Source organism: Adhaeribacter arboris (assembly GCF_003023845.1).
GTDB classification, from domain to species: domain Bacteria; phylum Bacteroidota; class Bacteroidia; order Cytophagales; family Hymenobacteraceae; genus Adhaeribacter; species Adhaeribacter arboris.
Map to the genome: position 1 here is coordinate 4,431,401 of NZ_PYFT01000001.1, position 57,671 is coordinate 4,489,071.

Here is a 57,671-nt window from a genome sequence, read left to right on the forward strand (position 1 = left end):
GCAAGCTGCAAAAAGTACGGATTGATGTGGAAAAGCTTATTTCCAACTTTATCAACGTCCTTTTTACTTCTTTAATCGGGATTATTTTCGTGGTGGTGTATGCCATTAACGTGTACTGGGTGATTGCACCGGTTTATTTTTCGGCAGTGCCTATCCTGGGGATTTTAAGCTCGGTACTAAGCAAAAAAATTAAAGTAATTCAGAAAACCATTGTGGCCGAAACAACTGCATTGGCTGGGGCTACTACCGAATCATTACGCAATATTGAGCTGGTAAAAAGCTTGGGCTTAGCGCAGCAGGAAACGGTACGGTTAAACAACACTACCGACAAAATTTTAAAATTAGAACTAAAAAAAGTAAAGTACATCCGTAGTTTGAGCTTTGTGCAAGGTACCTGCGTGAACTTACTGCGCAACGTTATTCTGCTGTTGATGCTTTACCTGGTGTTTACCAACCGGATTACCGTAGGCGATTTTATTTCGATGTTTATTTACTCGTTCTTTATATTTGGGCCACTGCAGGAGTTGGGTAACATAATTAATATTTACCGCGAAACAGAAGTCTCGTTAGACAACTTCCAGAAAATATTAAACACTCCCAAAGAAGCTAAGCCTGCGCATCCGGTTCCGCTTGAAACTATTCAAACCCTGGCTTTCGAAAAGGTTAATTTTAAGCACCAAACGGCTACTAACCGGGCTTTAGATGGCATTTCTTTTAAAACCCGGTTAGGCGAAACCATTGCTTTTGTGGGTCCATCGGGTTCGGGTAAAACTACCCTGGTGAAATTGCTGGTGGGCTTGTACAAACCCGAGCAAGGCCGCATTTTGTACAATGGTACTCCGGGCAATGAACTGGATTTAGATAATTTGCGTGAACAGATTGGCTTTGTTACTCAGGATACCCAGTTATTTGCCGGTACTATTCGAGAAAATTTACTATTTGTGGCTCCTCAGGCTACCGACGCCGATTGCCTGGACGCGCTTCGGAAAGCCGCCTGCCATACTTTACTGGCCCGCGCCGATAAAGGCTTAGATACTGTAATCGGCGAAGGCGGAGTAAAAGTTTCGGGCGGGGAAAAGCAACGCCTAAGTATTGCCCGGGCTTTATTGCGGAACCCTACTTTGCTGGTTTTCGACGAAGCTACTTCGTCTCTGGATTCCTTAACCGAAGAAGAAATAAGTAAAACCGTGCGCGATGTTTCTTTAAGTGCCCACCACATGACTATTTTAATTGCGCACCGCCTTTCTACGGTACTGCACGCCGATTGCATTTACGTACTGGAACGTGGTAAAATTGCCGAATCGGGTAAACACCTGGAGTTACTCGAGCAAAAGGGTTTGTATTACGCCATGTGGCGTCAGCAAATTGGCGAACGCCATGTAGAAGAAAAACCTGCTTTAGTGTAGCTGTCGGAGCCTTGATTATGTCTGAATCGCAGATTTCCGCGGATTACACGGATGACGCAGATTATAAATTGTTATAATTCTCAGATAAAGCTTGAAGAGTATTGGTAAAAAACTCTCCTCCTAAGCTTAGGAGGGGCAGGGGTGATTGATTTCTTGGAAGTAGCATTTTATAAAAGCATGATAACTATTTCAAGTTCGTCTTAACACTTCTCAATCCTTTTCTTTATGATTCAAGCCTAATCCAGGTAATCCTTAAATCATGTAAATCGTGGTACAAATATTTTAATTCAGACAAAAAATAAATTCGGATGCCCCTATTTGGCTCAAAAGCAGGGCTATTATTTTGTAGCCTCAGCCTATTGGTGTTACTGATACAACCCAGCATTCTATCCGCGCAACAATCAGAAACCGGTCGCCTGGAAGTACAAGTAACCGATGCTGCTACAAATCAATTAACGCCAGTTCGGGTGCGATTGAGCCGACACGGCTGGGTTATAAAAAAATTACCAAAAGAAGCGGTGCCGGTTATGTATGGCGTATGGGACCATGCCGATGGCTATGAGTATCAACCCGATAGTTCTTTTTATGTAGCCGGTAAATTTAGCCTAAATTTGGCACTAGGCACGTATCACCTTTCGCTGGCTAAAGGGCCGGAATTCTTGGAACAACAATACGACTTACAAATTAAGGCGGGGCAGGTTAACCAGCAGAATTACCAATTAAAGCGCTGGATAAATATGCCTGAGAAAGGCTGGTATTCTGCGGATGACCATATCCATATCCGGCGCTCGCCGCGCGAAGATTCTTTGCTACTCACCTGGACCCAGGCCGAAGATGTGCACGTAGGCGTAATGCTGCGCATGGGCGATTTTTGGGAAACGTATTACCCGCAATATGCCTGGGGCGAAAAAGGAGTTTACCAGAAAAAAGATTATTTACTTACTTCCGGCCAGGAAGACCCGCGCACGCCTGAACTAGGCCATGCTTTAGGAATAGGTGCCTCCGATAAGGTACGGTATTCCAAAGAATATTATTACTACGATAAGGTTTTTGATAAGCTTCATGAATTAGGTGGAGTAAGCGGCTACGCGCACCAAGCTGAAACATTTCACGGGTACCGGGGCCTTACTTTAGATGGTTTACGCGGGAAAATAGACGTATTGGAATTGCTGCAATTCTGCGCCTCGGATAAACCTTTACTTACCGCACATTACTACCACTTGCTCGATTTAGGAATACCTATTACGGCAGTAGCTGGTTCCGATTTTCCGTGGTGCGGCAAAGACCACGACAAAGGACCACCGGAACGTTCGGCTCGCTTGGGTAATGTTCGTTTCTATACCTACGTAGACGAGCCATTTAATTATAATACCTGGAAAGCCAGTTTAGCAGCCGGACATACCTTTGTTTCCAGCGGCCCCATGCTCAATTTTGAAGTAAATGGACAACTACCCGGCAGCAAGCTAGAAGTAAGTAAAGGAACAACTTTGCATATTACAGCGCATGCATACGGCCATTCCAGTCAGGTACCTTTACAAGCCCTAGAGATTGTGGGACATGGCCAGGTTTTAGGCCGAATTACAATTAAAGAATCGGGGCAATCGGCAGAGCATCTTTCTTTAACTTTGGATGTTCCGGCGGAACAAGGTATTTGGTTAGCGGCCCGCGCTTACGGCAATTCCAGCCAAGCGGCTCATACTACGCCGGTATACGTGCAGGTTGACGGAAAAAACTTTTACAATCCTGCCACTGCTCCTCACTATTTAAAATTAAGCGAAAAATACCTGGGGGAACTCCGAAGAGAATTAAAAAAACGACGAGCTGACCCGCAATACCAAGCCTGGCACTACCGCGCGGGTCTGGAAAGGCGCATTGCCGAAACGCGCTCGCTGATAAAAGAGATGAAGAAAACGTTAAAGTAAAAATCCTTTTACCGCCCTACCAATTTTGCTCAAAGTCCACAATAGCAAACTACTCGGATTACAAGTTCTCCCTCTTTTTTGCGTTATCTGAAAAATCAACATTTTGCTAAAGCTTTCCCTGGCTATTTATAACGATATAAGGAAACTAAGCAAATTTTGACCATTTACGAATAATGCTTACATTCAGAAAATCCTGATTTACTTTTGTCATACTTCTTTTTTATGGACCTCACGGAAACCCAAATTGCCGAAGCCCCTCCTGCAACTACCCGTCACCCGAAGCAACTGTATTTATTATTTTTTACTGAAATGTGGGAGCGGTTTTCTTTCTATGGCATGAAAGCTTTGCTGCTGGCGTATATGGTTACCCAACTAAAATTTCCGGAGCCGAAAGGTTACGCCATTCTGGGTTCGTATGCCGCTCTGGTGTATACCATGCCGCTGTTTGGCGGCCTGATGGCCGACCGGTTTTTAGGTTACCGCAAAGCCATCTTGTTCGGAGGAGTTTTAATGTCCATCGGACATTTAGTAATGGCGGTACCGCAGGGTTGGAGTTTCTTTTACGGAATGGCTTTTATTATTTGCGGCAATGGCTTTTTTAAACCAAATATATCCAGCATAGTAGGCACTTTATACGCCGACAACGACCCTCGAAAAGATAGTGCTTTCTCGCTTTTTTACATGGGAATAAATATTGGGGCGGCACTAGGCGGTTTGTTGTGCGGCTACGTAGGGCAACGCATCAACTGGCACTATGGTTTCGGGTTGGCGGGTATCTTCATGATTTTAGGATTAGTCGTGTTTTACTTTGGGCAGAAATCCTTGCAGCACCGGGGTCTACCTCCCGATTCCGCCGAATTAAAAAGACCGGTATTTGCCGGTGTTTCCACCGAATTACTAATTTATATTGCTTCGCTCTTAGTTGTGCCTGCGGTTGTAGCGCTCTTTAATCGGTACGAACTAATGGATTACATTATGTTTGGGTTAGGAATTTTATCGCTGGTTTACATAGTATACACAGCCTTTCAGTTAGATGGAGCCGCCCGAAGTAAATTACTCGCCGCGCTGGTATTAATTGTATTTTCTAGCTTGTTTTGGGCTTTCTACGAGCAAAATTCGGGTTCGCTTAATTTATTTGCCATGCGCAACGTAGATATGCACGTGGCCGGTATAGAGTTACCTGCCTTATCGGTTAATAATTTTTTACCGCCCGCCTGGGTAATTATTCTCAGTTTCTTTTTTGCCTGGCTTTGGCCTGTGCTTAACCGGAAAAAGCTGGAGCCCTCCACGCCGGTAAAATTTGGGCTTTCGTTTATTTTTGTGGGTTCGGGGTTTTACGTATTTTATGTTGCCTGCCAGGTGGGAGCTGCTACGGGGTTAATTTCTTTACCCGCTTTTATTCTCGGATACTGCCTTATTATTTGCGGCGAGTTGTGTCTTTCCCCTATTGGCCTGAGCATGGTTACCAAACTGGCTCCTACGCGCATGGTAGCCTTAATGATGGGTATTTTCTTTTTTGCTTCTGCCATTGGGGAATTCCTGGCGGGTAAAATAGGGGCTTTAATGAGCGTGCCGGTAGATGTAGTGAATAACCCTATATTATCATTGCCCTATTATGCGGTTATTTTAAGTAAAATCGGCATGTGGTCGATTGGTACCGGAATAGTGTTAACCTGCTTAAGTCCCGTTATTCGAAAGTGGATGAAGGATGTACGGTAGTTGGTGGTAAAATGAAAGGGGAAAGCAATTACAATTCAGGTCTTACCAAAAGGATTATCTTGTATTTAGTTGGCTTAATCTTAACCAGTATAGGCCACTTATTTTCTAAAGGTAATTCGCACACCGCTCCTTTAAGTTTCCCTATTATCGTTTTATTTATTATACCGGGTACAATATGGTTAATAGCCGATTACTTACATTATAAACCCCAAAATCTAATTTCTATTCATGTAATTGGCCTGCTGACTAACTTCTTGATAATTATTTTAATTACTTGAAAACTACTCTAACTAAATGCAAACCGCTATAAGTTAGAGATTTTGAATTTATAAGTTTACTTAATATTTACATCTAACAACTAACAAATAGACCAAGTACTAAACACCTTATTATGCGAAAACTTACTACTCCTTTTAAAAGATTAAACGGCACTTATTTCTTCCTTTGTTTTTCGTTAATTTTTTCTGCTACCCTGTCCTTGCTGGCCCAAACTGTACCGGTAACCAACAAGCCGGTTATAATCGGGTACGTAGGTGGTTTCCGGGGACTGATTAATACCGAAACTATCAGCGCGAATAAGTTAACGCACATTAATTATGCCTTCGTAGATGTAAAAGGAAACCGGGCTTTTCTCACGAACCTGGCGACCGATTCTACCAACTTCCGGAAACTCAACCTGCTAAAAAAGCAAAATCCCGAGCTTAAAATATTAATTTCTCTGGGCGGCTGGTCCTGGAGCGAAAATTTCTCGGATGCGGTACTTTCCGATACGTCGCGGCAAGCATTTGCCGCCAGTGCGGCTCAAATAGTCCAGCAATACCAGTTAGATGGCGTCGACATAGATTGGGAATATCCAGCGATAAAAGGCGAAGAAGGCAATATTTTCCGGCCCGAAGACACGCAAAACTTCACGCTCATGTTTGCCGCACTTCGGCAGGAACTGGATAAACTACAAGCCCAAACCGGCAAAAAATATTTACTTACAACGGCCATTCCCACGTTCACGGATTTTATCAACCACACCGAAATGGGCAAGGCGCAGCAATACTTGGACTACGTAAACCTGATGACCTACGATTATTCCGGCGGACCGGTAGCCGGGCACCATAGTAATTTATACGCTTCTAAAAAATACGATACCAAAGACTACGCCGCCAAAGCTGTAAAAGACTATGCTGCTTTGGGAGTACCCACTTCTAAAATGATAATTGGGCTGGCTTTTTACGGCAAAGGTTTTAACCTGGCCGAAGCCAAGGGGAAAGGCATCGGTCAGAAAACGACGGGCACCACCCGGGGCGGAGGTTACTCTGACCTAAAAGACAATCAAATAAATAAAAACGGCAATAAAGCTTTCCGCGACCGAAAAGCAAAAGCGCCTTATTTATATAATGCCGCCGAAAAGAAGTTTATCACCTACGAAGACGAATGGTCCGTCCGGCATAAATGTAAATTCGTGCTCGCCAATAAGCTCGCCGGGGTAATGTTCTGGGAATACAACTCCGACCCAAAGGAATACTTACTCGATGAAGTTAACCGTCAACTGAAATAATTATTTCTTTAGGGTAAAATCCTTTATTTTAATTACTTATTTCTATTCCTTCTTTTTTATAACGGCTTTTTTAATATATTGTCCTATTAAATAGTAAACGCTTCAAATTTCTAACTGCTAAACGAAAAGAGACACTTATGAGCCACGTAAAAAATATTTTACTAAAGAAGGGGTATGCTACTATTACCATAGAATCTTACTCTACGGTTTACAATGCCTTAGAAATGATGATGAAGAAAAACGTAGGGGCTCTGCTGGTAATGGACGGAGAAAAATTTATCGGCATTTTCACCGAAAGGGATTACGCGCGCAAAGTTATTTTGGAAGGAAAAGCCTCGAAAAAAACGCTCATCAAAGAAATCATGAACGACCATCCGGTTACGGTAACTCCCACCACCACCATAAAAGAATGCATGAACCTGATGACCGATAAAGTAATCCGGTATTTACCCGTGTTGGAAGAAGATAAAGTAGTAGGAATTATTTCGATGAGCGATATTGTAAAACACCTGATGGAAGAGCAGAAATTTATTATTGATAGTCTCCAGAATTACATTTCTAATCAATAAAAATGACGCTTTTCACTCCCGAGCCGAATCAAACAGCGCGAGAAAGAGAATAAGTTTTTCTAAAATTTACTTTATTCTTTCATCCTGCGCCTAAAAGTAAATAGAAGGTTATGTTAACTGGATTCGTTAACAGCCTATATTTTACAAATGGTACAACTTGCTTATTCCCTTATCATTTTACCAGTAACTGTTTGCGTTCCGGCATTTAATCGGTACAGGTATACGCCTTTAGGTAAATTGGTCGCGTTAAGTGCAACCGTATACGTACCGGCTGCTTCAATTTTATTGACTATTGTTTTTACTTTTTGTCCTTGCAGGTTGTATACTACTAAGGTAACGGCCGCTTTTTCGGGTAAAGAGTAAACAATAGTAGTATTTTTTTCAAAAGGGTTAGGATATACCGTTGCGGATAATTTATTGCGGGCCGAAGCACTTTCAAGAGTAACCGGGGCATTTCTGGAATACCGGCCGGGAACAACTTCTGCGCGGGAGTGGGAGTCATAGCCTAAGCTGATATGATCTAAATTAGGTCCGCTCGTGCCTATAGCGGTTGCCCTAATTTTATGCGTACCTCTCGTTAAGTATACCTTTGTTCCGGAATACTGCGCCCAAGTACCCCAACTGCCTAGCGGGCTAAAAGAAACGGTATCCGCGCTCGTTCCATCCGCGGTAATAGCGAGCGAACGCTCCGTGGGGCCGCCGTTAGCAAATGTATAACTTACTAAATACGTGCCGGGCACCTGGGTTTGTATTGTCCATTCCACGTAATCATTTTTTTTATGAATAAAATCAACAAACCCGGTACCGCTGTAACCCGGGTGGTTGTGATCAATAGTGGCGTCTGCTACCTTTGCTTCCTCGGCTTCTAAAATTTGACCATTAGGCTTTTCTACGGCCATTACTAGATATTGGGCGCGCGCATTCGCCGCCGGGCTCGCTAGGTTTCCGCCTAATTGAAAAGGCCCGAAAAATCCTTGGTAAGGATTCGGTAATATACTGTAAACTTCCAGGTAATTTGTTCCGGGGTCGGTCGTACGAATAACCTCATTGGTTTTTTGCCAATCTTGCAGCCAGACCGGACGCTTGGAGGCCCGCGGATCGTAAGCTACGTAAATAATGGCGTATTTATTAAAAAACAAGTTCAGGTAAGATTCTCCTACATTGTACTTGTCCGCCATATTTGTGCGGACAAAAGAGGCATCCTGCAAATAGGTAGGAACAGTTGTAATGGTATAATCCCGATCGGTGTAGGCTCGAACCCCTTTCTTTAGCTTGGTAATTTCGTAAGATTTTCCGCTATTATTCACCGCCAGAGCAATCAGATTATCGTTGGCGGGTTTTTCCCGGATGGCTGGTTTCTCCGTGAGAGGCGTCCGGACCTCTATCCAATCCAAAGAAAATCCTTCGGGAGCAGTTTCCGTGGTTATTGTCCAACCTAAATGTCCTAATGGGGGATAAGTCGTATCAATAGTTTCCAGGATGGGTACGGAGCCGTAGCCGGGTCCTTTATCCAGAAATACCTGAATCAGCCCACTTTTATATTTGGCAATTTTAAATTTGTACCATCTGGAAGTAGCTAAGGGCGGGTAGAGGATAGCGCCATCCAGTAAAGTATCCGGGTAATAAATATTATCCGTCGCGCGCGATAACGACAGATAATCTCCGCCAAAAGGAGAGTACTTTAAAACATACGTTGGGCTTTCCGGGCCGGCGGCACCTGCTTGCCCAAAAGTAAATAAAAACTGACGGTAATACGCATTAGAAAATCCTTGCACCGTAGTTTCAATAACGTACGACTCCGCGGAGAAACTTTGCGAGGTAAGCAGCGAGCCGTAATCTTCCCTATTGTAGGCTACGCCCCCGGCAATAGACCAGAACGGCGTGAATTGCCACTTACTTTTTATGGTATTCTTACTAAAATCATCTTTAAAAATAAGCTTATCCGGTTGAGCCAGCAAATAGAGGGAGCTTTGCCACAAGAATAAAGTAAAAAAAAGATTTCTTAGATGCTGCCCGCATAAAACCTTCTGTGACCGTAAATTAGTTTTCATAAATAGTAGCATTTAGAATTTAGAAACAAGGTTATTTCTCTCTGAATGTACTATTTAACAACGGTATAAACTATATCCGCCGGGAAGAATAATAGCCGGTAATTCACTAATTAACACAATATTAATATGGATAAGCCGGTGTAGGGGTTAGGCGAGAAAACGGATGTACATTTAATTTGCCTTTATAGTAAAGACTAAACCGCTACCGACCCGAATAATAAAATGCTGGAAACGGCATTTGTAAAAGAATTAGACTATTTTGGCGCCGTTTAAACGGCCTTACGTTAAAAGCCCCCGAGATGGAAGAACAAAAGAATAATCCTTTGCACGGCAAAACCCTAGAGATGATCCTGACGCACTTAGTAGAGTATTACGGTTGGGACGAATTGGGCGCCAGAATTAACATCAACAGCTTTACCAGTAATCCAAGTATTAAATCGAGTTTAACTTTTCTCCGGAAAACGCCTTGGGCTCGCAAAAAAGTAGAAGATCTTTATCTGAAAACCCTGAGTTAAGGCTATTTACTTGTATTTTACAATCTGAATTGCTAGTAACTTTTGCTTTCCCGCCTAAAAAAGTAGTTCGTAAATTTTTGGGAGTGAACTTATAAAGCAGAATAGCAACTAAAAGTATAAACTACTTTTAGTTGCTATTCTGCTTTATATAATAGATTTAAACTCTTAAAACTACTTTTTATTAATATCCGATTCAATAAAAAATAGTAGCGAGGAGTATATCGTAAAATTTCTAAATACGTTCAGTAAAACAATTGCTTAAAAGCATTCAGGGTTTCCTGGCTGTTTCTAATGTGGCGGTATACTTGCAGGCAAAACCGCTTGGCGTGACTATCCGTCATATCGCGATTGTACGTTATACCTTCTTGATTTTTTGATTTAGTGATTAACAGAAATTCATCTGATTCCATGAGCCGAAGCATTGCCTGAAGCTTTTCCATAACGGTAATTTTAATTGGTTGATTAATTGGTTCATTTTCGGTCGGTTGTGCTTTAACCTGCATGGTCACTTGCCCCTACAGCATTGTGTATTGTTTAGATAAAAAGCACCTTATATAAACCAATTATAATAAATAATTATAAATAATAAAAATTTAACAACATTTATTTCTATATAGTATAACTAAATTATATTTTAATCTTCGTTTCCTTCCGCTAAATTTCTCCCGATAAGATTCGAAATACTTTCCGGATATTACCCGTGCAACCGCTTATTGAGCTGTTGTATGAATGGCTTCGGCAACATTATGCTATTCTATTTGTTTGCATCCAAGCAGAATCCCGCGTAAATTCGGAGTTCTCTTATTTCAATTATTTACATATTGCACCTACCTTCTACTGCGTTGATACAGAAGACTGCCGAAGCCATAAGCATGAATCACGAAACCCGATACCAAGCTGCCCAGTTAGTAGCTGCCTCCGTAGAACAACACTTTGCGGAGCATTTGGCGAATGCGCACCAGCACGACGAGCACAAACTGGCTACTGCCCCAAAGGCATTAACCATTGAAACTATTGTTGATGTGGCCTTTTGGGCCAGCCTTCGGCGCGAAGAAGGTCATTCTACCAAAATCTCCCTTGCTTTTCTTTCTCCGGAACAGGCCGGGCAGCCGCTTATCTTTGAACAACGCCTGGCACTTAGCCCCAGCAGTCTTACCAAACTGGGGCCAGCAGTAGAGCGGCCCGGTATTCATTTGGGGGTATGGGGCAACGGGGAAGATTTGTACGTTTGGGGAACTACCCGTATTATTCCTAGTATCTGTTTTGTGCTGGAAGTAATTGAGCCCGGCTTGCTGGTAATAAAACACCGGGGCCTGGATGGTTTTGGCAAATTCGTGAACGTAGCGGTACTTAAAGGAGACAAGATTAAAATTATTGATGAACAAAGCGCCAGTTTACCCGATTGTCCGGTCCTATTAACTTCTTTGCTGGGTTTTACCACGCCTTCTTCCTGGAACGGCTCCGTAGATGTGCTGGTACAATTAGCGGCTTCTATGCGGGCGCATGGCCGCGGGGGCATTTTGCTGGTAGTTCCGGCTGGTACGCAGGCGTGGCGCGAATCCATCATTCACCCTATTTCTTACGCGGTTCAACCGGCCTTTACGGGTTTAGCTACGGTATTACAGCAGGAAGCAGAAGAGAAAAGTTCCCGTAACTGGCTGGCTAACTTGCGGCTGGCCGTAGAAGGAGTTGCCGGTCTTACCGCCGTAGATGGCGCCACCATTATTAGCGACAAGTACGAATTATTAGCCTTTGGGGCAAAAATCCGGCGGCCACCCGGTAAAAGTTCGGTAGACCAAATTGTTGTAACGGAACCTATTATCGACCAGGAACCTCTGATTATTCATCCGGCCCAAAATGGGGGTACCCGGCACTTATCGGCGGCGCAATTCGTCTTCGACCAGCGCGATGCTTATGCTTTGGTAGCCTCGCAGGATGGCCGTTTTACTATTTTCTCCTGGTCGCCTTGCGAAGGAATGGTGCACGCGCACCGGGTAGATAGCTTGCTGCTGTAAGTTGTACGCTAGTTTATATAGAAATTTCATTATCACATGAAGCTCCTTTACACACTTCTATTCTTATTTATTGTAAGCTGCAGCAGCGGCAATCAAACATCTAAAAACGATAAATTAGTACAAGCGCTAAATAACCCCGACTTAACAATCAGAGGGAATCTGGTTGAAATAGGCCCAAATGAATACCGAGTTGACTATTATGATATCCACGAGAAAGATAGCCACTTTGCGTTTCTAAATAAAAAAGGTTATCAAGGAGGCGGACCAAGTTGGCTCGGAATTATATATGGTGCTATCCAAATGTCGGACCCAACTATTGCCGCTAAAATCCGATTCGACGATGAAGCGGAAGGTCTGGCTATTTGGAGTTCTGATAGAGAAAGCCTAAATAAAGTAGGTAGACTGATTTCCATGGTCAAATCAGATGAGAGTATAATTTTAAAAGCCATTCAGGTAGCTGAGCAAGCTGGGGAAATGGAGTAAGAAAAACCAGCTTACAGCCTTATGTAAACTTTAACCTCGACCGAGAGCCGCTGTTGCCGCTTACATGAGATTGTAGTAATTAATAGAGTAACAACTAAGAATTAAGATTAAATTATGGGTCGGTAATTTTAAAATTAGATAAAACCGCTTAAACTACCACGTAAAACTATTTTATCTGCTTTACTATCATGCTTCTCTCTCGCCGCAATTTTATTAAATCATCAGGTTTGGTTAGCTTGGGCTTTGTGGGCTTAAATAACCTGGCCGCCCGCATGGCAATGGCCGCCTTTCAGCCGGAACAAACTCTCTCCGTGGGTTATGGGCCTTTAGTAACAAATGCTGGTAGTCCGCTTAGTTTGCCTAAAGGATTCTCCTGCAAAATTATTTCCCAAAAAGGTAATTCTATGGCCGATGGGCTATTATCGCCGGGGGCCCACGATGGCATGGGAGCCTTTACTTGGAAAAATAACCGGGTACTCCTTATCCGGAACCACGAGCTATCGCCGGGTACCTTCGGCGATGGACCGTACGGTGTGAATAAAGCGCTGCTAAGTAAGGTTGATAAAAGTAAAATTTACGACTTCGGGAAAGGGGAACAAATCTGTTTGGGTGGTACTACCACCATGCGGTTTAATGAGGAAAAGCAACAAGTAGAACTGGAATACCTAAGCTTAACCGGAACCATTCGGAATTGCGCCGGCGGCATTACCCCTTGGCAATCCTGGCTCACCTGCGAAGAAACCCCGCTCCGGAAAAATGAATTAGACGGCTCCCTGGAAAAGAACCACGGCTACAACTTCGAAGTAAAGGCAACGGATAAAATTAAATTAAACGACCCAATACCGCTCAAAGCCATGGGCCGGTTTGTGCACGAGGCAGTAGCCGTTCAACCCGGTACGGGTATTGTTTACCAAACCGAAGACAGCCCCGATAGTATCTTTTACCGCTTTTTGCCTAATGTTTACGGCGAGCTGCAAAAAGGAGGTAAACTGCAATGCCTGTCCTTAAAAGAGTGGAAAAGCGCAGATACCCGCAACTGGCCCGATCTTACCACGGATAAATTTCCGGCAAAAAAACAATATACCGTAGAATGGCTGGATCTGAGCGATGTAGAAGCAAAGGAAAGTCCGCTTCGGATTCGTGGTTTTGAACAAGGAGCGGCCCGTTTTGCCAACACCGAAGGTATTTGGTACGGTAAAAACGAACTCTTTTTTGCTTGTACGTCTGGCGGAGCTATTACCAAAGGCCAAATTTTCCGGTATGTTACCAGTCCTTACGAAGGAACGGCCCGCGAAAAAGAAATTCCGGGCAAACTGGAATTATTTCTGGAACCCAACAATACGGAGATTTTTCAAAAATGCGATAACCTGACTATTTCGCCCTGGGGCGACGTCGTTATTTGCGAAGACACTTCTAACCCCCGGATTATTGGCATAACCCCCAAAGGCGAAACCTATGTTTTAGCCAAAAATGTAGGTTTCCCGAAGTCTGAATTTGCCGGTCCGGTTTTCTCGCCCTCTGGTCGTACCATGTTCATCAATATTCAATCGCCGGGCGTAACCATAGCCATTACCGGTCCCTGGAAAGAACGGGTTTAACCTATTCATGTGCCCGTAGTAGCTGTTAGAGGTACGTTTATAAACTGGAGATGAAAAAAATATTGATTGGGCACCGTTAAAAAATGAAGATCGTTCAGCTGAAAACCAATAATTTTTTAGTAGTTACATTTTTTACCTCTATTGGCGTAAGCTTAACGTTGGTTAGTCCGACGCAAATCTTTCAGAAAGAATTCCGACCTTTGCCACTAGATGTTATTCGCTGATTTACTTCCCAACTTACCTGATTTACCCGTTAAAGAAGCGCTTCCCCGTCTATTAACGGCTTTAGACGAAAACACTCGTACCGTACTGGAAGCGCCACCCGGAGCGGGTAAAACCACGTTGGTGCCTTTGGCTTTATTAAAGGCAGACTGGCGCAACAACGGTAAAATTATCCTGCTGGAACCACGCCGGTTAGCGGCGAAAGCGGCGGCTCAGCGCATGGCCGATCTACTTGGCGAAGCAGTAGGCCAAACCGTAGGTTACCGGGTCCGAATGGAAAGGGCTACCTCTGATAAAACTCAAATAGAAGTAGTAACCGAAGGTATTTTAACCCGGTTGCTCCAGGACGACCCAGCCTTGGAAGGAATATCCGTTATTATTTTTGACGAATTTCACGAACGCAGTCTGCAAGCTGATTTAGGATTAGCCCTGGCATTGGATGCGCAAGCCGTATTACGTCCCGATTTGCGCTTGTTAGTAATGAGTGCTACTCTTGATGCAACTGCTATTGGCAATTGGTTGGCTGCTCCCGTTATAAGGAGCGAGGGCCGCATGTATCCGGTGGCTACGCATTATTTGCCACCCGCCGAAGTAGCCGCAGCCGGAAACCGCCTATCGGAACGGCTGTCGAATTTAGTGCCTAAAGCTATTCGCCAAGCTCTGACACAGTTTACGGAGGGAGATATTTTAGTTTTTTTACCCGGGTTAGGCGAAATGCGGCAAGTTGCCCAGCACCTGGAAAACAAGTTACCTCCTGGCACGCAGTTGCATGTTTTACACGGGGAATTGAGTCTAAGTCAACAACAGGCGGCTATTCAGCCGGTAGCTAAAGGTTACCGGAAAGTAGTGCTTGCCACCAGTATTGCCGAAACCAGCTTAACCATAGAAGGTGTAACAATAGTAGTAGACGGGGGATTTGCAAGAGTACCTAAATTTGTAGCCCGTACCGGCTTAACTACTTTAGCTACTATTCCGGTTTCGCGGGCCGCCGCGGATCAGCGTCGGGGTAGGGCAGGCCGTTTAGGACCGGGCACCTGTTACCGTTTATGGTCGCAGGCCGATCAGTTACAATTACCCGAACGGCAAACGCCGGAAATATGCGAAGCCGATTTAAGTAGCTTAGCTTTGGAATTAGCTATTTGGGGCGTAAAGGATATTACCTCGTTAAAATGGCTGGATACTCCCCCAACGGCGGCCTTAGCTTTGGCCCGCGATTTATTACGGCGCCTCGAAGCCATTGATGCTAACGGAAACGCTACGCGCCACGGGAAAGCTTTGGCGGCATTAGGCTTAACGCCCCGCCTAGGTCATTTGGTAAGGCAAGGGCACGAACTGGGTTTTGGCGCTACGGCTTGCGCTTTAGCGGCCCTACTCGCCGAACGCGATATCCTGAAACCAGTGGAAACTACCCGGATAAATTTGTTACCTGATTTGCACCTGCGCCTGGAGTTGCTGGCCGGCCAGCGACCGCCTACTCCCGGTTTTGTAGCCGACGAAAATAATTTACGCCGGGTACGCGAACAAGCCCGCCATTTACGCCAACGTCTGCACGAACCAGATAGTCAGCTCCAGTCCGATGCGGTGGGTTTACTTACTGCCCTGGCTTACCCCGACCGGCTGGCCCAACGGGAAACTTCCGGGCGGGTACGGCTGGTTACCGGGCAACGTGCGGCTTTGGCTACCGAGTTATTTTCCGAAGCCGAATTTTACGGCGTGGCGCATCTGGAAACAACTAACCAAACCCGCGTATTGTTGGCAGCCCCCATTTCTAAAACGGAAATATTGCAGCATTTTAGCCATCAATTAGAACAAAACCAGGAAGTGCGTTGGGATGATTCTACTAACCGCGTTATCGCCCGGCAAATTACCCGCTTGGGAGCCCTTATCCTGGAAGAATCTAATCAAACAAAACCAGACCCGGAACTCGTCGCAAATGTACTGCTCCAAGCCTTACTGGAAAAAGGAGTGGACCGGCTCCCCTGGTCTGATGAGGCGCAACGTACCCGGCAACGATTGGCTTTCCTGCACCAACTAGAGCCCGAAAGCTGGCCTGATGTTTCAAACGAAACGTTAACTGCTACTGCCAACGAATGGCTGCGCCCGCATTTGTCAGGTTTGCGTTCCCTGGACCAGGTTGCCCGCTTAGATTTTAACGAACTATTACTTAGTAATCTTTCCTGGGCAAAACGTCAGGAAATGGACCGTTTGGCACCTACCCATTTAACTGTACCCAGTGGTTCGTGCGTTGCCCTGGATTATTCAGATATATCGGCACCGGTGTTAGCGGTGCGTTTGCAGGAAGTTTTCGGCCTAATGGATACCCCAAAGATTGGCGGCGGAAAAGTGCCCTTACTCATTCACTTGCTTTCGCCGGCCTCCCGGCCCGTGCAGGTAACCCGCGACTTACGTAGTTTCTGGAACACCGGTTATTTTGAAGTTCGGAAAGATTTACGCGGGCGTTATCCCAAACACCATTGGCCCGAAGACCCGTTATCCGCGCTACCAACTCGCGGCACTAAGAAAAGGCCAGGGTAAATTTCGGAAGCGCAGATTTTAGCGGATTACTCAGATTCCGCCAATTTTAAGTATTCGGTGAGTTCTATCTGAATTGAATACTTTTATTTAACAACAGACAGAATTATGCGGCTTGCACTACTTGCCTATAAATTCGCCGTTCCATTTAAATATTTTCGTCTAGAATTTAGTTTTAGACTTTCGGGAATTCTGAAAATGGCAGGGTCGATTTACTTTAAATTTAAATTAATGCTTAAGTAAATAGCAAAATTTATTTTAAGGTGACAAAACACTTCTATTTTTGTCCTTCGATAAGGAGTTTATTTAACCAGATTATCAAATGGATTTATTCGGGAGGACAATTACCTTTAGTTGCTTCCGACCATTTACTTTTTATTTTTAAATTTAATCAACTGTTACTGACTTAATATTTACCTTACCAAGAAGTGAAAACACCGTTTAAAGTTCATTCCCTTTTAATAACCATATAACTACTTCAGAAAGTAAAACGACTAACTAATGCAGAAAATTTATTTAAGCGACGCCGGACCCAAAGTATCGCCCGCTGTGTACAGCTTTCACCGCTGGCAAGAAGAAGCCACTACTACTTCTGCCTCCATGGAAAGAATGGTAAATTTGTGCCTCGAACTGGGTATTAATACTTTCGACCATGCCGATATTTACGGCTCGTATCACGCCGAAGAATTATTTGGTCAGTTAATCAGTCAGAAATCGTTTAAAAGGGAAGACATTGTTTTATTTACCAAATGCGGCCTGCGCTTGCCGCATCCTAGTCAGCCAGAAGTGCGGGTAAAGCATTACGATACTTCCCGCCAGCATATTCTGCGCAACGTAGAAGAATCGCTTCGCAAATTAAAAACGGATTACCTGGATATTTTTCTGCTTTACCACCTCGATCCAATCTCCAACCTCGAAGAAACAGCCATTACTTTGCGGCAACTTAAAGAATCGGGTAAGGTAAAAAATATTGGGGTAGCTAATTTTTCGGTTTTTCAGCACCAGTTACTGGCCGCTTACCTGAATATACCTATTGTAACCAACCACATCGAGTTAAATATATTAAATACGCAGGCCCTGGACAACGGCCAAATAGATTACATTAAACAGCGCTACATGCGGCCATTGGCGTCTGGTCCTTTAGCCGATGGAAGAATTGCCAATGGCACGGATGAAATAGCAGTACGTGTACGCCAGAAATTACAGGAAATTGGCCAGAAATATAACGTAGACTTAGAATCTATTGCCGTAGCCTGGGTAATTAAATTAGGGGCTTTACCGCTGTTAGGCACCCGTGATGAACAACGACTCCGCAATGCAGTTAATGCGTTTGATATTGACTTGGAGCATCAGGATTGGTACGAGTTGTACGCTATCTCTCGTGGGGAAATCTAAATTTTATCAAAACATTTAGATATAGCATGGCGCGAGCGTCCACGCTCGTGTCTTACTATCGTCTGGCCTCTGGCCAATGTAAAACAAACAGATTCGTTCTATTTAGAATTTATCTGTTTACCCGGCCAGAGGCCTACCAAATTATAGACACGAGCGTGGACGCTCGCGCCATTGTTTTTGTTTAATAAATTTATTATCGAATTAAGTAATACAAAGTATTTAAACTTGAAGCTATCGTTTGGATGTTCCGCCTCTTCTGCCAGTACTTTTTGGGGCTGCATTCCGGCTGGTAGTAGGTTTGCTTTTTCCAATGCGGGGACCTGAACCTGGTTTGGCTGCGCTTTTGGGGCGACTTCTGCTCTTTTCATTATTAACCGGAGTTGCTGTACCTGGCCGCTTGCTTCTGCTTTGGGGTTTAGCCGGGGATTTAGTAGCAAGAAAATCTTCTACGTAAAAATTATCTTCTTTGCCGGTTCCAAAGCTCTTGGTTTTGCCTTTACCAGCTACCACGCTTTTAACTTCATTCATTTCAGTTTCCGTTAAGGTGCGCCACATGCCTACTTGTAGTTTACCGGCCGTAAAATTATTAATGCGTACTCTTTGCAAATGCACGATTTTATAGCCCAAAGCTTCCACTATTCTTTTTACATGGTGGTTGGTATTTGGCTCCAGTACAATCCGGAACCGGTTGGTGCCTAATTTCGTCACAAAGTTCTTCTTGCGAATGGCCCCAGGTTCGGGTATTCCGCCTTCACTTACTTTAGTTAAGAAATCACCGCTAATTAATCTGTCAACGGTTACTATGTATTCTTTCTCGTATTTGGCATCGTTCTTCGTCATTTTACGAACCGCTTCGGTTTCGTTACTCAAGAATAATAATCCCTCGGCTTCGCGGTCCAGGAAACCAATGGGCTGGAGGGCAGCCGGATAATTTAAGGCCTGGATAATATTATTTTTTACCGAAAGGTCAGTAGTAGTAGCAATACCGGCGGGTTTATTAAATAAAAGAAAAACCGTTTCTTCTTCGCGCACGTGCAAAATCTCATCATCAATCCGGACTTTATCTTTGGCGGTTACTTTGGTGCCTGGTTCCGGAACTTTACCGTTTACCGTTACCCGGCCTTGTTCCAATAATTTATCGGCTTCGCGCCGGGAACAAAAACCGGTATCGCTGATAAATTTATTTAATCGTTTCGCTTCCATATATTCAGTGTAATTAGCCCAAATTCTACGTTCAAATAGCTGCTTTTATAAATACCGTGGACCAAATACTGTATACCAAAATAATTAGTAAGCAGTATTATTTTAAGTAATAAGAATTGCTTAAACCCCAGTAAAGGCAAGTATAACTCAACGAATGCATTTCTACAATTGAATAACTTTATAAAGGTTTACCACTAATTTACTTTTTACCCCCTTTCCGTAGTACAGAGTTATTTTAATCTATATTTTAGTTTAAAAGTAGAAGATAATTTATCTAAAAGTAAAAATAAGTTTACCCGCCATGAACTTGCAGCCACTTCTTGCTTATATCAAACAGTATATTTTGCTTACCCCGGAAGAAGAATCTGTTTTGCTGGCAAAAATTAAATCCCGCAAATACCTGAAAGGGCAGTTTGTGGTGCAGAGCGGCGATGTGTGCAAGTTCGAAAACTTTGTGTTAGCAGGCTGCTTGAAAACTTTTTACATCGATCCGGAAGGACAGGAGCACATTGTAATGTTTGCCGTGGAAAACTGGTGGACCGCCGACCTGGGCAGTTTTATCACGCAAACCCCAGCTGATTTTAATGTGCAATGCCTGGAAAACACGGAACTGGCCCAATTTGCCTACGAAGACCTGGAACAGCTTTACCGGGAAATTCCTAAGTTTGAACGCTTCTTCCGGATTATTATTCAGAAAGCATTTGTGGCTTCGCAAAAAAGGGTGGTAAATAGTTTTAGTTTGCCGGCCAAAGAGCGTTATCTGGCTTTCCGAAAGCAATATCCGCAAATCGACCAGCGCGTACCGCAGTACATGATTGCTTCTTACCTGGGTATTACCAAAGAGTTTTTGAGTAAAATCCGGAATCAGTTAATTCTGGAGCAATAATTTTATTAAACTAGTTTAACCTTCTTTTTTAATCTACTTCATCTTTATTCGCGGGGTTTCTGCGGAGCTTTGCTTAAACTTTAACACCAAAGCTCATGCTAACATTACTAGAAAAAATCAGCGATTTAAACGATTTGGTTTTACAGGGAAAAGCCCTGGAAGCCTTCGAGAAGTATTACCACGACGAGGTAGTAATGCAGGAAAACGAAAACGTACCCACCCAAGGCAAGGCGGCTAATCGCCAGCGCGAACAAGAATTCTTCTCGGCCATTACGGAGTTCAGAGGAGCACATCCCTTAAAAGTTACCGTGGGCGAAGGCATTACCATGGTACAATGGCACTACGATTATACCCATAAAAATTGGGGCGTGCGCAACTACACCCAAGTATCGGTACAGGAATGGCAGGACGGCAAAATAATAAAAGAGCAATTCTTTTATGGCAATTAATTGTAATCAAGCGCATTATTCAAACCCATTAGTCGAAATAAGATTATGAAAAAGATTTTTGCTGCGGATGATTCTTTGGCACCACTATTTTTAAGAATTGGCTTAGGACTGGTTGTATTTGCCCACGGCGCGCAAAAACTGTTCGGCTGGTTTAATGGCTATGGCTTTACCGGCACCATGAAATTCTTTACCGAAACCGAAGGGCTTCCCTGGATACTTGGCTTTCTGGTTATAATCCTGGAATCAATCGGGGCGCTGGCGCTGGTGGCCGGGTTTGCTACCCGGTTTTTGGCGGCTTCGCTGGGCTTTTTAGCGCTTGGTATTGTGTTAACTACCCGTATTGAATTTGGCTTTTTCATGAACTGGTTCAACAACCAGGCCGGAGAAGGATACGAATTTTTTATTTTCTGGATAGCCATGGCCCTCTCGCTTTTCATTACCGGCGGCGGAAAATATGCTGCTGATAATTTGCTACAAAAAAGTTAAGAAAACTATTAATTGATCAATCCAAAAATCAACTAAAAAGCCCGGCATTGTATTTTTGTTACAATGCCGGGCTTTTAATTCTTAAGCCTGAAATAAGTTTTTGCCAGGGAATTAAGTATTTCCCGTTTATTATGTAAATCTATTAATGGAACTATTGCTTCCTTATTTGCCAGAATACCTTAACTTACCATTAAAAAATAATGGTAACCAATAGCTTGTAAATTGGTTATTTAAGATTAAGAATTCGAGTACTACTTTACCTGTAATTCTTTTACTATGGCTACCTTAAATTTTGATATGTTAAGCCTTTACCGGCAAAGCCTGGAAAACTTTGTTTCTTTCACCGATGAAGAATGGGCAATTTTTACCGAACATCTTTACCTCCGAAATATTAAAAAGCGCGAGGCTTTTGTTTTAGGTGGCAAAGTTTGCCAGGAAGTTGGATTTATAGTTTCCGGGTCTTTCCGGTTTTTCTTTGTGAAAGAAGGAGGCGGGGAGATTAGTAATTACTTTTGCTTCGAAAATGAATTGGTTAGCTCTTACAAAAGCTTCTTGAAAAACGAACCTAGTTTAACGAATATTGAAGCTTTGGAAGATTCGGAGGTAATCTGCTTTTCCAAGCAAGCTTTGTTGCAATTGAGCGTTAATCCTAAAATTGCTTTTAAACTGGAGCATTTTGGTCGGATGGTAGCCGAATATTTGATTTGCTGTTACGAAGAACGCGTTGTTTCTTTTGTAACCCAAACTCCCGAAGAACGTTACCGCCAGTTACTCCACCAGCAACCCGATCTGCTGCAACGCATTCCGCAGCATTATGTCGCCAATTTTTTGGGAATAACGCCGGTATCCCTTTCCCGCATTCGGAAAAGAATTTCCCGGGCTACTACCAGAAGTAAGCAAAACCTTGCTTTAGCCCAAATAAGCTAGCAGATAGCTTTTAACACCTAAATAAGTTATTACAGTTGTTTTTATACTTGGTAATACCGTTCTTCCGGGCTGTCGAGGAAACTATTTGCCCCCTGGTAAAACCCTTATTTTATAATTCGTGGCTACCTTCTTTTATATAGCTTGTATTTAGCCGGAATTTAAAGCTACGTTCTCATTTTTCCCAGGAACTGCTTTATTATCTTTTGTTAACGACTTAAGTGTTTAGCCGCTTCTACCTTGCGGGAGTAAAAACAACATATACTAATGCATACAATACTAGGCGCTGGCGGACCCGTCAGCAATGCGCTCGCGCAGGAACTCTTAAAACAAAACCAAGCGGTACGCTTAGTGAGCCGCCGCGAAATAAAAACCTCCGGTAATGCCACTTGGGTAGCCGCCGATTTAAAAAACTATCAGCAGGTATTACAAGCCGTACAAGGTTCCTCCATAATATACATGTGCGCCGGGCTTCGCTACGATAAAAAAGTTTGGGCGGCGGAGTGGCCGGTAATCATGCAAAACCTGATAGAGACGACCAAAGCTACCAATGCCCGCCTTATTTTCTTCGATAACGTGTACATGTACGGCCACGTACGGGGTGCCATGACTGAAGAAACTCCTTATAACCCCACTAGCGTAAAAGGAGAAATACGGGCCCGGATAGCCGAAAAATTAATGGCAGAAGCAAAGTCGGGTAATATACGAGCCTCTATCGCCCGGGCTCCCGATTTTTACGCTGCTGAAAGCCTCAATAGTTTTTACGACTCCATGGTATTAGCCAAATATGCCCAAAAAGCCAAAGCCCTGTGGCTGGGCGACCCAGCCACCAAACATTCTTTTATCTATATTCCGGATGCCGGTAAAGCGGTTTGTTTATTGGGTCAGCATCCGGAATCGGATAACCAGATCTGGCATTTACCCACCGCGCCGGAACTAACGGGTAAGGAATTTATTCAACTGGCGGCCAATACTTTTCATACCCAACCAAACTACACGAAGGTAAACAAGCTGATGTTACAGACGATAGGTTTATTTAATAAGCTGATTGGCGAAACCGCAGAAATGTATTACCAATACGAATACGACTATGTATTTAACTCCGCTAAATTCCAAAAAACATTCCAGGTGCAGCCTACTTCGTATGTTACGGGAATAAAGCAATTTTCGTCTTTTCTTCTAAAACAAGTTAAATAAGGCAAGTTCCTTGGACAACCGCCAGCATCTTACTATAATTAAGGCGGTTATCTAAAATCTGCCCAGCTATGCTCACCTTACGTACTTTTATCCGGTTAAATAATGCCTTATTATGTCTGACTTTCTTTGTTTTATCAACTAGCTGTAACCAGAAATCGGCAAAACAATCCGATTCGGATACGAAGGTAGCTAGCACCCCGCCCGGCTCAGTAACGGAAAGCAACCACCCGGCAACTGCCGCCGAAAACTGGACCTTAGGCCCTTTTCAAAAACAAGATGCGATTAACCCCATTTTAGGGCCGGATAGTACCACGCAGTTTTACTGTCCGGTTCGTCGCGCTACGGTTAAGTGGGAAGAAAAAGATGTTTTTAACCCGGCCGCAGTGGTGCGCAATGGCAAAGTTTATTTGCTGTACCGGGCCGAAGATAAAATAGGCAAATTTGCCGGCACCTCCCGGATTGGTTTGGCCATTAGCGACGATGGACTAAATTTTAAAAGAATGCCGAAACCGGTATTGTATCCGGATAACGATTTCATGAAAAAGTACGAGTGGGAGGGTGGCTGCGAAGATCCTCGGGTAGTAGAAACACCGGAAGGTACTTACGTAATGACTTATACTACTTACGACGGTAAAACGGCTCGTTTGTGCGTGGCTACTTCCCCGGATTTACAAACCTGGAAAAAACACGGCTTAGCGTTCGAAAAAGCTTATCAAGGGAAGTATAAAGATACCTGGTCTAAATCGGGGGCCATTATTTGCCGCCAGAAGGGTAGCCAAATAATGGCCACTAAAATTAACGGTAAATACTGGATGTATTGGGGCGATACCGATATGTTTATGGCTACCTCCGACGACTTGCTTAACTGGACACCCGTGGAGGAAAAAGAGAAATTAGCCGTTGCTTTTGGCCCCCGTCCGGGCCAGTTCGATAGCCGGTTGGTGGAATCCGGTCCACCCGCCATGCTCACCGAGGCCGGTATTTTACTTATTTACAACAGTATGAACCTGGATAAAGGGGGCACGCCCGCTTTACCGCCGGGCACCTATACTGCCGGCCAAATTCTGCTCGACCCAAAAAACCCAGCCAAAGTACTGCAGCGCACCGCTAGTTATTTCATGAAACCGGAAAAAGAATACGAAATTACCGGTCAGGTAGGAAATGTCTGCTTCCTGGAAGGCTTGGTTTATTTGCAGGATAAGTGGTTTTTGTACTACGGCACCGCCGATTCAAAAATTGCCGTAGCGATGCATAAACCAGAGTAGAAAATTAAATATTTATCATAATCTGTTCATTTCATAAAATTCCTATGAATACGTATGGGTTCTTAGATTACTTACCCGCTGTTTCGTTTAAGCGTTAAAGTAGGAAACAACCAGAATATGAAAGATAAATTATTGTTTATTTACGTAATTTTTGTTTTAGATATTCCGGTGCTTTCCGCGCAACCTAATGTTGAGAAGTTAAAAATTTACAAACATTTTTTTAAAGGCGGCTCAACCATGAGGCTCGTAAATGCTTTTAAATATCCGGCCAGTCATGCAGGAATAGTAGATACCACTAACATTAATTTAAATTCCCTTATTCCTATTCAGGATTGGAACGATATACTCTATTCAGCTAAGAAAAGTAAACACCACCAAATGAAAATAGGAGGAATCGTTTTTGCGGGAGAAATGAAAATGGCTAACAAAGTTCATTACTTTATTGTGGCTCGCCCGGATTTGATAGTAGATTTAACCGACAGAATGAATTATAGAATGGATAATAAAAGCAAGAACCTTTTGGGAAACTCTATTACTCGCTGGATGGATTTAAGAAATTAATTCACGGGGAACGGAAACGATAGTATTGCATTAAATTTGATTTCATAAATTTTTGTAAAATGGCGGGTACTACCTTACAAAAACTAGCGGCATATACCAGTTGGGCCAACCAGCGGTTATTAGAAACTTTGGAGAAATTCGGGGAAAAATTACCCGCTACTAGTCTGCATTTGTTCAGTCATTTACTAAATGCCGAAATTATTTGGTTAGCCCGGATTCAGCGTCTGGAAAGCCCCGTAACCGTATTCGACGAACATACCATAATAGAATGCCGAAAGTTGCAAGAGAGTACATTTGAACGCTTTATAGGCTTAGCTGATTCTTCGCCCGAAGAACTAGAAAATCTTATTACCTACAAAAACACCAAAGGCGAAACTTTCACCACTTCGCTGGAAGATATTCTGATGCAGGTTTTCAATCATGGCACCTACCATCGGGCCCAAATTGCCCGCGACTTGCGCCAGAACGGACTAGAACCGATTAATACCGATTACATTATGTTTGTCCGCGAAACTGAAGGATAAAAGGTAGTAATACATAATCGAACTCGGCGGGTGCATCCTTCTTAAGAAACAGTTAAAAAAAGAATTAGAGCAAAAATGGTAATAGCCCGGAAAAACTTATTCCTTAAATGGAGTATAGTACTTCTAACAACTATTGGAATAGGCCTTTTCCTTCTAACTTTTTCGCATTTTGCAGGGGTAACTTCTGGCCTGTTTAGCTGGACCTTAAACTTTTCCCTGATGTTCTGGATTACCGTGGCAGAATCTCAACTTCATCCTTCTTTACATTCTGCTTATTTTAATAACCATGCTTTTGAGAAGAGCGGCAAAATTTACGCCGCTTTAGGGGTGCATTGGTTTCGATGGCTTCTGGTAATTAGCGGCTGGGAGAAACTAAGCCAGAAAAATAATCCGGTAAGAAAAACGCTACCCGCTTTGCAGCAATTTGAAAGAGCAACCCGGGTTTCTGAATTTGGGCACTCGGTAATAGCCATTATTATCTTTGCTCTTACGGTATTTGTTTGCATCAAATACTCCGTTAAAGAGGCATTTTGGTTAATTTTATTCAACGTACTACTCAATATTTATCCCATACTGGTACAGCGTTATAATCGTCCCCGCCTGCGTCGCCTGGTTCAAAAGCTTCAGCAACCATCTGTTGTATAAGTTATACTAGATCGAAACTTCTAAGACATATTTGTAAAAATAATACTAGCTGTTATTACTTGGAGCCTTTTCGAGTCTCCATTCACTGGTGCTATCTTATTTGTACCGTACCCTGTTTGCCTCGTGGCCGGCCGGCCTCGTTTGACTCTTCCGGACTGGTCTAAGCTTCTTTTCCTCCTTACGTCTTGCGCACCGGAACCTTAGAAGGCCCTGCACCGCCAAACTGATGTCAACTTTTCTTAGCTACTGACTACCTATCATCTAATAAGAGTATGCCAAATACGTCTTATTTCTTCCAAATTGATATTACTATTCACAAATTAGCTATTAAAAATAAAACCAGACTATTTCATAGCCTGGTTCTAATCAGTGTTAGCTACTTTTTACTTATTCCTTTTAGTAGTATCCGCCGATGCCTTTCGTTTATTAAATAAATTATTCAGCTTTTCCGAAGCTTGTTGCTTTATTTTTTGCTCGGCTTGCTGCGTGCGTTTGGCAATTTCGGCTTTGGCCTTAGCCTCGGCTTCCAGGCGTTTCCGGTTTACTTCGGCTCTTAAACTATCTTCGGCCTTTTGCTTTTCTTGCTCCAGGCGTTGTTTGGCCACATCTACTTTATTCTGCACAATACTTTGTACCACCTGTTTTGCCTGGTTTTTGGCGCTAGCCGCTGATAAGGCTACTTTGGGGTTGGTAACCGTACCTCCCACATTCAGATTCATGGTAACTCGTTCGGTACCTTTTATGTCTTTTACACCGGTAAGCGAAGCAAGCCGGGCATTTAAAGCATTGCCTACTTTGCCGGTGGGCACATCCAAGGCTACGGCGTACGTTAAACTGCCATCCATACCGTTGGTTCCCGATACGGTAGTTTTAATATCTCGCACGGTAAAATCGAATGGTTTTACCACTAAATTACCCCCCACAATTTCGGCTGAGAAACCTTTATTCTCAATAGAGAAGTTTTGCAGTTCTTTAAAGTTGGTTACTTCACTAATCCGGTTCACGATAACATTATTCTGAACCACGGCTTTTACTACTTCAATTAAGCCTTTACCCGTTAGAGTTTTGTAAACCGGCATCATATCCGGACCTAATTCGCCGTTAAAATTAAACTTAGTAGAGAACTTACCGTCCAGAAACTGCGCAATAGGAGCCAGTGCTTTTATGGTGTTAAAAGCAGTATAAGCCGATTTAAAATCGAGATTTTGAATATTTAAGCCAAAAGTAAAGGCTGGATGCTGCAAGTTTTTGGTATTGTACGAACCCGTAGTAACAAAAGAGCCGCCTAAAGCATTAAATGCTACGCGGTCCAATTTAGCTACCTGGTCGCGGAGCGTAATGGTTCCTTTTAAATTACTCAGGTTCAAATTATCGTAAATTACTTGGTTGGCCGAAGTGTTTAAAACTACATCCATATTTTCGGGCACCGGAATCACACCACCTTGTGCTTCCGGTGGTACCGGTTCGCCGTTCAGTTCGTCTACCATCCACTCATTCACATCAAAACGGGAAGAAGACATAGTAAAATTACCCCGTAAAGGCTGGTTCTTCCCGAACAGATAACCCATGTAATTCGATACGGATCCATCCAATTGCACATCGCTTTTCCCGACAAAGCCTTTTAGGTTGTTTACCTGAATTTTCTCGTTATTAAAAATTGTGTTTGCCGTAGTAATTTTCATACCCTGCGGCAGGTCGGTACTTTTATAGTTTAGGTTGGTTACCTGCATGTTCCCGCTTGAGGTGATGTTGTCGTATTTACCGGCGTCAATATCGGTCATTTTGCCTTTGGCGGTAACATCGGCATTAATGCGGCCGGATAGAGTAGTACCTTCAAGCGGGAATATTTTCGTCATTTTAGTTAAATCCAAAATACCTTTTACCCGAGCATCGAAAGCAGGTTTAGCTATGTTTTGCACCGCTACCCGGCCTTCGAGCGGTTCACCATCCAGCAACATATTAAAGCGCTCTATGAATATTTTAGTATCATCGGTATTACCGGTAGTGTTGGTAATAGTAGAAATCATGTTCAGATTCTGAATAGGCGCCGGAAATTGTTTTGCTTTTACAAAGCCGTTGGTCAGGTTCATTTTGGCATTTACTACCGGCATTTGGGTTTTACTGTAAGTACCTTTCGCTACCGCATCCACAAATAACAAACCCCGTAAGGTCATATCTGCTATGGGGAATACTTTGGTCATTTCCGCCAAATCAATGTTCGCTTTTACGTTACCATCCACTTTCATCGGCTCCAGACCTTGAATGGATGCTTTCGCATCTACCGGGTTTTTACCTAAATCCAGGTGCATTTTTCGGATGAGCACATTGGTGTTGTTTATCACGCCATCTTTGTTATCCACGTTCATATCAAGGTTGATATTGGTGGCGGCCTGCGGCAAATCCGGATACTTAAACAGGGCATTAGTAACTTTCAGATCCGTACCAAAACCCGGCAGGGAAGTATCGTTTAACGTACCTTTTACGTAGCCGTTAAAAGCTACTTTCCCTTCGGTTTTGATATTTTTAAATTTTTCCGTAAAAATCCCCGGCACTACCGACAGAATACTCTTAAAATCGTTATCCGCCGATTTAAAGGTTAAATCCATGTTAATGTCCTCACCAAGCATTTGTAAGGAGCCATTAAAGCCTAAACCAAACTCGTTTATTTTAATACTATTTTCTTTAAAGGTGTATTTCGACTGGTTTAAGTCCATGGCTAAGGTGATATCGGCATCTAAGAGAGTACTATCCAGGTAATCGAGGCCAGCATAATTAAAAGTAAATCCGTCGGCCGTAGTGCGCGATTTCATATCAAACACGTTTTGCTCAAAATCGCCGCTGCCCGTATGATTCACGTGGAACGCTTCGGTACGAAAGGGAATGCTTAAATCTTCGTACACTAAAGTTCCGTTGTTTATTTCCCAACCTTTAATGGCCATTTTAAATTGATTAACCGTATCCGCCGGCGCTTCCACCTGCGTTGTGTCGGTGATAAAAATATCCCAGTTGGCGCGGCCGCTTTTTAGTACTTTTAATTTAAGGCGCGGGTCCTGCAATTTTACCGAACGAACTTTTAATTTATCGCCGGCAATCACGCTCATTACATCCAGGCCCATACTAAAGTTAGGTAGGATAGCCAAGGTATCGCGCTGAAATGAATCTTGCCCGATTATAGTTAAATCGTCGATGCTTAACGCCAGGTTTGGGAAGTCGCGGAACAAGCTAATATTTACTTTATCCGTTTGGTATAATACTTTTGCTTTTACATTTTTGGCAATTTGCTTATCCAGTACCTGTTTTATTTTATCTTTAAATAAGTAGGGCGCTAAAGCCGCGGCAGCCAGTAGCACCACAATAAAAATCACAAATCCTATAAATACTTTTTTCATAAGGCACTTTTATATTAAATAGAGGCTAAAATTACCTAAATGTTTAGGTTTTTTGCTTAGTAATAAAATATTAGACAAGTAAACATACCTGCTGGTTTAATAGCAACGTTTTCCAGGAGGCCTTCGGTATTTACGAAAATTAAGAAAGAATGTCCGGGGAGGCTTATTCTTTTAAAGAGTTTATGCGGGCTAAACAATATTTATTTTTGTGTTTGTTCCTTATTTTCAGCTTCCAGACCTTAGGTCAGGATTTTCAGTTTAGCCAGCAATACACTAATCGGCTGCACCTAAACCCGGCCTTTGCCGGCCTCCGTTCCGATTATAGTGTAGCAGCTGCTTACCGGAACCAATGGCGTAACTTAGATAATGGCTTTGTTACCCAACAAATCGCCGCTGATTATAAATTTAAAAATAAAAAAACGGTAGCTGGCTTAATCGCCTCCTTGGATAAAACGGGAAAAGCCGGGTTTACCCGAACACAAGTGGGAGGAATCTACGGCTATCAAACCGCTTTAAACGAAAATTTTGCGGTGAGCGTGGCTTTGCAGGCTTCTTACGGTTCCCAACGTTTTAGTTTTTCTAATTTAATTTTTGGCGACCAGTTAAACGATAATGGTACCATTAACCCTAGTTCCCAAGAAAATTATATCTACGATCCGGTTTCTTACCTGAGCGTGGCAGCGGGAGGAGTGCTTTATAATAATCAATTCTGGTTTTCGCTGGCGGCGCATCATGCTAACCAGCCCGATATAGGTTTCGGGATAGAATCTAAATTACCGGTAAAATTTACCATGAATACGGGTTATAAATTTTACGTGTCAAACTATTACCGCGATGCTTACTTATATGAGTTTAGTGTAACTCCTACCATTACGTATACCCAACAGCAATTTTTCAAAAAAACTGACCTTGGTTTATACTTTACGTATACGCCTGTTACGTTAGGACTAATATACCGCGGATTGCCTCTGAGCAGTAATTTTACGTATGATCCGTCAGTTGCCGTAATAACTGGCATTGTTTTAGAACCTTTTCGTTTAGCGTACAGTTATGAGGTAGTTTTTAACGGGGCTGGCAGCCGATCCGGAGGAGCCCACGAAATAGCAATATCTTTTGATAAGATCGATTACGATAAAATTTTCAAAAGCCGGGCATCTAAGAAAAATTATAAACATATCGCTTGCCCAGCATTTTAAATAGTGTTATTATTGCAATAAATTCGGAAAATTAATATTTTTTAGAAGCCAACAACTTTTATGAATTTGTTTAAATTTTTAGGTTACGCAGCGGCTGGTGCCGTTATACTTACCTCTTGTAACAGAAATGCGAAGCCTACGAGCACCAATCCGGGCGATATCAGTGCTAAAACTGGAATTGAGTACAACACCGAGGAAGGCTTTCAGGTAGCTAGCTACGAACCCCTGGCTGAAGGTCCAGGACTTAAGTTTATCGAAGGTGGTCGTACTACTTTAGGTTCTATGGAAGAAGATGTTGCCATGACTCGCGATAACATCGAGCGCACCGTAACGGTTGCGTCGTTCTTTATGGATGAAACGGAAGTAGCCAACATTCACTGGTTAGAGTATTTATCGCATATCAAAAAAGATTCAGCGGAAGAAGTTTATACTAAAGCTTTACCCGATACTACCGTCTGGGCCAAAGAACTATCCTTTAATGACCCTTACGAACAATATTATTTACGTTATCCTGGTTTCCGTTTTTACCCGGTAGTTGGCGTAAGTTGGGAACAAGCCAATGATTATTGCTTGTGGCGGACGGCTAAAGTGAACGAGAACATGGCTCGTAATGGTGGTAACACTGGTGGCGGAGGCTTTAAGCTTTTTGGTAAAAAGAAAAAAGGAGGAGCAGCCGAAGCTCCTGCTGAAGGCGGTGCTTTATCTATTGAATCTGGTTTAGTTTTACCGAACTATCGCCTGCCCACCGAGGCCGAATGGGAATACGCGGCGCAAGCCATGATTGGTACCCAATTAGATCAAGACGAAAATCAAACGAACAAACGAATTTATCCTTGGGATGGTCACCAGATGCGTAATCCTTATGGCAAACACCAGGGCGAGTTCTTAGCTAACTTCAAACGGGGCCGCGGTGACTATGCCGGTATTGCCGGTTCACTGAACGATGGCGCGATGATTACGGAATGGGTGTATGCTTATCCGGCTAACGATTTTGGTTTATACAATATGGCCGGCAACGTGAACGAGTGGGTGCAAGATGTATACCGTCCGCTTTCGTTCCAGGATGTGGAAGACCTGAACCCGGTACGTCGGGGAGGTGGTATCAGCGACCCTGCTGCTAATTACGATGCTGCCGGTTTCCAATCTTTAATTACCGACGAAGTTCGGGTTTTTAAAGGTGGTTCCTGGAAAGATGTAGCTTATTGGTTATCGCCGGGTACTCGCCGGTTTATGGCTCAAGATTCCGCCACTTCTACTATTGGTTTCCGTTGCGCCATGATTAATACCGGATCCAACAAATAATCAGAAGAAATAATAAAAATAGAAAAGCCCGCTGGTTAGTGGGCTTTTTTGTTGCATTTTATTCCTTTAAGCAGCGGCAATAGCCGCTACACTTACCCCGGCTGCTCCAGCCTCTAATAATACTAAAGCACAAGCTTCGAGGGTAGCACCTGTGGTCATTACATCATCCACGAGGAGTATGCGTTTATCAAAAATGACATTTGGTTGATGCACGGTAAATAATTGCCCTACGTTTTGCCAGCGTTCCAATCGCGTTTTTTTCGTTTGGGTACTGCTATCGGCTAAACGCTCCAACACATTTGGTTGCCAGGGAATATTTAAAGCCTGACTCAATCCTTTAGCAAATGAATCGGATTGGTTATAACCGCGTTTGCGCAATTTTAAGCGGTGAAGAGGTACCGGAATAATTAAATCAAACTGTTCTTGATAATAATGTTCTTTTAGCTCAGCCCCATACCAATTGCCCAGAATCTCCCCAACCTCTTCGTGACCTTTGTATTTTAAAGCGTGTAACAATTGCTGCACCCGGCCGGAACGGGTAAAAGTTAAAAAAGCGAAAGCGTGCTTTACCGGCACTTTGTTGTAAAAACGATTCAACAATTCGCTTTTGGAACCAGTTAAAAGATGACTATTGGTATAAGGTAAACTCACCCGGCATTGCGTGCAAATAATAGTTTCGCCGCGCGCCAGTAGTTCGTGGCAGGCCAAGCAATCTTCTGGAAACAGCAAAGAAATAAAATCAGCAACTAAATTGTGAAGCGGGGTAAACATACCTTAGAGATAAATACTAAATTTTGTAATTTTATAAACCTTAAATGTAGGATAGCCGGAGTTCCTCTCAGGAAATAAAAATTAATTTACTTAATAGCTAATGAATAAAGTACAAGAATTTAATGATTACCGTTCGCGGATGAACGAAAAAATAATGGCGGCGGATAACAAAGTGATTAAACGCTTTTTTAACCTCGACACCAACGCCTACCAGGAAGGTGCTTTAGATGTAAAAACCAAAGAAATGCTGGGACTGGCTTGTTCCATGGTGTTACGCTGCGACGATTGCGTAAAATATCATTTAGGCAAATGCCAAGAGTGCGGTGTAACCGACGAAGAAATATACGAAGTTTTTGCTATTGCTAATTTAATAGGCGGTTCTATTGTTATTCCGCACTTCCGGCGGGCGGTAGAGTATTGGGAAGAGTTAAAACTTAGCTAGATGGTAACAAGGCGAATTGATTACAATGCCGATTTTGAAAATCAGTGGTTGGAACTCTTGCGGAAATTGCGAGAGAAGTTCGGTAAAACCCTTCATCTAAACGGTATTCTTTTTTTGATCGGCATTCAGGAATTAGGCCAAGGAATTCGGGAGTTTACTAAGGAACAGAAGCAAGACCTCATGCACATTGCCACTTGTAAGTTATTTAGCTTATCGGGTTATTACGAATTTACCCACCGCGACGAAGAAGGCTGGCCGCATTATCGTACCGTAAAAACCATACCTTCGGCCAATTTAAAAGAACAGGAACGTATGCTGAAGTGGCATATTTTAGAATATTTTGACCAAGAAGATTAAATGAAAATTATCAGTTACAACGTTAATGGAATCCGCTCCGCGGTAAGTAAAGGTTTTATAGATTGGTTACAGGCGGCCGATCCAGATGTTATCTGTTTACAGGAAATTAAATGCGACGAAGAAAAGTTTGACCGGCAACTTTTTGAATCGTTGGGGTACCACGTGTACATTCATCCGGCGGTAAAAAAAGGGTATAGCGGGGTAGGAATATTTTCAAAAAAAGAACCGGTTAGTGTAACAGTAGGGTGCAACAACTCGCTATACGATTCTGAAGGCCGGGTATTGCGGGCCGATTTTAATGATTGCTCCGTAGTGAACGTGTATATGCCTTCTGGTTCAAGTGGCGATACCCGCCAAGACTTTAAAATGCAATGGCTCGATTATTTTCTGCAGTACATTAACCAAGTGCGAACGCAAATTCCTCACCTGGTTATCTGCGGCGATTATAATATCTGTCATCAACCGGTAGATATCCATAATCCTAAATCTAATGCGAACAGTTCGGGCTTTTTACCGGAAGAACGAGAGTGGTTTTCGCATTTTCTTAGCCATGGCTACATCGATTCTTTTCGTTATTTTAACCAAGAGCCGCATAATTATACCTGGTGGAGTTACCGGGCCGGAGCAAGAGGGAAAAATTTAGGTTGGCGGATTGATTATACTATTGTAACCGATTCTTTAACCAATAGGTTACGGCGGGCTGCTATCCTAACGGAAGCCAAACATTCCGACCATTGCCCGGTTTTACTTGAATTGAGCCCAGAAATAGCGTAATTGGATTATATCGTATTTAATGGCTTTATCGTTTTAAATTTAGCTTAATTAAGGTACAAGTATATACTTCGTTTATTTATAAGTTAACTTCCTCTTAAAACTTTAAATTTATTTTTATATTAGTCTGACCAACAATGGCTTAAATAGGTTTGTATAATGTTTTGTTTTAGATTATGAATCAGTATGTCACCATGGACGCAGTTCTGCAACATTTGCAGGCCTTCAAGAAGAAATTTTACCTTAATTTACTTATTAAAGGAAGCATTTTTTCCGCAGCCTTGCTTTTAACTTTTTTCCTGATTTATAATCTGCTCGAATACTTTTTTTATTTCCCGTATTACGTCCGGGCATTTTTGTTCTTTTCCTTCCTGGGGATAGTTATATACGCTTTTTTGCGCTGGATTTTTACGCCGCTTAGCGCTTTTACTAACCTTAAAAAACTATTAACTGACGAACAAGCGGCGCAAAAAGTAGGCAGTTATTATCCCGAAATAAAAGATAAACTTCTTAACACTATTCAATTAAGAGATTTAAGCAAAACCAATGACCTGATTGCGGCCAGTATTGAGCAAAAGAGTCATCAACTAGCAGGTTTTAAATTTGATGAAAGCGTAAAACTGCAGGAAAACCGTCCTTTACTGAAATATGTATTTATTCCGGTGGGATTAATGCTACTCATTACTTTAATCTACCCTAACCTGTTCGTAAAAGGCACGGAGCGCATTATTAATTATAAAAAGTATTACGCCCCGGAAGCACCTTTTCAGTTTATCGTTCAAAACAAAAAACTGGAGGCATTTCGCAACGAGGATTTTCAGTTAGAGGTGAAGCTAGAAGGTAAAACTATTCCAAGCGAGCTTAAAATAGTGTACAACGGACACGAGCAAAACCTGACACCAACTAAAAACAACACGTATACCTTCACCTTTCAGAAATTACAGAAACCAGTAGCTTTTCAATTAGCTGGTTCTGGTTTCTACTCCGAAAATTACACGCTTAATGTTCTGGCCCGTCCTAACCTGAAAGACTTCGATATCAATATTGAATATCCTAAATATCTTCAGAAGAAACCAGAAACCATTGATAATACCGGAAACATTACTGTACCCGAAGGAAGTGTTGTTACCTGGAATTTTGCAACCATTGCTACTGAGCAATTAGAACTGGCATTTACGAATCCTACTGCTGTATTAGCGGCTACGCCGGAAGAAGACATTTTTTCGGTAAGTAAAAAAATTAGTACTACTCAAGAGTACGAAGTACGTTTGAAAAACCAATACAGCGACAACAAAGATAAAATGACTTTTCTGGTAACTGCTATTCCGGATCGGGCACCAGAAATTACCGTAGAAAGTTTTCAGGATTCTATTGGCTTTGATAACCTGGTACTGGGGGGAACTGTTTCTGACGATTACGGATTATCGCGTTTAAATATCCATTACCGCGTAATTACAAGTACTAATCCACAGCCTGGTAATTATAAAGCTATCCCTTTGCGTTTAGAACCGCAGCAAAATAGTCAATCGTACTACCACCAATGGAATATAGCTAATTTAAAACTTAGTCCAGGTCAACAATTAGAATACTTTGTGCAGGTTTGGGATAACGATGGGATTCGAGGACCTAAAAGCTCTCGTACCCGCGTGTTGTCCCTTAAAATACCTTCCCGTAATGAGCTAAACACCGAAATAGCTTCAAATGCTAAATCCATGCAGAACCAGATGAGCAAGTCGGTGCAAAAGGCACAAAAATTACAGGAACAAATCTCACAGTCAGAAGAAAAACTCAAAACTAAAAAAGAACTAAACTGGCAGGATAAAAAGCAGATAGAAGATTTACTGGAGAAAAAGAAACAGCTCGAAAAGGATATTGCTGCCATGAAATCTTCCTTTGAACAGCTTAACCAACAGCAAGACAAAGTCGATGAAAAAAGCTTAGAGTTAGCGGAGAAAACCAAGCAGCTGCAAAAATTAATGGAAGACTTGCTGGATGAGGAAACCAAGAAATTATACGAGGAATTAGAGAAACTTTTACAGCAGCAAATGCCAAATGAGCGCGAGTTGCAGAAGTTGCTGGATAAAATGGACCAAAAAGAAAACAATCTGGAAAAAGAATTAGAACGGGCCTTAGAATTATTTAAGCAATTACAGTTCGAGCAAAAACTGGAAAGCGCTACGGATAAATTAAAAGAACTATCGGAAGAACAGCAAAAGCTAGCGGATAAAACAGAAGAAAAACAAGCGCCTAATCAGGAATTAAAACAAGAACAGCAAGATTTAAAGCAACAATTTGAGGATGTAAAAGAAGAACTGGATGATTTAGAAAAATTAAATCAGGAGCTGGAAGACAAGAATCAAATGGAAGATACCCAAAAGGAACAAAATCAGATCGACCAGGAGATGCAAAATAGTCAGGAATCACTGGATAAAAAACAAAACAAAAAAGCTGCTCAATCGCAAAAAAATGCGGCGGAACAAATGCAGAAAATGGCTCAGCAAATGGAGCAGGAGTCTGATAGCAACAGCATGGAGGAAGCCCAACAAAACCTGGATCACCTGCGCGATATTTTAAACAACTTAATTAAACTCTCCTTCGACCAGGAAGAGCTTATGAAATCGTTTAGAAGCGTTAGCCAAAGCGATCCTCGTTTTATTTCCTTAGGTCAGGAGCAACTTAAGTTAAAAGACGATGCTAAAATTATTGAAGATAGCTTATATTCGCTCGCCAAAAAGGTATTCCAGATTCAGTCCTTTGTTACCCGGGAAGTGGGAGCCATGAATAATAATATTACTGAGAGCTTAAACCAGATTAAAGAACGCAATGTGGGCAAAGCTACCATGCACCAGCAGTTAACCATGACATCGGTAAACAATCTAGCATTAATGTTAAACGATGCCTTAAAACAAATGCAACAACAAATGGCCATGGCCGCCCAAATGCAAGGTAAAGGAAAACCAAAGCCAGGCGGCAAACCTAAACCCGGATCAGGGGAAATGGGTAAAATGCAGCAGATGCTGAACCAGAAAATGGAAGAACTGAAAAAAGGTAATTTATCGGGTAAAGCACTTTCTGAGGAATTAGCCAAGTTGGCTGCCGAACAACAACGATTACGCAACGCCTTAAAAGAATTAGAGAAACAAGGGGGGAAAGAAGGTAAAGGCACCAAAGAGGAAGGTAGCGAAGGAAATGGTGGTAAACTAGATAAATTAAACAAGATGATGGAACAAACCGAAACCGATCTCGTTAATAAACGACTTACAGAGCAAACCATCATGCGGCAGCGCGAAATATTAACGCGCTTGCTGGAAGCAGAAAAATCGGCTCGGGAAAGAGAATTAGACAATAAGCGGGAAGCCCAATCTGGTAAAGAGTTAGCCAGAGCAGTGCCGCCTTCTTTTGAGAAATACATTAAAAATAAGGAAAAGCAAACCGAGTTGCTGAAAACAATTTCACCTGCTTTTACTCCCTATTACAAAAAAGAGGTAAATGAGTATTTTCAAAAAATAGGAAAATAACTTTGCATATATTAGCGCAATTAAAAGACTATTATGAATCAAATTAAAATTCAGATTCCTTCTCTCATTGAAAACATTCGGGTTGTAGAAAGTTTTATCGACAATTCAAAAGAAAAATTCCATATTGAAGATGACATATATGGCAATATAATGATTGCCGTCACGGAATCTGTAAACAATGCTATTCGCCATGGCAATAAGTTTGATAAAGATAAAAACGTATACTTATCACTTTTTGTAGAACCAGACGTATTGCGCTTTGAAGTAGAAGATGAAGGAAACGGATTCGATTCTGAATCCTTGACCGATCCAACTGCTCCAGAAAATTTAGAAAATCCTGGCGGTAGGGGAATATTTCTGATGAAGCATTTATGCGATGAGGTTAAGTTCACTAATGATGGACGCAATGTTCAATTGACATTTTACATTAATAATGCCTGATATATTTATTGAGTTTATATCCGAAGAAGTTGATTTTACTTTAAAGGATGTGGATAAAGTAAAAAGTTGGATCGATCAAGTTATTGTTGACCATCAATTTAGACTCGAAAACATAACGTATATATTTTGTTCTGACGAATACTTATACAACATCAATCAAACTTATTTAAATCATGATACCTTAACCGATATTATTACCTTTGACAATTCGGATGAGGAAGAAACACTAGAGAGTGATATTTTTATAAGTATTGATCGGGTAAAAGAAAACGCTTCTCAACTTAACATCTCGTTTACTGATGAACTACACCGTGTAATCATACACGGTGTTTTGCATTTAATGGGGTACGATGATAAAGAGGAAAGTAGTAAAGCAATAATGCGCCAAAAAGAAGATAAGTACTTATCTTTACGTGATTTTAGTTAACGCGGAATTTTAAGAGGTAAAAAGAGTGTTTCACGTGAAACACATTTAAGTAAATTAAGAATGTACACCGAAAATTACGATGTAATTGTAGTAGGAGCCGGTCATGCGGGTTGTGAAGCCGCCGCGGCGGCTGCGCGCATGGGGTCTAAAGTATTACTGGTAACCATGAACATGAACACTATTGCCCAAATGTCCTGCAACCCAGCTATGGGGGGAGTAGCTAAAGGCCAAATAGTGCGCGAGATAGATGCTTTAGGCGGACAAAGTGGTATTGTAACGGATAAAACCATGATCCAATTCCGAATGCTCAACCTATCAAAAGGACCAGCCATGTGGAGCCCACGCGCGCAAAGCGACCGCATGCGTTTTGCCGAAGAGTGGCGCTTAAACCTGGAACAAACTGCTAATATTGATTTTTGGCAGGAAATGGCGTCTACCATTATAGTAGAAAAAGGTAGAGCGGCAGGTATCCGGACAGCACTAGGCATAGAATTTAAATCGAAAGCTGTTATCTTGACTAACGGTACATTTCTAAATGGAGTCATCCACATAGGGGAGAAACAATTTGGTGGCGGCCGGGCGGCCGAAAGAGCGGCTACCGGAATTACCGAACAGTTACTTCAATTAGGTTTTGCAGCAGGCCGAATGAAAACCGGAACTCCTCCACGGGTAGACGGAAGGTCCTTAGATTACTCCCGAATGGAAGAACAAAAAGGAGATGAAAACCCTTCTAAATTTTCCTACACTAATACACAAGCTTTACAAAATCAGCGGAGCTGTTATATCACGTATACCAGTACCACAACGCACGAAATTTTAAAAACAGGCTTCGAAAAATCACCTATGTTCCAAGGGCGCATCCAAGGTTTAGGACCGCGCTATTGTCCATCCATCGAAGATAAAATTAATCGCTTTGCTGATAAAGATCGTCACCAAATTTTTGTGGAACCAGAAGGTTGGAGTACGGTAGAAATTTATGTCAATGGATTTTCCAGCTCCTTACCTGAGGACGTACAATTTAAAGCATTGCGCAGCATTGCCGGTTTCGAAAACGCCAAAATGTTTCGGCCAGGTTATGCCATCGAATATGATTACTTTCCGCCCACTCAGCTAAACTTAACCTTAGAAACAAAGCTGATTGAGAACTTATATTTCGCGGGACAAATAAATGGCACAACTGGTTACGAAGAAGCGGCCTGCCAGGGATTAATGGCGGGAATAAATGCGCATAACAAAATTAACGAGAAAGAACCATTTATTCTTAAACGCTCAGAAGCTTACATTGGGGTATTACTAGATGATTTAGTGAACAAAGGTACGGAAGAGCCTTACCGCATGTTTACTTCCCGCGCCGAACATCGCATTTTGCTGCGCCAAGATAATGCCGATATTCGCTTAACTAAAAAGGGTTACGAGTTAGGTTTAGCCGATGAGGAACGATTAAATAAAGTAAACCGGAAAATCAAAGAAACGAAAGAAATTATAGATTATCTAAATAATAAATCTATTGAGCCTAGCGAAATAAATGCTGTCCTGCTGGAGCTGAATTCTGCTCCGATAACAGAGAAAGCCAAAGCTGGTAGCTTGATTAAACGACCTAATGTTGACATAGCTACTATTGCAGCGGCATTGCCGGCAATAGAAACTTATTTGAGCAAATACTTACCCGATAGCATAGAGCAAGCTTCCATTGCGGTAAAATATGCTAGCTACATCGATAAGGAAAACTTAATGGCCAATAAAATGGAAGAACTGGAAAATTACGTAATTAATGAAAGACTTGACTACAAAAATATGCCCGCTTTATCAAAAGAGGCTCGTGAAAAACTGCTTAAAATAAATCCGGAAACAATTGGTCAGGCTTCTCGCATAAGCGGGGTATCGCCGGCAGATATTTCCGTTTTAATGGTGTATTTAGGTAAATAAATGAACTACGAACGTCTAGACCGCTGTCCCATTTGTAACAAAGAATTATTTAAAAATTTTTTAATTGTTAAAGATAATTCCGTCTCAAAAGAAAGTTTTGTTATAGTGCAATGCGAGAACTGCGGTTTTAAATTTACTAATCCACGACCGGACGAGAGTAGCATTGGAAATTACTATCAATCAGAAGAATACATATCTCATACGAATAAAGCTACCGGACTCACGAATAAAGCCTACAAAGTTGTCCGGACCTATACTATTAAACAAAAAGTAGATTTAATAAACCGTTTTTCTCCTAAAGATACTATCCTAGATTATGGCTGCGGAACCGGTAATTTTTTAGAGGCTTGTAAGAAAAATGGCTGGCTAGTTCAAGGCTACGAGCCTAATAATCTGGCTCGCACCCAAGCTGAAGAATTACTAAATCAAAAAATAGCTGGTGAAGCAAGTGCCCTAGAACAAATAGAAAATGAAAGTTTACAAGTAATAACTCTCTGGCATGTATTAGAGCACATTCATGCCTTAAACGAAACATTTAAGAAACTCACTCAATTAACAAAAAAAGGCGGCAATATTATAGTAGCCGTACCTAATGCAGATTCTCACGACGCACAGGTTTATAAAGAAAATTGGGCAGCTTACGATGTACCTAGACATTTATACCATTTTAATCAGGCTACAATGAAGCGCTTTTTAAAAAAGCACAAAATTGAATTATTAGAAACTATCCCGATGAAATTTGATGCTTACTACGTTAGTATGTTAAGCGAAAAATACATCTCCGGAAATAATGAATTAATTAAATCAGTACTCAACGGTTTTAAGTCAAATAGTTACGCAAGTAAAAACGCTAATGATTATTCGAGTTTAATATATGTGGGTAAGAAAAATTAAATATATTTATCATTAACTACAACTTATTAAATATCATGTTCTTACAAATATAATTGTTCGGTATATTTTCATATTTATCCACATACATCTTGGTGAAAATTCATTTAAAGTATACGTATCTATTTCTTCCTAACATTTTCTGTTTGCTGATTAGCAAAAACCTTAAGAATGCACCCATTTAAAAAAATCTGCTTTTCTTTTTTCATATTATTTATTCCGGGTTGTGCCAGTATAAGTCCGCCGGAAGGTGGCGAAAAGGATGTAAAAAGTCCAGAATTAGTCAGCAGTTCGCCCACAAACCAATCGCTCAATGTAAAGGGTAAAATAATTACCTTAAAATTTAACGAAGAAGTTCGGACGGAAGATTTTAATCGTCAGCTAATTATTTCGCCCAATGCGGAAAACACTATTAAAACAGAAGTAGACCGCGAAGAAGTTAAATTAACTTTCGAAAAGAACTTTGAGCCAAATACAACTTATTTTCTCAATTTCCGGGAAGGCATCGAAGATATAACGGAAGGCAATAAACCTAAAAATTTAACTTTAACTTTTAGTACAGGAACATTTTTAGATTCAGGCCGTGTGCAGGGAGTAGTTACAGATTTATTAACCGGTGTTCCGGCCAAAGATATAAATGTAGTTTTATACGCAGCAAACGATACCGCCACCATCCGGAACGCTAAGCCTTATTACTTAACTAAAACGGGAGAAGACGGGAGCTATTTATTGCAAAATATCAAATACGGTACTTATTTATTGTATGCCCACCAAGATAAAAACAACGATAATATCTATAATGATGAGAATGAGAAAATAGGTTATTTGGCTAACCCTATAGAAATTACAGCTCAAACTCCTGCTCAAAATCTGCAAACTATCCGGATAGATACCAAGCCGCCTTACATCACTTCTAAACAGCCTTATATAGACGAATATCATCTAATATACAATGAAGGAATAACAGGAGTAAAAGTTTCAGGTGGTAACCCTAATGATATAGCTAGCCTTATTGGTGAGAATACGAAAACTGTGCGTTTGTTCCCTTATTCTAATCAGATAAAAGGTAAATACTTTATTACTGCTTTAGATTCAGCCCAGAACGTTAAGATAGATACTTTGGATTTAGCCTTTACCGGGAAAAAAGCCAAACGAAATTTATCTTTTCAGGTATTAAACAAAAACACTAAGGTTAGAGCAAATGATACTATCCGGTTTAAGTTTGATGCTCCTTTAATCCTGAAAGAAGGTCCTCTACTCACTTTAGTGGAAGATTCCGTAACCAAAAAACCATTAAATTATCCACAAGATATCAAAATAAATAATTTCCGTAATACCTTAAGTTTTAACTTAAAAACAAAAGCGAAGAATGCTGTAGAAATACAAGTGGATACGTCAGCGATAGTACCAATTTCCGGCGATAAGTTTAAAAAGCAACAAGTTAAATTTACTATTACCGATAAGGAACAAGGAGGCAGCATTGCTTTAAAAATAAGTACTTCTAATAAAAAATATTTTCTTGAATTACTAGACAAAGATCATAAAATAGTTAAAACTTATAATTCTCCTAAAAACTTGTCCATAGAAGAATTAGAACCTAATACATACCGGATAAGGGTAAAAATAGATGAAGACGAAAATGGAGAATGGCGTACTGGAAATAAAGATTTAAAAACAATTCCAGAAAAGGTGTTTAATTACTTAAAACCTATTGAAGTACGGGTAAATTGGGTACAAGATGTGCCTATAGAATTTTAAACAAACAACTACAACTAAAAAAGCCAACTTCTTAGTTGGCTTTTTTATTAACTAATAACTTGTGGAAAAGTGAGAGTATCTTGTGATCAACTAGTATCATTTAAGGAGTACTTATTAATTGTCGGAACCCTGCATAGAGTAAAGTGGGAAAGTAAGGTTCAATCCAAAAGTTTTTTCTACTTTATTCACCTGTTTAAAACTAAAAGATTCCTTGAACTAAGAAATGGTGGAAATGTGGAAATATAAAAATATCACTTGATAATCAATTACTTATTTTCCATTCATTCGTTAATAAATTACTCTATACAGTGGAATACACCAATAACCTGTGTAAAGAATTATTTATTTAAAATTATCCACTTGTTAACAGTTCTAATGATGAAGATTTAAATATTTAAGAAAATTTTATTTTATAATAAATAGTTAATTAAAAATGTGGAAAGAAGGAAAACTTTTAAAATTCAGCTTCTTTTAAAAAAATCTCGTAAGAGAAAATCAAAATTTTTATATGCCTTTTGATTATACCCTAGCTTTTGATTCAACTAATTTTCGGAAACAACCCGAATTATACCGGGTTGGAAAAGGAGAACAGGGAGTATTATTAGTGGAGCCTTATAAATCGGAAATCCTTCCATTTTGGCGGTTTAAAACCCCTGAAATAGCACTCGAATCATCAGAAAAGATTTATTTACTTTTTCTGGGGTATTTAGAAAAAAAAGATTTTGTAGGAGCCGATATGGCCAGAAAATTTTTACAAATGGGATTTACCAGAGCCAGGCGCTACGCTAATCATAAATCCGGCAGAAAGTTTAAGTACAATCCACAAAACGAAGCGGATAAAGAATCAGAGAAAATTGCCCGTGATAAATACTTATTACCTAATGAAATAGATGAGGTAAAAGCCGCTGCTGCAGAAATATTTAAAGAAAAATGGATGCAAGCTAAACAGAACCAACATTATCAAGAGCTTATGGCAGAGCATAAACGTAAGTATGGCATATAAACAAAAGTGAAACAATTACCCAATAACAACACGAATATTTAAAATAATCTCTAATACTTAAAATATAAACGATGAAAGAGTACGAAATAGAATTGGGTAAGGGAATAAGTAATATCTACTTTGGCTTTACCATGGACCAGGTCAAAGACATTATGGGTGAGCCGGAAGAAATTGAAGAATCGGACGAAGATGATGAGTTTGAACACAAAGCCTTCAACTACTGGGAAAAAGGTTATTCATTTTTTTTCGACCGGGAAGATGATTATCGCTTGAGTTGTATTCAGACAGAAAATGACGAAGTAAGATTATTTAACACGAATGTATTTCAAAAATCTACGAAGGATATAAAAGAGTTATTGCAGCAAAAAGGCTTATCGGATTACGAGACCGAGAAGCTCGAAACGGGAGAGATTAGATGGTCTTTTGAACAAGAAATGCTGGATTTGTATTTTGAGAACGATAAATTGATAGCCATAAACTTTGGGGTGTATATTAATGATGATTTAGAAGTGCAATGGCCACAAGAAGGTTTGGTATAACAATTATATTAAAAAAGTATAAACATAAAAAAAGCCGTAATGTGAATTACGGCTTTTTTTATGTTTATAACAGTTAGCTTAAATTGCCCACCTAAATATTAAAAACAAGGTTCCTGCCAGGAACATCGACACCGGTAAGGTTAATACCCAAGCTAAAGCAATATTGCGGATAGTAGCGGGATTAAGATTACGAATGCCTTTATTGGCCACCATGCTGCCGGCAATGCCCGAAGATAGAATATGAGTGGTACTTACGGGTAACTTAAAAATAAAGGTAGAAAAGCCAATTACGCCGGCGGCCATTAATTCAGCGGAAGCCCCTTGCGCATACGTTAAATGCTCCTTACCAATTTTTTCCCCAATAGTTTTTACAATTCGCTTCCAGCCAATCATGGTACCGCAACCCAACGACATAGCAATCATTAAAATTACCCAATCCGGGGCATAATCAGTAAAAGATCGTAGGGTGCTAATGTTTTCTTTTAAAGTACTCCGGTCCAATTGGCTAAGCGCAATTCCTGGGCTAGATAGAATGTTTTCTGAACCTTTCGCTAATAATAAAATATCCCGCCTGATTAAAAAACGACTTTTCTTAGGTAATCCTTCTATCGTATTTATCGGAGCAAAAAGCGTATTTAAATCAGAGGCTCGATCCTTCATTTTAGTTACAATTTCCATATCATTTTTAGATAAAGAAGCCGTATCTATCCGATTAATAACCTGTTCTACCTGCGTGAGCGATGCTTGTATCACAATTGGATTTTTGTTACTATCCAAAGCAAAAAAAGAAGGTACTATTCCGATTAAGATTAACATCACTAATCCAACTCCTTTCTGACCATCGTTAGAGCCGTGAAAAAAAGATACCAGCGTACAAGTTAAAATTAAAATTAATCGTATCCAGAGGGGAGGGGGCTTTCGTTTGTGCGGCTGCCGGAAAATAGCCTTATTCTTAACAAACCGCTTTAAAATAAACATTAAAAAAACGGTTAAAGTAAAACCTAGAAAAGGGGAAACAATCAAGGATAAGCCCGTTTTTATGGCTTCGTCCCAGTTTACTGCGGCTCCGGAAGTATTATCAGGTAATAAAGAAAAAGCAACGCCTACGCCTAATATAGAACCAATTAAAGTATGTGAACTAGAGGAAGGTAAGCCGTAATACCAGGTACCCAAATTCCAGAGAATAGCACTCAAAAGTAAGGCTCCAATCATGGCAATACCATGGTAAATATTCTGATCAATTAAGGCTTCTACGGGAAGTAAATAAACAATTCCCATTGCTACGCCAATACCGCCGGCAAATACCCCAATAAAATTCCAGAAAGCAGACCAAACTACCGCTACCCAAGGACGTAAAGTGTTGGTATAAATAACAGTAGCAACCGCGTTGGCAGTATCATGAAAACCATTTACAAATTCAAAGGCGCAGGCTGCTAATAAACAAAGAAAAAGTAGGAGCAGAAGGTGAGTTTCTAATCCGAACATACAGGTTAGTTGAGGTTGGATAAATTGTCCGCAAAATTAAAGTAATTTGCCACGGCTTATGTTAAGGAATTGTTAAATCAAGAGAGTTCGACTTTAACTTTGCAACTAATCAGGCCTAAATTTTAAAATATTTGAATTAAAAGTACGTCATTAAATAACATTTATTCAATTTCAAAAAATTTTTCTTCCGTTTAGCTACTTTTGGCTCCGTTCTAAATCTATATATTTGTGGCTATGGCAACACAATCAGAAAAAGCTTCTTTAGAAAGTACTCAATTAAAAGATATTATTTCGCACGCCAAAGAATACGGATTTGTATTTCCCAGCAGCGAGATTTACGATGGTCTACAAGCCGTTTACGATTACGGGCAAAATGGAGTAGAATTAAAAAATAATATTAAAAATGTGTGGTGGAAATGCATGACACAGCTGAACCAGAATGTGGTAGGTATTGATGCGGCTATTTTCATGCACCCGGATACCTGGAAAGCATCGGGTCACGTGGATTCTTTTAACGATCCCATGATCGATAACAAAGATTCGAAGAAACGCTATCGCGCTGATGTTTTAATCGAGGATAAAGCTGTTGAATTAGAACTTAAAGGTGAGTTACAGCAAGCAACTTATCTTCTTCATGAAATGGCTCAGCGCCTCACCAATGAAGATTTAGATGGTGTAAGGCAATTAATAATTGATTTCAATATAACTTGCCCGGTTTCAGGAACCGCTAATTGGACCGAAGTACGCCAGTTTAATTTAATGTTTTCCACTCAAACCGGATCCGTAGCCGAAGAATCTACTACCATTTACCTGCGGCCGGAAACAGCGCAAGGTATTTTTGTGAATTTCTTGAACGTACAAAAAACTGGTAGAATGAAGATCCCTTTTGGGATTGCGCAGATTGGAAAAGCTTTCCGGAACGAAATTGTGGCTCGCCAGTTTACTTTTCGGATGCGGGAGTTTGAGCAAATGGAAATGCAGTTCTTTATTCGGCCCGGTACCGAAATGGAATGGTACGAACATTGGAAAGCCGTTCGGATTAAATGGCACCAGGCCCTAGGTATACCAGCCAAAAAGTTGCGTTTCCACGATCACGAAAAATTAGCCCATTATGCCAATGCGGCCGTTGATATTGAATTTGAGTTTCCGTTTGGTTTTAAAGAAGTAGAAGGCATTCACTCCCGTACTGATTTTGATTTGTCGCAACACCAGACTTTGTCGAAGAAAAAGCAACAGTATTTTGATAACGACTTAAATGCCGAAGGCAAACCTTATGGTAATTACGTGCCCTACGTTATTGAGACTTCAGCGGGTGCCGATCGCTTGTTTTTAATGACTTTGTGTAATGCTTACACCGAAGAAGAAGTAACGGAAGGCGATGGCGTAAAAACCCGGATTTACTTAAAATTGCATCCAGTATTAGCGCCGGTTAAAGCGGCCATTTTCCCCTTAGTGCGAAAAGACGGATTACCGGAAAAAGCGCAGCAAATTTTTGATGATTTAAAGTTTGATTTTAACATAATCTACGAAGAACGGGATGCAATTGGTAAGCGGTATACCCGTCAGGATTTGATTGGTACTCCCTTCTGCATTGCCGTAGATTACGAAACACTGGAGAATAATACTGTAACTGTTCGTGACCGGGATACCCGCGAACAAAAGCGGATGCCAATTAGCGAATTAAGAAACTACATTAACGAAGCAGTAAGTTATAAACGAATATTCGAACAGTTATAAGTAGATTGTTTATCAACACCTACAAAATATATAAGTAGGATAGCGTTTGTTTATATCCGGAAACAATAATAAATTAACAAAACAGCTTAATAATCAATTTATTCAGGCTGGGTAATTTACCGGTGAACTTACGTTATGAACGTTTACTTTGATTGGGTAGTCGTCTTTCAGATATTCTGTATTGTACAGGGAATAACAACGGGTATCTATCTTTTAATTACTAAAAATAAGCGACCAAGTCATTTTTGGCTTGGTTTGCTGCTTTTAGGAATGACCCTTCAGGTGATAGATTATTTCTTCAGTCGAACAGGAGTTTACTACCGAAACCGCTGGCTTTATTTTAGTCCCCTCTTTTTCTCCTGGAGTTTTGGTCCTTTCTTTTATTTCTATGTAAAATCTTTATTCCAAAAAAGTTTTCGGGTACCCCTTTGGCACTTTTTACCGTTTGGTTGTCAGTTACTTTTCTATTTAGTTTTAGTTTTTCAACCTTTGGCCGTTAAAGCAGATTTTTGGATTCTTATCCACAAACCTTATACCCGGTACTTGGAGTATTATGGAGCTTGCTTATCCGTTCTCTTTTATTTAACCTACAGCCTAAGCTTAATGCGAAAAAAGAACAAGGAACCTCGTTCTTTATATTACTTTTTTAATGGATTAGCTTTATTCTATGTTACTGCGATTATAGATCCAATAATTAATCATTACTACTTAGCACCGCAAGCTCCCAAATTTTACTTAACTGCCTTAGTACTTCCCATATTTATATACGGATTGGCCTTAATCAGTTTGTTTAAAAAATCAGGGGATAATATCCGGAAAAAAACTTCGGTTAAAGCTGTGGATAAAGATAAGATCAGGTTGATAGTTTGGGAAATGGAGCAAAATAAATTGTATAAAAATCCAGATTTATCCTTACCGATGTTAGCGCAACAACTAGGTTGGCACCCTAATGAGGTATCAAAGCTTATAAACGAAGGCTTAGATAAAACCTTTGCCGATTTTGTAAATGAATTTCGCCTAAATGAAGTAAAAGATCGATTGTTAAAAGGAGAAGACCAGCAATTTACCTTATTAGGTATAGCATTGGAAGCAGGATTTAATTCTAAGACTACTTTTAACCGGGTATTTAAAGAACAAACGGGTATGCCTCCTAAAGCTTATAAAAAGAGTACCCAAATTATAAAACGGAACGATACAGCTATTTCTGGAAGCTAATTTTAACAAAAAAGCTTCTCATGATGAATCGTATCTTATACAGTATCCTTTTCCTTTTAGTTTTTAATTATACTTGGGCGCAGCCTGCTTCATCGACAATAGATCGAATAAAAAAGGTAGAAAACAGTTTAACTCCCTACGTGCCAATAAAAGATTTTTCGGGTTGGAACCTGCAAGAGCGCATGCAGTTTTACCGGGTTCCGGGGCTTAGCATTGCAGTTATTCATAACTTTAAACTGGATTGGACAAAAGCGTATGGCCTAGCTGGTACTTCCCGGCAAATACCAGTAACTACTAAAACAATGTTTTCGGCAGGTTCCATTTCAAAATTAGTTACTGCTGTTGCTGCTCTAGGATTGGTGGATAAAAAGCAAATACAACTGGATCGGCCAATAAACAATTATCTAGTTTCATGGCAATTACCAGATAATGATTTTACTCATAATACACCCATTACTTTACGCCTCTTGTTAAGTCATCAAGCAGGCACTAGCCAATCATCCTATTGGGGCTTTGTACCATATAAATTACCTTCTCTAAAAATACAAGATATCTTAAATGGTGTTCCAGAAGCTGAAAGCAGACCAGTAATTGTAAATTCTAGGCCTGGTAAAGAATTTCGTTATTCGGGTGGCGGATACTTGATTGTTCAGCAAGCTATAATGGATGTTACAAAACAAGATTTTGCTGATTTTACGCAAAGAAGTATTTTCCGGAGATTAGGTATGCACCATACAACTTTTACGCAACCATTACCAGTTTCCTTCCAGAAATTAGCTTCTTGGGCTTACTCCGACAACAGTTGGTTTAAAGGAGTACCCTATGTTTATCCACAACAAGCCGCAGCAGGCTTGTACTCTACCCCAACAGATCTAGCAAAATTAATTATTGAATTACAAAAAAGTTATCATGGAAAAAGTAGATTTTTCTCCCAGACCTTAGCTAAAGAAATGTTTACTCCACAAGTAGGTGTAAGTAACGGGTTTTATAAAGAAGAGATGGGATTGGGTGCATTTCTTTTACAACGCCAAGATAACCAAAAGCTGGCCGGAGTTTATTTTGAACATACCGGCGTAAATGCCGGTTTCTTAGCTTACGTGATTGGTAATTTAACGGAAGGAAACGGGGTAGTGATAATGATGAATAAAGACGGAGCAGCCGATGAATTAGGGAAAGAGATTAGACGGGCCGTAGCTAAAGCATACCAATGGACCAATTTTTTGCCTGATGAAATAAAGCCGGTTACCTTACCAGATAAAAAGCTCGATGAATATGCAGGACGCTACCAACGTACTCCCGACGAAGTGGTAACTTTCAGAAGAGAGAACAATTATCTAATAGAAACCATTAATCAAGGAAGTCCTATTTACTGTTTTCCAGTGGCTATGGATACCATTGCTTTTAGTGATTATCCTTATAAAGGTGTTTTCCGGCGCAATGCTCAAGGTGATATAGCCGATGTGGTGATATTAGAACAACAAAAAGTATTACCGCGCTTATCAGAAAATAATCTACTCCCAAATGAACTGATGCATAGAGGCCAAATTGCGGAAGCAATTGCCGGTTATCGGAAACTAAAGTTAAACGAATACCAACTCACTTATATGGCATACGAGTTTATGCACCAGAAGCCAGCCAAATTAAAAGAAGCAGAAAGTATTCTGCACTTAGCAAATGAGCAATATCCTAAATCTGGAATTTTGCAGGCACGTTGGGGAGATTTGTATGTAATGCTAGGGAAAACAGCCGAAGCAGTTAATGCTTATCAACAAGCCTTAAAAGATAATCCGGAGGATAAGGAATTACAAGAAAAGCTAAATGCTTTAGTTATGAACAAGTAAGAACCCTTTTGTTTAACGTTAATGCTAGCCAATGGGGTTCTTATTTGAGTTTTATAAGCTGGAGAGTTGCTCAGTTATCAACTAATCTCAATTACTCCTAAAACTAATGCCAGGGCCGCTGCAACCACCGCAATGCCCAAAATGACGCCTAAAACCGGACCTATAACAGGCAGAGATAATAAGGCAACTAATAATAAAGCTGCGCCCACAATTATTAAGATTTTAGCTTCTTTCGATAAAGAGGTCTGAGGTTTATCAAACGATACCACTACTTTGTCGCCCTCTTTTTCTGCTTTAACCGAATTCTTTAAACCTTGTACCTCATTGCGCAATTCATCTACTTTCTTTTCATTGGTTTTAATAGTTACCCGGTCTCGTTTTTTGGTGGTATCTAGTATAGCTTCCAGGCGATTTTTTAACTGCTTTAACTGTTTACGAGAAGGCTTCTGAATAATCAGTTTCTCTGTTAAAGGATCTTGCGTATTCTTTTCAGTTGCACCAGTTACCTGCGATTGTAATACTGTGTTTAACTCATTAGCCGGGTCATTAAGGTTTGCTACTTGAGTTAATTCTTTATTTTTAGGCGAGTTGGTTTTGTAGGGATCTTTAAAGGCGCCGGTGCCTTTGGCAAAGCGGAAGGCTTGTGAGGTAGAGCAACTGCTACTAAATTGGCTAATAACTAATAGAGATATAATAAGTAATAAGCCGGAAGATTTTCGTGGATTCATAGTTCATGCACTTAATTAGGTTATAGCAAAAGTAATAGTTTCTGGATGCACCTAAGAAGTAAAATGCATAAAAGAACTACAGGTAATCACAGTTTTTCTTAAAAGTATGGTATAGCAAAGCTGTATAAACTCTGTAATTGCCTGTTTCTTTCTTTAAGGTTCTGTTCAAAATGTGTTTATTTTATCCGGAGGAATGAATTGTAAGTAGCTTAATTATATTTGGTTAGAATAAAGTAACAATATTGTTGTCCAAGAATTATCCCCATTATTCATTTAGTAAAACTGCATTATCGAATACTGTTTATCAAGCTACTTTTAAGAAAGAACTACATTTTATCTAGGAAGTAGTTAAAATCAACTCTACTATTTTATTACAAATGCAGGTATAATTTATACATCTTCGGTTTTATTGATTTGCTTTAGTATTTTTGCGCAAGTAAAGCTTTAAAGTAGCAAAACCACAAGGTGTTAAGTTTTTGGATTTAACCTTAAATAGTTTTACGAACTTAATTTTGTTCTTAAAGCTTTTACTAATACTTATGAACCAAGGTGTGCAGATAGGTTAAATATTAATGATCTAATCACCACATTACTAATAGTGAAGCTAATAAGGCAAATTAAAAGATATACCAGAAGATAATAAGTTAAATAATAACAGTGAAGTATAACGAGTACAAAAACCTAAACTACGCTAAGTTAGCCGAAGAAGTGCTGGCACGGTGGAATAGTAACAAGATATTTGAAAAGTCGGTGGAAACCCGGGAAGGACATCCTTCTTTTGTTTTTTACGAAGGTCCCCCTTCTGCAAACGGTACACCGGGTATTCACCACGTAATGGCCCGGGCCGTAAAAGATATCTTTTGCCGTTACAAAACTTTGAAAGGATTTCAGGTAAACCGTAAAGGAGGCTGGGATACGCACGGCTTGCCGATTGAACTTCAGGTTGAAAAAGAACTAGGTATAACTAAAGAAGATATAGGTAAGAAAATTTCTATTGAGGACTATAATGCTCGGTGCCGCGAAACCGTGATGCGTTATAAAAGTCAGTGGGATGATCTTACTCAAAAAATGGGTTATTGGGTAGACTTAGATAATCCGTATATAACCTTCGAAAACGATTATATCGAATCTATTTGGGCGCTTTTAAAGAAGCTGTACGAAAAAGGATTTTTATATAAAGGTTATACCATTCAACCGTATTCGCCCTCTGATGGTACCGGACTGAGCTCTCACGAACTAAACCAGCCCGGCTGCTATAGAGAAGTAAAAGATACGTCCATAGTTGCCCAGTTTAAAGTTATTAAAGATTCTAATTCAGAATTTCTTTTCTCTAAGCCTACTGGTGATGTCTTCATTCTTGCCTGGACAACTACTCCCTGGACCTTGCCGTCAAATACTGCTTTAGCCATAGGGGAAAAGATAGCTTATGTGCAGGTAAATACATTTAATGCCTATACGCATAAACCGGTAAGTGTGGTAATTGCCAAAGAACTGGTAGGTAAGTATTTCTCCGAAAAAAGTAAAAACTTGAAACTTGCAGATTACAAACCAGGAGATAAAGCCATTCCATTTGAGATTGTTCAGGAATTTACAGGTAAGCAATTAGTAGGTATCCGGTACGAACAACTAATGCCTTACCTGCAACCATTCTACGATGCCGATAAAGCATTCCAGGTAGTGGCGGGAGATTTTGTTACTACCTCCGACGGAACCGGCGTGGTGCATACGTCACCTACTTTTGGAGCGGATGACTTTCGCGTAGCCAAACAACACGGTATTCCGGCCTTAACTATAAAAGATGAAACCGGTAATGAGCTACCTACTGTAGATAGAAGAGGAAAATTCATTAATGAAATTGGCGTAAAGCTCCTGGAAGGTGTTGATAAATATAAAATCAAAACGCATAAAGCCCTTGGCCCAGATGACTTTTATGTGAAGAATTATACTAATGAAGATGAAAGTAATCCGGATTATAAAACAACAGATATTATTATCTCAATCATTTTAAAAGAAGAAAATAAAGCCTTTAAGGTTGAAAAATACGAGCATACCTATCCACATTCGTGGCGAACAGATAAACCGGTTTTATATTATCCATTAGATGCTTGGTTCATTAAAACTACAGCCGTAAAAAGTAGATTAGTTGAACTGAATAAAACCATAAATTGGAAACCGGAATCTACGGGTACAGGCCGCTTCGGTAATTGGCTCGAAAACCTGGTTGACTGGAATCTTTCCCGTTCCCGGTATTGGGGTACGCCCTTACCAATCTGGCGAACCGAAGATGGTACTGAGGAAATTTGCATTGGCTCCGTAGCTGAATTGCAAGCTGAAGTAGATAAGGCTGTTGCTGCTGGAATAATGGAAGCTACTGTAATTTCGGAAATGGATTTGCATCGGCCGTATGTGGATAACATTCGTTTGGTAGCGCCATCGGGCAAAGTAATGTACCGGGAACCAGACTTAATCGACGTTTGGTTCGATTCGGGAGCTATGCCTTATGCCCAGTGGCATTACCCATTAGAGAACAAAGAGATATTCCAGAAAAACTTCCCCGCCGATTTTATTGCGGAAGGAGTAGACCAGACGCGCGGTTGGTTCTTTACTTTACACGCCATTGCGGTTATGTTGGAAGATAACGTGGCGTTTAAAAATGTAATGGCCAATGGGTTAGTTCTTGATAAAAACGGCAATAAAATGAGCAAGCGCTTAGGCAATGCCGTGGATCCGTTCGAAACCATTAAAACCTACGGACCGGATGCGACACGTTGGTACATGATTTCGAATGCGCCGCCTTGGGATAACCTGAAATTTAATACCGACGGCATCGTAGAGGTACAGCGCCGGTTCTTCGGGACTTTACAGAATACCTATTCGTTCTTTGCGCTTTACGCAAACCTCGACAATTTCACGTATGCCGAAGCAGAAGTATCTTTAGAGAATCGGACGGAAAGCGATCGGTGGATAATCTCAAAATTAAATTCGTTGTTAACATTGGTAGATGCGGCTTACGCCGATTATGACCCAACGAAAGCTACCCGTGCTATTCAGGATTTTGTAAGCGATGATTTAAGTAACTGGTACGTGCGCCTGAACCGTAAGCGGTTCTGGAAAGGAGAGTACAACCAAGATAAAGTAGCGGCTTACCAAACGCTCTATACGTGTCTGGAAACAATAGCTTTATTAGCTGCCCCAGTTGCCCCTTTCTACATGGATCAGCTCTTCTTAGATTTGAACCGGGTATCTGGTAAGAATCAAGTAGAGTCGGTGCATTTAGCGGATTATCCCCAGGTGAGTGAATCAGCAATCGATGCCGAATTGGAAGAAAGAATGGCTTTAGCGCAAACTATATCGTCGCTGGTGCACTCGCTCCGGAAGAAAGAAAGCATGAAAGTACGGCAACCTTTATCGCGTATTTTAATACCGGTGCTTAACGGGAAAACAAAGACGCAAATAGAAGCCGTAGCCGATTTAATTTTATCGGAGGTAAACGTGAAAGCTATTGAATACATTGATGATACATCCGGTATATTGGTAAAGAAAATTAAACCTAATTTTAAAAAGCTAGGTCAGATTTTCGGTCCGCGCCTGAAAGAAGTAGCGGCCGCTATTCAGAAGATGAACCAGGATGAAATTAACAAGCTGGAAAAAGAAAATGGTTTTGAAATTCTGTTGGGCAATGATACGGTAATAATTACCTCGGACGATGTAGAAATTTCTTCCGAAGACATTCCGGGTTGGCTGGTAGCATCCGAAGGTAAATTAACGGTGGCTTTAGATATTACACTTACCGAAGCTTTAAAGCAGGAAGGTATTGCCCGTGATCTGGTAAACCGTATTCAAAACCTGCGGAAAGATAGCGGGTTAGATGTACAGGATCGTATCCGGATTTCGTTACAAAATAATAATGCCGAAGTGAATGCCGCTGTACAAGCTTTTGAGAAATACATCAGCGAAGAAACTCAGGCTACGGATGTGCAATTAACCGAAATAATAGCCGATGGTACGGCTCTGGAAATTGACGAATTTACCCTTACTGCCAAGCTGGAAGTAGTTTAAAAGTAGGTAATTTTTTGATAATTAATTGCTTTGGGAATTATGTAAGAGTAAAATTGTTTAAGTTTAATAATTGAACTTGTTTATCTAACTCCCAAACGTTTATAGTAAAAGTTTGTAGATGAAATATTATAAATATTACCTGCTTAGCCTTGTTGTTATCCTTATTGATCAAATTGTAAAATTTGTGGTCCATTTTAATATGGATATGGGATTACCCGGCGAGATTCATTTAATTGGCGAGTGGGCAAAGCTGCATTATACTCTTAACCCAGGAATGGCCTTTGGCGTGGAGTTAGGTTCTAGTTACGGTAAATTAATTTTAAGTTTGTTCCGGATGGTAGCCATGGTGTTCATTGGTTACGGCCTATATTATCTGTGGAAACATCGGGCGCATTCGGGTTTTATCTGGTGCGTAGCCTTAATTTTAGGCGGGGCCATTGGTAACCTGATTGATAGTATCTTCTACGGAATTTGGTTTGATAACGCTCCGTTTGGTTCGCCAACCCCTTGGTTTCACGGTCAGGTAGTAGATATGTTTTATCTGGATATTTGGGAAGGTATCATTCCGTATTGGGTTCCCGTATTAGGCGGTCAAGCTATGTCGTTGTGGCCAATTTTTAACGTCGCTGATTCGGCTATTTTTATTGGCGTCTTGATTATTTTGTTTAATCAGAAACGCTTCTTTTCCAGTTTACCGGATAGAAGGATATTATCAGGAAGTCCGGAAGAAACCCCAGCTGATAACCAACCAGAAACCACGAATGCTAAATTAGAAGCATAAAATTTAAATTACTTTAAAACAAAGAAGCCCTGCTATTTAGTAGGGCTTCTTTGTTTTAAAGTAATTCGTCTTTCCTTTCAAAATGAAACTCCGAAATCTTCCCGGTAGAATTTCATTCGTTATCTTAAGTGAATTTACTATTTTCATCATCAGAATTAGCAATATCCGAAAAGTGCTTAATGGGAGTTAGAAATTATCTATAACAGAACGCTCTTCAAACGATTAGCATTTGAAAGAGTAAATTAAATAGACTTTTAGACCAAGATTTAGCTACTTGCCATACAAAAATTTAACTTGCTTCAATGCCAGAAACCTCCTTATTAAAAATTAACCATCTGCAAACTGAATTTAGCTCGCCCCGGGGTAGCGCAAAAGCGGTGGATGGTATTTCCTTCGATTTACTTTCCGGGGAAACTATTGCCATTGTGGGTGAATCTGGTTCGGGTAAATCCGTCACGGCTTTATCTATTTTACGACTTATCAACAGTCCTCCCGGGAAAATTAGTGGGGGCGAAATTATTTATCAGTCACGCCAGTTTGGGCAGGTAAATTTACTGGAATTGCCCGAGAAGCAAATTCAAAAGATAAGGGGTAACGAAATTTCCATGATTTTTCAGGAACCGATGACTTCCTTAAACCCAGTTTATACCTGTGGCTTTCAGGTGAGAGAAGTTCTGGAATTGCATAAAGGTTTGTCTAAAAAACAAGCAACCGAAAAGACCTTAGAACTTTTCGAGTTAGTTAAACTTCCTCGTCCGGCTAAAATTTTAAAAGCCTATCCGCACGAAATATCCGGGGGACAGAAGCAAAGGGTAATGATTGCCATGGCTATGGCTTGTAATCCGGCTATTCTTATTGCCGATGAGCCCACCACCGCTTTAGACGTAACAGTGCAGGCCCGCGTTCTAGACTTATTAAATGATTTGCGGATGCAGCACCGAACATCTATTCTGTTTATAACGCACGATTTAGGCGTAG

At 40.9% G+C, this 57,671-nt stretch carries 47 protein-coding genes (2 of these 47 running past the window's edge); 40 read left to right on the forward strand and 7 right to left on the reverse strand.

The annotated features are described in order from the left end of the window. The 5 genes from AHMF7605_RS18060 to AHMF7605_RS18085 form a co-directional block, all read left to right on the forward strand. On the forward strand, positions 1-1,406 hold the 3' portion of the coding sequence (locus tag AHMF7605_RS18060; RefSeq protein ID WP_106931447.1) for an ABC transporter ATP-binding protein. It extends 373 nt beyond the left edge of the window; the window shows 1,406 of its 1,779 coding nt (coding positions 374-1,779); the start codon falls outside the window, past its left edge; it ends in the stop codon at positions 1,404-1,406. Between the two features lie 362 nt (positions 1,407-1,768). Beyond that, entirely contained in the window at positions 1,769-3,328 is a 1,560-nt protein-coding gene (locus AHMF7605_RS18065) for a CehA/McbA family metallohydrolase (protein ID WP_233219178.1), read from the forward strand. A gap of 222 nt (positions 3,329-3,550) precedes the next feature. Beyond that, positions 3,551-5,047: a peptide MFS transporter gene (locus AHMF7605_RS18070; RefSeq protein WP_106931449.1), complete on the forward strand. Its 1,497-nt coding sequence runs from the start codon at positions 3,551-3,553 to the stop codon at positions 5,045-5,047. A 391-nt stretch (positions 5,048-5,438) separates the two neighbouring features. Continuing rightward, positions 5,439-6,596 carry a glycoside hydrolase family 18 protein gene (locus AHMF7605_RS18080; RefSeq protein WP_106931451.1) on the forward strand — a complete coding sequence of 386 codons (1,158 nt, stop codon included), beginning with the start codon at positions 5,439-5,441 and terminating at the stop codon, positions 6,594-6,596. A gap of 137 nt (positions 6,597-6,733) precedes the next feature. Beyond that, positions 6,734-7,165, forward strand: coding sequence for a CBS domain-containing protein (locus AHMF7605_RS18085; protein WP_106931452.1), 432 nt, complete (start codon positions 6,734-6,736; stop codon positions 7,163-7,165). A gap of 161 nt (positions 7,166-7,326) precedes the next feature. Here AHMF7605_RS18085 and AHMF7605_RS18090 read toward each other — a convergent pair whose 3' ends face one another. Beyond that, positions 7,327-9,216: a T9SS type A sorting domain-containing protein gene (locus tag AHMF7605_RS18090; protein ID WP_158267555.1), complete on the reverse strand. Its 1,890-nt coding sequence runs from the start codon at positions 9,214-9,216 to the stop codon at positions 7,327-7,329. Positions 9,217-9,515: 299 nt separating this feature from the next. Between AHMF7605_RS18090 and AHMF7605_RS18095 the strand changes: the two genes are divergently transcribed. Continuing rightward, positions 9,516-9,731, forward strand: a complete 216-nt coding sequence (locus AHMF7605_RS18095; protein WP_106931454.1) for a VF530 family protein — start codon at positions 9,516-9,518, stop codon at positions 9,729-9,731. A gap of 242 nt (positions 9,732-9,973) precedes the next feature. On the opposite strand, the gene AHMF7605_RS18100 is transcribed toward AHMF7605_RS18095, so the two are convergent. Beyond that, the gene (locus tag AHMF7605_RS18100; RefSeq protein ID WP_146153617.1) at positions 9,974-10,171 is read right to left on the reverse strand and encodes a hypothetical protein; all 198 of its coding nucleotides are present in this window, start codon (positions 10,169-10,171) and stop codon (positions 9,974-9,976) included. Between the two features lie 402 nt (positions 10,172-10,573). Here AHMF7605_RS18100 and AHMF7605_RS18105 point away from each other — a divergent pair, with 402 nt between their 5' ends. From AHMF7605_RS18105 to AHMF7605_RS18125, 6 genes are all read left to right on the forward strand, one after another. Further along, complete coding sequence (locus AHMF7605_RS18105) at positions 10,574-11,746, forward strand: putative sensor domain DACNV-containing protein (protein ID WP_233219179.1); 1,173 nt, start codon at positions 10,574-10,576, stop codon at positions 11,744-11,746. Positions 11,747-11,782: 36 nt separating this feature from the next. After that, entirely contained in the window at positions 11,783-12,229 is a 447-nt protein-coding gene (locus tag AHMF7605_RS18110) for an Imm51 family immunity protein (RefSeq protein ID WP_106931456.1), read from the forward strand. Between the two features lie 188 nt (positions 12,230-12,417). Then, complete coding sequence (locus tag AHMF7605_RS18115; RefSeq protein ID WP_106931457.1) at positions 12,418-13,827, forward strand: alkaline phosphatase PhoX; 1,410 nt, start codon at positions 12,418-12,420, stop codon at positions 13,825-13,827. A gap of 83 nt (positions 13,828-13,910) precedes the next feature. Then, positions 13,911-14,051 (forward strand): hypothetical protein, encoded by a 141-nt coding sequence (locus AHMF7605_RS29840; RefSeq protein ID WP_158267556.1) that lies wholly within the window; start codon positions 13,911-13,913, stop codon positions 14,049-14,051. Further along, positions 14,038-16,584 (forward strand): ATP-dependent helicase HrpB, encoded by a 2,547-nt coding sequence (hrpB, locus tag AHMF7605_RS18120; RefSeq protein ID WP_106931458.1) that lies wholly within the window; start codon positions 14,038-14,040, stop codon positions 16,582-16,584. The genes AHMF7605_RS29840 and hrpB overlap by 14 nt, the downstream gene beginning before the upstream one ends. Positions 16,585-17,082: 498 nt before the next feature. Continuing rightward, positions 17,083-17,976, forward strand: coding sequence for an aldo/keto reductase (locus tag AHMF7605_RS18125; RefSeq protein WP_106931459.1), 894 nt, complete (start codon positions 17,083-17,085; stop codon positions 17,974-17,976). 231 nt (positions 17,977-18,207) lie between these two features. Here the strand turns inward: AHMF7605_RS18125 and AHMF7605_RS18130 are convergent, their stop codons facing one another. Next, complete coding sequence (locus AHMF7605_RS18130; RefSeq protein WP_106931460.1) at positions 18,208-19,179, reverse strand: pseudouridine synthase; 972 nt, start codon at positions 19,177-19,179, stop codon at positions 18,208-18,210. A 301-nt stretch (positions 19,180-19,480) separates the two neighbouring features. On the opposite strand from AHMF7605_RS18130, the gene AHMF7605_RS18135 reads away from it, so the two are divergent. From AHMF7605_RS18135 to AHMF7605_RS18175, 9 genes are all read left to right on the forward strand, one after another. After that, complete coding sequence (locus tag AHMF7605_RS18135) at positions 19,481-20,065, forward strand: Crp/Fnr family transcriptional regulator (RefSeq protein WP_106931461.1); 585 nt, start codon at positions 19,481-19,483, stop codon at positions 20,063-20,065. Between the two features lie 95 nt (positions 20,066-20,160). Next, positions 20,161-20,514: a SnoaL-like domain-containing protein gene (locus AHMF7605_RS18140; RefSeq protein WP_106931462.1), complete on the forward strand. Its 354-nt coding sequence runs from the start codon at positions 20,161-20,163 to the stop codon at positions 20,512-20,514. Positions 20,515-20,559: 45 nt separating this feature from the next. Then, positions 20,560-21,000 carry a DoxX family protein gene (locus tag AHMF7605_RS18145; RefSeq protein ID WP_199200262.1) on the forward strand — a complete coding sequence of 147 codons (441 nt, stop codon included), beginning with the start codon at positions 20,560-20,562 and terminating at the stop codon, positions 20,998-21,000. Between the two features lie 276 nt (positions 21,001-21,276). After that, a complete protein-coding gene (locus AHMF7605_RS18150) occupies positions 21,277-21,927 on the forward strand; it encodes a Crp/Fnr family transcriptional regulator (RefSeq protein ID WP_106931464.1) in 651 nt (216 codons plus the stop codon). Positions 21,928-22,191: 264 nt separating this feature from the next. Then, the gene (locus AHMF7605_RS18155; protein WP_106931465.1) at positions 22,192-23,121 is read left to right on the forward strand and encodes an NAD-dependent epimerase/dehydratase family protein; all 930 of its coding nucleotides are present in this window, start codon (positions 22,192-22,194) and stop codon (positions 23,119-23,121) included. 68 nt (positions 23,122-23,189) lie between these two features. After that, positions 23,190-24,386: a glycoside hydrolase family 130 protein gene (locus tag AHMF7605_RS18160; RefSeq protein ID WP_106931466.1), complete on the forward strand. Its 1,197-nt coding sequence runs from the start codon at positions 23,190-23,192 to the stop codon at positions 24,384-24,386. A gap of 117 nt (positions 24,387-24,503) precedes the next feature. Next, a complete protein-coding gene (locus tag AHMF7605_RS18165; protein WP_106931467.1) occupies positions 24,504-24,947 on the forward strand; it encodes a hypothetical protein in 444 nt (147 codons plus the stop codon). 59 nt (positions 24,948-25,006) lie between these two features. Then, positions 25,007-25,471, forward strand: coding sequence for a DinB family protein (locus AHMF7605_RS18170; RefSeq protein ID WP_106931468.1), 465 nt, complete (start codon positions 25,007-25,009; stop codon positions 25,469-25,471). A gap of 219 nt (positions 25,472-25,690) precedes the next feature. Beyond that, positions 25,691-26,116 (forward strand): glycosyl-4,4'-diaponeurosporenoate acyltransferase CrtO family protein, encoded by a 426-nt coding sequence (locus tag AHMF7605_RS18175; protein ID WP_146153618.1) that lies wholly within the window; start codon positions 25,691-25,693, stop codon positions 26,114-26,116. 383 nt (positions 26,117-26,499) lie between these two features. Here AHMF7605_RS18175 and AHMF7605_RS18180 read toward each other — a convergent pair whose 3' ends face one another. Further along, a complete protein-coding gene (locus AHMF7605_RS18180) occupies positions 26,500-29,505 on the reverse strand; it encodes an AsmA-like C-terminal region-containing protein (RefSeq protein WP_106931470.1) in 3,006 nt (1,001 codons plus the stop codon). 149 nt (positions 29,506-29,654) lie between these two features. On the opposite strand from AHMF7605_RS18180, the gene AHMF7605_RS18185 reads away from it, so the two are divergent. Both AHMF7605_RS18185 and gldJ read left to right on the forward strand, forming a co-directional pair. Next, entirely contained in the window at positions 29,655-30,701 is a 1,047-nt protein-coding gene (locus AHMF7605_RS18185; protein WP_106931471.1) for a PorP/SprF family type IX secretion system membrane protein, read from the forward strand. Positions 30,702-30,761: 60 nt separating this feature from the next. Continuing rightward, entirely contained in the window at positions 30,762-32,003 is a 1,242-nt protein-coding gene (gene gldJ, locus AHMF7605_RS18190; protein WP_106931472.1) for a gliding motility lipoprotein GldJ, read from the forward strand. Positions 32,004-32,069: 66 nt separating this feature from the next. On the opposite strand, the gene AHMF7605_RS18195 is transcribed toward gldJ, so the two are convergent. Beyond that, complete coding sequence (locus AHMF7605_RS18195) at positions 32,070-32,774, reverse strand: ComF family protein (RefSeq protein WP_106931473.1); 705 nt, start codon at positions 32,772-32,774, stop codon at positions 32,070-32,072. A 100-nt stretch (positions 32,775-32,874) separates the two neighbouring features. Here AHMF7605_RS18195 and AHMF7605_RS18200 point away from each other — a divergent pair, with 100 nt between their 5' ends. The 11 genes from AHMF7605_RS18200 to AHMF7605_RS18250 all read left to right on the forward strand — a co-directional run bounded on the left by AHMF7605_RS18200 (position 32,875) and on the right by AHMF7605_RS18250 (position 44,847). Then, positions 32,875-33,216 (forward strand): carboxymuconolactone decarboxylase family protein, encoded by a 342-nt coding sequence (locus AHMF7605_RS18200; protein WP_106931474.1) that lies wholly within the window; start codon positions 32,875-32,877, stop codon positions 33,214-33,216. Further along, the gene (locus AHMF7605_RS18205) at positions 33,217-33,573 is read left to right on the forward strand and encodes a PLP-dependent aminotransferase family protein (RefSeq protein WP_106931475.1); all 357 of its coding nucleotides are present in this window, start codon (positions 33,217-33,219) and stop codon (positions 33,571-33,573) included. Then, positions 33,574-34,347, forward strand: coding sequence for an exodeoxyribonuclease III (locus tag AHMF7605_RS18210; protein ID WP_106931476.1), 774 nt, complete (start codon positions 33,574-33,576; stop codon positions 34,345-34,347). Positions 34,348-34,520: 173 nt separating this feature from the next. Then, complete coding sequence (locus tag AHMF7605_RS18215) at positions 34,521-37,862, forward strand: DUF4175 family protein (RefSeq protein ID WP_106931477.1); 3,342 nt, start codon at positions 34,521-34,523, stop codon at positions 37,860-37,862. A gap of 33 nt (positions 37,863-37,895) precedes the next feature. Then, on the forward strand, positions 37,896-38,303 hold the full coding sequence (locus AHMF7605_RS18220) for an ATP-binding protein (protein WP_106931478.1): 408 nt from the start codon (positions 37,896-37,898) through the stop codon (positions 38,301-38,303). Continuing rightward, complete coding sequence (ybeY, locus tag AHMF7605_RS18225; RefSeq protein WP_106931479.1) at positions 38,296-38,730, forward strand: rRNA maturation RNase YbeY; 435 nt, start codon at positions 38,296-38,298, stop codon at positions 38,728-38,730. Before AHMF7605_RS18220 ends, ybeY begins: the two co-directional genes overlap by 8 nt. 60 nt (positions 38,731-38,790) lie before the next feature. After that, positions 38,791-40,656: a tRNA uridine-5-carboxymethylaminomethyl(34) synthesis enzyme MnmG gene (gene mnmG / locus AHMF7605_RS18230; protein WP_106931480.1), complete on the forward strand. Its 1,866-nt coding sequence runs from the start codon at positions 38,791-38,793 to the stop codon at positions 40,654-40,656. Then, positions 40,657-41,550: a class I SAM-dependent methyltransferase gene (locus AHMF7605_RS18235; protein WP_106931481.1), complete on the forward strand. Its 894-nt coding sequence runs from the start codon at positions 40,657-40,659 to the stop codon at positions 41,548-41,550. Positions 41,551-41,718: 168 nt separating this feature from the next. Next, positions 41,719-43,305: an Ig-like domain-containing domain gene (locus tag AHMF7605_RS18240; RefSeq protein ID WP_106931482.1), complete on the forward strand. Its 1,587-nt coding sequence runs from the start codon at positions 41,719-41,721 to the stop codon at positions 43,303-43,305. A 508-nt stretch (positions 43,306-43,813) separates the two neighbouring features. After that, a complete protein-coding gene (locus AHMF7605_RS18245) occupies positions 43,814-44,308 on the forward strand; it encodes a DUF4385 domain-containing protein (protein ID WP_106931483.1) in 495 nt (164 codons plus the stop codon). 71 nt (positions 44,309-44,379) lie between these two features. Further along, positions 44,380-44,847, forward strand: a complete 468-nt coding sequence (locus AHMF7605_RS18250) for a hypothetical protein (RefSeq protein WP_106931484.1) — start codon at positions 44,380-44,382, stop codon at positions 44,845-44,847. 78 nt (positions 44,848-44,925) lie between these two features. Here AHMF7605_RS18250 and AHMF7605_RS18255 read toward each other — a convergent pair whose 3' ends face one another. After that, positions 44,926-46,332 (reverse strand): inorganic phosphate transporter, encoded by a 1,407-nt coding sequence (locus tag AHMF7605_RS18255; RefSeq protein ID WP_106931485.1) that lies wholly within the window; start codon positions 46,330-46,332, stop codon positions 44,926-44,928. Positions 46,333-46,566: 234 nt separating this feature from the next. Here AHMF7605_RS18255 and AHMF7605_RS18260 point away from each other — a divergent pair, with 234 nt between their 5' ends. The 3 genes from AHMF7605_RS18260 (at position 46,567) to AHMF7605_RS18270 (ending at position 51,125) form a co-directional block, all read left to right on the forward strand. Beyond that, positions 46,567-48,069, forward strand: a complete 1,503-nt coding sequence (locus tag AHMF7605_RS18260; RefSeq protein ID WP_106931486.1) for a glycine--tRNA ligase — start codon at positions 46,567-46,569, stop codon at positions 48,067-48,069. A gap of 771 nt (positions 48,070-48,840) precedes the next feature. Continuing rightward, the gene (locus AHMF7605_RS29845) at positions 48,841-49,284 is read left to right on the forward strand and encodes a helix-turn-helix domain-containing protein (RefSeq protein WP_158267557.1); all 444 of its coding nucleotides are present in this window, start codon (positions 48,841-48,843) and stop codon (positions 49,282-49,284) included. A 182-nt stretch (positions 49,285-49,466) separates the two neighbouring features. Further along, positions 49,467-51,125 carry a serine hydrolase gene (locus AHMF7605_RS18270; RefSeq protein WP_233219313.1) on the forward strand — a complete coding sequence of 553 codons (1,659 nt, stop codon included), beginning with the start codon at positions 49,467-49,469 and terminating at the stop codon, positions 51,123-51,125. 77 nt (positions 51,126-51,202) lie between these two features. Here the strand turns inward: AHMF7605_RS18270 and AHMF7605_RS18275 are convergent, their stop codons facing one another. Continuing rightward, on the reverse strand, positions 51,203-51,853 hold the full coding sequence (locus tag AHMF7605_RS18275) for a hypothetical protein (RefSeq protein WP_106931489.1): 651 nt from the start codon (positions 51,851-51,853) through the stop codon (positions 51,203-51,205). 657 nt (positions 51,854-52,510) lie between these two features. Here AHMF7605_RS18275 and ileS point away from each other — a divergent pair. From ileS to AHMF7605_RS18290, 3 genes are all read left to right on the forward strand, one after another. Beyond that, a complete protein-coding gene (gene ileS, locus AHMF7605_RS18280; RefSeq protein WP_106931490.1) occupies positions 52,511-55,912 on the forward strand; it encodes an isoleucine--tRNA ligase in 3,402 nt (1,133 codons plus the stop codon). Positions 55,913-56,030: 118 nt separating this feature from the next. Continuing rightward, the gene (locus AHMF7605_RS18285; protein WP_106931491.1) at positions 56,031-56,693 is read left to right on the forward strand and encodes a lipoprotein signal peptidase; all 663 of its coding nucleotides are present in this window, start codon (positions 56,031-56,033) and stop codon (positions 56,691-56,693) included. Positions 56,694-56,995: 302 nt separating this feature from the next. Beyond that, positions 56,996-57,671, forward strand: partial view of an ABC transporter ATP-binding protein gene (locus AHMF7605_RS18290; RefSeq protein ID WP_106931492.1) — the 5' portion only. The gene runs 1,136 nt beyond the window's last position; the window shows 676 of its 1,812 coding nt (coding positions 1-676); its start codon is at positions 56,996-56,998; the stop codon falls past the right edge of the window.

Excerpts from the sequence above, each read along its gene's own strand:
- AHMF7605_RS18070 (WP_106931449.1), top strand. The coding sequence starts at position 3,551 with ATGGACCTCACGGAAACCCAAATTGCCGAAGCCCCTCCTGCAACTACC.
- AHMF7605_RS18080 (WP_106931451.1), top strand. The coding sequence starts at position 5,439 with ATGCGAAAACTTACTACTCCTTTTAAAAGATTAAACGGCACTTATTTC.
- AHMF7605_RS18085 (WP_106931452.1), top strand. The coding sequence starts at position 6,734 with ATGAGCCACGTAAAAAATATTTTACTAAAGAAGGGGTATGCTACTATT.
- AHMF7605_RS18090 (WP_158267555.1), bottom strand. The coding sequence starts at position 9,216 with ATGAAAACTAATTTACGGTCACAGAAGGTTTTATGCGGGCAGCATCTA.
- AHMF7605_RS18095 (WP_106931454.1), top strand. The coding sequence starts at position 9,516 with ATGGAAGAACAAAAGAATAATCCTTTGCACGGCAAAACCCTAGAGATG.
- AHMF7605_RS18100 (WP_146153617.1), bottom strand. The coding sequence starts at position 10,171 with ATGGAAAAGCTTCAGGCAATGCTTCGGCTCATGGAATCAGATGAATTT.
- AHMF7605_RS18110 (WP_106931456.1), top strand. The coding sequence starts at position 11,783 with ATGAAGCTCCTTTACACACTTCTATTCTTATTTATTGTAAGCTGCAGC.
- AHMF7605_RS18115 (WP_106931457.1), top strand. The coding sequence starts at position 12,418 with ATGCTTCTCTCTCGCCGCAATTTTATTAAATCATCAGGTTTGGTTAGC.
- AHMF7605_RS29840 (WP_158267556.1), top strand. The coding sequence starts at position 13,911 with ATGAAGATCGTTCAGCTGAAAACCAATAATTTTTTAGTAGTTACATTT.
- hrpB (WP_106931458.1), top strand. The coding sequence starts at position 14,038 with ATGTTATTCGCTGATTTACTTCCCAACTTACCTGATTTACCCGTTAAA.
- AHMF7605_RS18125 (WP_106931459.1), top strand. The coding sequence starts at position 17,083 with ATGCAGAAAATTTATTTAAGCGACGCCGGACCCAAAGTATCGCCCGCT.
- AHMF7605_RS18130 (WP_106931460.1), bottom strand. The coding sequence starts at position 19,179 with ATGGAAGCGAAACGATTAAATAAATTTATCAGCGATACCGGTTTTTGT.
- AHMF7605_RS18135 (WP_106931461.1), top strand. The coding sequence starts at position 19,481 with ATGAACTTGCAGCCACTTCTTGCTTATATCAAACAGTATATTTTGCTT.
- AHMF7605_RS18140 (WP_106931462.1), top strand. The coding sequence starts at position 20,161 with ATGCTAACATTACTAGAAAAAATCAGCGATTTAAACGATTTGGTTTTA.
- AHMF7605_RS18145 (WP_199200262.1), top strand. The coding sequence starts at position 20,560 with ATGAAAAAGATTTTTGCTGCGGATGATTCTTTGGCACCACTATTTTTA.
- AHMF7605_RS18150 (WP_106931464.1), top strand. The coding sequence starts at position 21,277 with ATGGCTACCTTAAATTTTGATATGTTAAGCCTTTACCGGCAAAGCCTG.
- AHMF7605_RS18155 (WP_106931465.1), top strand. The coding sequence starts at position 22,192 with ATGCATACAATACTAGGCGCTGGCGGACCCGTCAGCAATGCGCTCGCG.
- AHMF7605_RS18160 (WP_106931466.1), top strand. The coding sequence starts at position 23,190 with ATGCTCACCTTACGTACTTTTATCCGGTTAAATAATGCCTTATTATGT.
- AHMF7605_RS18165 (WP_106931467.1), top strand. The coding sequence starts at position 24,504 with ATGAAAGATAAATTATTGTTTATTTACGTAATTTTTGTTTTAGATATT.
- AHMF7605_RS18170 (WP_106931468.1), top strand. The coding sequence starts at position 25,007 with ATGGCGGGTACTACCTTACAAAAACTAGCGGCATATACCAGTTGGGCC.
- AHMF7605_RS18175 (WP_146153618.1), top strand. The coding sequence starts at position 25,691 with ATGTTCTGGATTACCGTGGCAGAATCTCAACTTCATCCTTCTTTACAT.
- AHMF7605_RS18180 (WP_106931470.1), bottom strand. The coding sequence starts at position 29,505 with ATGAAAAAAGTATTTATAGGATTTGTGATTTTTATTGTGGTGCTACTG.
- AHMF7605_RS18185 (WP_106931471.1), top strand. The coding sequence starts at position 29,655 with ATGTCCGGGGAGGCTTATTCTTTTAAAGAGTTTATGCGGGCTAAACAA.
- gldJ (WP_106931472.1), top strand. The coding sequence starts at position 30,762 with ATGAATTTGTTTAAATTTTTAGGTTACGCAGCGGCTGGTGCCGTTATA.
- AHMF7605_RS18195 (WP_106931473.1), bottom strand. The coding sequence starts at position 32,774 with ATGTTTACCCCGCTTCACAATTTAGTTGCTGATTTTATTTCTTTGCTG.
- AHMF7605_RS18200 (WP_106931474.1), top strand. The coding sequence starts at position 32,875 with ATGAATAAAGTACAAGAATTTAATGATTACCGTTCGCGGATGAACGAA.
- AHMF7605_RS18205 (WP_106931475.1), top strand. The coding sequence starts at position 33,217 with ATGGTAACAAGGCGAATTGATTACAATGCCGATTTTGAAAATCAGTGG.
- AHMF7605_RS18210 (WP_106931476.1), top strand. The coding sequence starts at position 33,574 with ATGAAAATTATCAGTTACAACGTTAATGGAATCCGCTCCGCGGTAAGT.
- AHMF7605_RS18215 (WP_106931477.1), top strand. The coding sequence starts at position 34,521 with ATGAATCAGTATGTCACCATGGACGCAGTTCTGCAACATTTGCAGGCC.
- AHMF7605_RS18220 (WP_106931478.1), top strand. The coding sequence starts at position 37,896 with ATGAATCAAATTAAAATTCAGATTCCTTCTCTCATTGAAAACATTCGG.
- ybeY (WP_106931479.1), top strand. The coding sequence starts at position 38,296 with ATGCCTGATATATTTATTGAGTTTATATCCGAAGAAGTTGATTTTACT.
- mnmG (WP_106931480.1), top strand. The coding sequence starts at position 38,791 with ATGTACACCGAAAATTACGATGTAATTGTAGTAGGAGCCGGTCATGCG.
- AHMF7605_RS18235 (WP_106931481.1), top strand. The coding sequence starts at position 40,657 with ATGAACTACGAACGTCTAGACCGCTGTCCCATTTGTAACAAAGAATTA.
- AHMF7605_RS18240 (WP_106931482.1), top strand. The coding sequence starts at position 41,719 with ATGCACCCATTTAAAAAAATCTGCTTTTCTTTTTTCATATTATTTATT.
- AHMF7605_RS18245 (WP_106931483.1), top strand. The coding sequence starts at position 43,814 with ATGCCTTTTGATTATACCCTAGCTTTTGATTCAACTAATTTTCGGAAA.
- AHMF7605_RS18250 (WP_106931484.1), top strand. The coding sequence starts at position 44,380 with ATGAAAGAGTACGAAATAGAATTGGGTAAGGGAATAAGTAATATCTAC.
- AHMF7605_RS18255 (WP_106931485.1), bottom strand. The coding sequence starts at position 46,332 with ATGTTCGGATTAGAAACTCACCTTCTGCTCCTACTTTTTCTTTGTTTA.
- AHMF7605_RS18260 (WP_106931486.1), top strand. The coding sequence starts at position 46,567 with ATGGCAACACAATCAGAAAAAGCTTCTTTAGAAAGTACTCAATTAAAA.
- AHMF7605_RS18270 (WP_233219313.1), top strand. The coding sequence starts at position 49,467 with ATGCAGTTTTACCGGGTTCCGGGGCTTAGCATTGCAGTTATTCATAAC.
- AHMF7605_RS18275 (WP_106931489.1), bottom strand. The coding sequence starts at position 51,853 with ATGAATCCACGAAAATCTTCCGGCTTATTACTTATTATATCTCTATTA.
- AHMF7605_RS18285 (WP_106931491.1), top strand. The coding sequence starts at position 56,031 with ATGAAATATTATAAATATTACCTGCTTAGCCTTGTTGTTATCCTTATT.